Origin of the sequence: Actinoplanes sp. NPDC020271 (genome assembly GCF_044388125.1) — a bacterium.
Taxonomy (GTDB): Bacteria; Actinomycetota; Actinomycetes; order Mycobacteriales; family Micromonosporaceae; genus Actinoplanes.
Window position 1 is genome coordinate 1 of record NZ_JBIRWQ010000002.1, and the last position, 53,362, is coordinate 53,362.

Annotated in this window: 47 protein-coding genes; 27 read left to right on the forward strand and 20 right to left on the reverse strand. The window is 71.5% G+C overall.

What is annotated here, in order from left to right:
* Positions 1-195: 195 nt before the first annotated feature.
* The 3 genes from ACH442_RS03795 to dhaM all read right to left on the reverse strand — a co-directional run bounded on the left by ACH442_RS03795 (position 196) and on the right by dhaM (position 2,554).
* Positions 196-1,581: a DUF4041 domain-containing protein gene (locus ACH442_RS03795; RefSeq protein WP_396121038.1), complete on the reverse strand. Its 1,386-nt coding sequence runs from the start codon at positions 1,579-1,581 to the stop codon at positions 196-198.
* Positions 1,582-1,929: 348 nt separating this feature from the next.
* Positions 1,930-2,190: an HPr family phosphocarrier protein gene (locus ACH442_RS03800; RefSeq protein WP_396121039.1), complete on the reverse strand. Its 261-nt coding sequence runs from the start codon at positions 2,188-2,190 to the stop codon at positions 1,930-1,932.
* A complete protein-coding gene (gene dhaM, locus ACH442_RS03805) occupies positions 2,174-2,554 on the reverse strand; it encodes a dihydroxyacetone kinase phosphoryl donor subunit DhaM (RefSeq protein ID WP_396121040.1) in 381 nt (126 codons plus the stop codon). The genes ACH442_RS03800 and dhaM overlap by 17 nt, the downstream gene beginning before the upstream one ends.
* 67 nt (positions 2,555-2,621) lie before the next feature.
* On the opposite strand from dhaM, the gene dhaK reads away from it, so the two are divergent.
* The 5 genes from dhaK to ACH442_RS03830 are packed head-to-tail and all read left to right on the forward strand — an operon-like array spanning position 2,622 to position 7,824.
* Positions 2,622-3,614: a dihydroxyacetone kinase subunit DhaK gene (gene dhaK / locus ACH442_RS03810; protein ID WP_396121041.1), complete on the forward strand. Its 993-nt coding sequence runs from the start codon at positions 2,622-2,624 to the stop codon at positions 3,612-3,614.
* A gap of 2 nt (positions 3,615-3,616) precedes the next feature.
* A complete protein-coding gene (gene dhaL / locus ACH442_RS03815; RefSeq protein ID WP_396121042.1) occupies positions 3,617-4,237 on the forward strand; it encodes a dihydroxyacetone kinase subunit DhaL in 621 nt (206 codons plus the stop codon).
* Positions 4,238-4,296: 59 nt separating this feature from the next.
* Positions 4,297-5,865 (forward strand): methyl-accepting chemotaxis protein, encoded by a 1,569-nt coding sequence (locus ACH442_RS03820; RefSeq protein WP_396121043.1) that lies wholly within the window; start codon positions 4,297-4,299, stop codon positions 5,863-5,865.
* A gap of 23 nt (positions 5,866-5,888) precedes the next feature.
* Positions 5,889-6,551: an acetoacetate decarboxylase family protein gene (locus ACH442_RS03825; protein WP_396121044.1), complete on the forward strand. Its 663-nt coding sequence runs from the start codon at positions 5,889-5,891 to the stop codon at positions 6,549-6,551.
* A gap of 22 nt (positions 6,552-6,573) precedes the next feature.
* Positions 6,574-7,824, forward strand: a complete 1,251-nt coding sequence (locus ACH442_RS03830) for a YibE/F family protein (RefSeq protein WP_396121045.1) — start codon at positions 6,574-6,576, stop codon at positions 7,822-7,824.
* Positions 7,825-7,994: 170 nt separating this feature from the next.
* On the opposite strand, the gene ACH442_RS03835 is transcribed toward ACH442_RS03830, so the two are convergent.
* Complete coding sequence (locus ACH442_RS03835) at positions 7,995-8,636, reverse strand: DUF4360 domain-containing protein (RefSeq protein ID WP_396121046.1); 642 nt, start codon at positions 8,634-8,636, stop codon at positions 7,995-7,997.
* A gap of 361 nt (positions 8,637-8,997) precedes the next feature.
* On the opposite strand from ACH442_RS03835, the gene ACH442_RS03840 reads away from it, so the two are divergent.
* Positions 8,998-9,201: a hypothetical protein gene (locus ACH442_RS03840; RefSeq protein ID WP_396121047.1), complete on the forward strand. Its 204-nt coding sequence runs from the start codon at positions 8,998-9,000 to the stop codon at positions 9,199-9,201.
* A 9-nt stretch (positions 9,202-9,210) separates the two neighbouring features.
* Here ACH442_RS03840 and ACH442_RS03845 read toward each other — a convergent pair whose 3' ends face one another.
* Positions 9,211-11,406, reverse strand: coding sequence for an ATP-dependent RecD-like DNA helicase (locus ACH442_RS03845; RefSeq protein WP_396121048.1), 2,196 nt, complete (start codon positions 11,404-11,406; stop codon positions 9,211-9,213).
* Between the two features lie 50 nt (positions 11,407-11,456).
* Here ACH442_RS03845 and ACH442_RS03850 point away from each other — a divergent pair, with 50 nt between their 5' ends.
* The 3 genes from ACH442_RS03850 to ACH442_RS03860 all read left to right on the forward strand — a co-directional run bounded on the left by ACH442_RS03850 (position 11,457) and on the right by ACH442_RS03860 (position 13,574).
* Positions 11,457-12,431, forward strand: coding sequence for an acetylxylan esterase (locus ACH442_RS03850; protein WP_396121049.1), 975 nt, complete (start codon positions 11,457-11,459; stop codon positions 12,429-12,431).
* A 59-nt stretch (positions 12,432-12,490) separates the two neighbouring features.
* Positions 12,491-12,757, forward strand: a complete 267-nt coding sequence (locus ACH442_RS03855; RefSeq protein WP_396121050.1) for a PadR family transcriptional regulator — start codon at positions 12,491-12,493, stop codon at positions 12,755-12,757.
* A 166-nt stretch (positions 12,758-12,923) separates the two neighbouring features.
* Positions 12,924-13,574, forward strand: a complete 651-nt coding sequence (locus tag ACH442_RS03860; protein ID WP_396121051.1) for a hypothetical protein — start codon at positions 12,924-12,926, stop codon at positions 13,572-13,574.
* A gap of 181 nt (positions 13,575-13,755) precedes the next feature.
* Here the strand turns inward: ACH442_RS03860 and ACH442_RS03865 are convergent, their stop codons facing one another.
* From ACH442_RS03865 to ACH442_RS03875, 3 genes are all read right to left on the reverse strand, one after another.
* On the reverse strand, positions 13,756-14,148 hold the full coding sequence (locus ACH442_RS03865) for a nuclear transport factor 2 family protein (protein WP_396121052.1): 393 nt from the start codon (positions 14,146-14,148) through the stop codon (positions 13,756-13,758).
* Between the two features lie 65 nt (positions 14,149-14,213).
* A complete protein-coding gene (locus ACH442_RS03870; protein WP_396121053.1) occupies positions 14,214-14,486 on the reverse strand; it encodes a YggT family protein in 273 nt (90 codons plus the stop codon).
* A 539-nt stretch (positions 14,487-15,025) separates the two neighbouring features.
* On the reverse strand, positions 15,026-15,850 hold the full coding sequence (locus tag ACH442_RS03875; RefSeq protein ID WP_396121054.1) for an aldo/keto reductase: 825 nt from the start codon (positions 15,848-15,850) through the stop codon (positions 15,026-15,028).
* A gap of 830 nt (positions 15,851-16,680) precedes the next feature.
* On the opposite strand from ACH442_RS03875, the gene ACH442_RS03880 reads away from it, so the two are divergent.
* Positions 16,681-17,658 carry a DUF2804 domain-containing protein gene (locus ACH442_RS03880; protein WP_396121055.1) on the forward strand — a complete coding sequence of 326 codons (978 nt, stop codon included), beginning with the start codon at positions 16,681-16,683 and terminating at the stop codon, positions 17,656-17,658.
* Here ACH442_RS03880 and ACH442_RS03885 read toward each other — a convergent pair.
* Positions 17,621-18,247: an RraA family protein gene (locus ACH442_RS03885; protein ID WP_396121056.1), complete on the reverse strand. Its 627-nt coding sequence runs from the start codon at positions 18,245-18,247 to the stop codon at positions 17,621-17,623. The genes ACH442_RS03880 and ACH442_RS03885 overlap by 38 nt on opposite strands.
* A gap of 11 nt (positions 18,248-18,258) precedes the next feature.
* A complete protein-coding gene (locus ACH442_RS03890; protein ID WP_396121057.1) occupies positions 18,259-18,849 on the reverse strand; it encodes an HAD family hydrolase in 591 nt (196 codons plus the stop codon).
* Positions 18,850-18,894: 45 nt separating this feature from the next.
* Here ACH442_RS03890 and ACH442_RS03895 point away from each other — a divergent pair, with 45 nt between their 5' ends.
* Complete coding sequence (locus tag ACH442_RS03895; RefSeq protein WP_396121058.1) at positions 18,895-19,338, forward strand: hypothetical protein; 444 nt, start codon at positions 18,895-18,897, stop codon at positions 19,336-19,338.
* Between the two features lies 1 nt (position 19,339).
* Positions 19,340-19,978, forward strand: coding sequence for a maleylpyruvate isomerase N-terminal domain-containing protein (locus ACH442_RS03900; protein WP_396121059.1), 639 nt, complete (start codon positions 19,340-19,342; stop codon positions 19,976-19,978).
* Positions 19,979-20,047: 69 nt separating this feature from the next.
* Here ACH442_RS03900 and ACH442_RS03905 read toward each other — a convergent pair whose 3' ends face one another.
* Positions 20,048-23,404, reverse strand: a complete 3,357-nt coding sequence (locus tag ACH442_RS03905; RefSeq protein WP_396121060.1) for a bifunctional proline dehydrogenase/L-glutamate gamma-semialdehyde dehydrogenase — start codon at positions 23,402-23,404, stop codon at positions 20,048-20,050.
* Positions 23,405-23,507: 103 nt separating this feature from the next.
* Between ACH442_RS03905 and ACH442_RS03910 the strand changes: the two genes are divergently transcribed.
* Positions 23,508-24,395 carry a LysR family transcriptional regulator gene (locus tag ACH442_RS03910; protein ID WP_396121061.1) on the forward strand — a complete coding sequence of 296 codons (888 nt, stop codon included), beginning with the start codon at positions 23,508-23,510 and terminating at the stop codon, positions 24,393-24,395.
* On the opposite strand, the gene ACH442_RS03915 is transcribed toward ACH442_RS03910, so the two are convergent.
* The gene (locus tag ACH442_RS03915) at positions 24,396-25,835 is read right to left on the reverse strand and encodes an alpha/beta hydrolase family protein (RefSeq protein WP_396121062.1); all 1,440 of its coding nucleotides are present in this window, start codon (positions 25,833-25,835) and stop codon (positions 24,396-24,398) included.
* A 117-nt stretch (positions 25,836-25,952) separates the two neighbouring features.
* Positions 25,953-27,800, reverse strand: a complete 1,848-nt coding sequence (locus ACH442_RS03920; protein ID WP_396121063.1) for a phosphatase PAP2 family protein — start codon at positions 27,798-27,800, stop codon at positions 25,953-25,955.
* Between the two features lie 156 nt (positions 27,801-27,956).
* Between ACH442_RS03920 and ACH442_RS03925 the strand changes: the two genes are divergently transcribed.
* The 3 genes from ACH442_RS03925 to ACH442_RS03935 all read left to right on the forward strand — a co-directional run bounded on the left by ACH442_RS03925 (position 27,957) and on the right by ACH442_RS03935 (position 31,405).
* On the forward strand, positions 27,957-29,237 hold the full coding sequence (locus ACH442_RS03925) for a jacalin-like lectin (RefSeq protein ID WP_396121064.1): 1,281 nt from the start codon (positions 27,957-27,959) through the stop codon (positions 29,235-29,237).
* Positions 29,238-29,307: 70 nt separating this feature from the next.
* Complete coding sequence (locus ACH442_RS03930; protein WP_396121065.1) at positions 29,308-30,225, forward strand: PrsW family intramembrane metalloprotease; 918 nt, start codon at positions 29,308-29,310, stop codon at positions 30,223-30,225.
* Positions 30,226-30,334: 109 nt separating this feature from the next.
* A complete protein-coding gene (locus tag ACH442_RS03935; protein ID WP_396121066.1) occupies positions 30,335-31,405 on the forward strand; it encodes a putative PEP-binding protein in 1,071 nt (356 codons plus the stop codon).
* A gap of 69 nt (positions 31,406-31,474) precedes the next feature.
* On the opposite strand, the gene ACH442_RS03940 is transcribed toward ACH442_RS03935, so the two are convergent.
* Positions 31,475-32,179: a GAF and ANTAR domain-containing protein gene (locus ACH442_RS03940; protein ID WP_396121067.1), complete on the reverse strand. Its 705-nt coding sequence runs from the start codon at positions 32,177-32,179 to the stop codon at positions 31,475-31,477.
* Between the two features lie 97 nt (positions 32,180-32,276).
* Between ACH442_RS03940 and ACH442_RS03945 the strand changes: the two genes are divergently transcribed.
* Together ACH442_RS03945 and ACH442_RS03950 are read left to right on the forward strand one after the other, a co-directional pair.
* Positions 32,277-32,771 carry an STAS domain-containing protein gene (locus tag ACH442_RS03945; protein WP_396121068.1) on the forward strand — a complete coding sequence of 165 codons (495 nt, stop codon included), beginning with the start codon at positions 32,277-32,279 and terminating at the stop codon, positions 32,769-32,771.
* Positions 32,772-32,776: 5 nt separating this feature from the next.
* Positions 32,777-33,481 (forward strand): GAF and ANTAR domain-containing protein, encoded by a 705-nt coding sequence (locus ACH442_RS03950; protein WP_396121069.1) that lies wholly within the window; start codon positions 32,777-32,779, stop codon positions 33,479-33,481.
* On the opposite strand, the gene ACH442_RS03955 is transcribed toward ACH442_RS03950, so the two are convergent.
* Positions 33,478-33,870 (reverse strand): hypothetical protein, encoded by a 393-nt coding sequence (locus tag ACH442_RS03955; RefSeq protein WP_396121070.1) that lies wholly within the window; start codon positions 33,868-33,870, stop codon positions 33,478-33,480. The two genes, ACH442_RS03950 and ACH442_RS03955, sit on opposite strands and share 4 nt — an antisense overlap.
* 5 nt (positions 33,871-33,875) lie before the next feature.
* Here ACH442_RS03955 and ACH442_RS03960 point away from each other — a divergent pair, with 5 nt between their 5' ends.
* From ACH442_RS03960 to ACH442_RS03980, 5 genes are all read left to right on the forward strand, one after another.
* Positions 33,876-34,706 (forward strand): dienelactone hydrolase family protein, encoded by an 831-nt coding sequence (locus tag ACH442_RS03960; RefSeq protein WP_396121071.1) that lies wholly within the window; start codon positions 33,876-33,878, stop codon positions 34,704-34,706.
* 6 nt (positions 34,707-34,712) lie between these two features.
* Positions 34,713-35,357 carry a phosphoribosyltransferase gene (locus tag ACH442_RS03965; RefSeq protein ID WP_396121072.1) on the forward strand — a complete coding sequence of 215 codons (645 nt, stop codon included), beginning with the start codon at positions 34,713-34,715 and terminating at the stop codon, positions 35,355-35,357.
* Positions 35,358-35,425: 68 nt separating this feature from the next.
* Complete coding sequence (locus ACH442_RS03970) at positions 35,426-36,148, forward strand: ABC transporter ATP-binding protein (protein ID WP_396121073.1); 723 nt, start codon at positions 35,426-35,428, stop codon at positions 36,146-36,148.
* 85 nt (positions 36,149-36,233) lie between these two features.
* Complete coding sequence (locus ACH442_RS03975) at positions 36,234-36,962, forward strand: ABC transporter permease (RefSeq protein WP_396121074.1); 729 nt, start codon at positions 36,234-36,236, stop codon at positions 36,960-36,962.
* 85 nt (positions 36,963-37,047) lie between these two features.
* Positions 37,048-37,656, forward strand: a complete 609-nt coding sequence (locus tag ACH442_RS03980; protein WP_396121075.1) for a TetR family transcriptional regulator — start codon at positions 37,048-37,050, stop codon at positions 37,654-37,656.
* 11 nt (positions 37,657-37,667) lie between these two features.
* On the opposite strand, the gene ACH442_RS03985 is transcribed toward ACH442_RS03980, so the two are convergent.
* Positions 37,668-38,846: a methyl-accepting chemotaxis protein gene (locus ACH442_RS03985; RefSeq protein WP_396121076.1), complete on the reverse strand. Its 1,179-nt coding sequence runs from the start codon at positions 38,844-38,846 to the stop codon at positions 37,668-37,670.
* A 448-nt stretch (positions 38,847-39,294) separates the two neighbouring features.
* Here ACH442_RS03985 and ACH442_RS03990 point away from each other — a divergent pair, with 448 nt between their 5' ends.
* A complete protein-coding gene (locus ACH442_RS03990) occupies positions 39,295-39,507 on the forward strand; it encodes a hypothetical protein (RefSeq protein ID WP_396121077.1) in 213 nt (70 codons plus the stop codon).
* On the opposite strand, the gene ACH442_RS03995 is transcribed toward ACH442_RS03990, so the two are convergent.
* The 4 genes from ACH442_RS03995 to ACH442_RS04010 all read right to left on the reverse strand — a co-directional run bounded on the left by ACH442_RS03995 (position 39,491) and on the right by ACH442_RS04010 (position 43,885).
* Positions 39,491-41,584 (reverse strand): ATP-binding protein, encoded by a 2,094-nt coding sequence (locus tag ACH442_RS03995; RefSeq protein ID WP_396121078.1) that lies wholly within the window; start codon positions 41,582-41,584, stop codon positions 39,491-39,493. The genes ACH442_RS03990 and ACH442_RS03995 overlap by 17 nt on opposite strands.
* A gap of 80 nt (positions 41,585-41,664) precedes the next feature.
* Positions 41,665-42,165 carry a molybdenum cofactor biosysynthesis protein gene (locus ACH442_RS04000; RefSeq protein ID WP_396121079.1) on the reverse strand — a complete coding sequence of 167 codons (501 nt, stop codon included), beginning with the start codon at positions 42,163-42,165 and terminating at the stop codon, positions 41,665-41,667.
* A gap of 265 nt (positions 42,166-42,430) precedes the next feature.
* Complete coding sequence (locus tag ACH442_RS04005; protein WP_396121080.1) at positions 42,431-43,255, reverse strand: NADPH-dependent F420 reductase; 825 nt, start codon at positions 43,253-43,255, stop codon at positions 42,431-42,433.
* Positions 43,256-43,276: 21 nt separating this feature from the next.
* Positions 43,277-43,885 carry a TetR/AcrR family transcriptional regulator gene (locus tag ACH442_RS04010; RefSeq protein WP_396121081.1) on the reverse strand — a complete coding sequence of 203 codons (609 nt, stop codon included), beginning with the start codon at positions 43,883-43,885 and terminating at the stop codon, positions 43,277-43,279.
* Positions 43,886-43,985: 100 nt separating this feature from the next.
* On the opposite strand from ACH442_RS04010, the gene ACH442_RS04015 reads away from it, so the two are divergent.
* The 3 genes from ACH442_RS04015 to ACH442_RS04025 form a co-directional block, all read left to right on the forward strand.
* Positions 43,986-44,987 carry an NADP-dependent oxidoreductase gene (locus ACH442_RS04015; protein WP_396121082.1) on the forward strand — a complete coding sequence of 334 codons (1,002 nt, stop codon included), beginning with the start codon at positions 43,986-43,988 and terminating at the stop codon, positions 44,985-44,987.
* Between the two features lie 148 nt (positions 44,988-45,135).
* Positions 45,136-47,310, forward strand: coding sequence for a hypothetical protein (locus tag ACH442_RS04020; protein ID WP_396121083.1), 2,175 nt, complete (start codon positions 45,136-45,138; stop codon positions 47,308-47,310).
* A gap of 311 nt (positions 47,311-47,621) precedes the next feature.
* On the forward strand, positions 47,622-53,362 hold a 5,741-nt coding region (locus ACH442_RS04025), incomplete at its 3' end, for a DUF4011 domain-containing protein (RefSeq protein ID WP_396121084.1).

Here is a 53,362-nt window from a genome sequence, read left to right on the forward strand (position 1 = left end):
CAATCTCGCCCGCCGGCTGACGGACGAAAACACCCCAACCTGGCGAGACCCTCAAATCGCATAACACCACAAAATACGTTAATCAGACGTCCTCTTAGGGAAGCGGCTCACGAGAAGCCTTGGGCCCGCCTGGGAAGCGATTGGTCCGAGGGGCCAGGTGGCCCTCGGATCATCTTCGACCAGGGGACTCAGGGTTCATGCGGCGACCGGTGCGTGTGCAGACCGCTTTGCCTGCGTCAATGACTGCCGGTATTCCAGGGCTTCCGGAACTTCCTCGTACTGCAGCAGGTTCCCGGTCAGTTCCGCGAGCAGTTGCTTGGCCTCCGCCGGAGTCGCGTAGAAGAATTCCCGGCGCTGGTTGATGAGATTGACCCGTTTGTCGGCCAGGCGGGAATGCATCTGGGCCTCGATACCTACGGCGTCATCGGAGAAGAACAGTGCGTGGACGTCAAAGTTGAACGGAACCGAAGCGTCGCTCAGCTCCTTGACCCGGTCCATCGGATCAAGTCGGCGTGTCAGACCCACCTTGATCATTGACTCGCCGAACGCGCCGATGTTCGAGATGACGTAGACGTAGCCGGCCCGGATGTTCGCCGCCCGATAGTCGACGTCGTTGAGCGCCGCATCGATCGCGGCCAGGCGTTCCTGCAATTGGCCAGCGCCTTCGGCGTCCCCTTTGGCCTGGAGAGCGGCCAAGGCGTTCTGGTAGTGACTACGTTCTTTGTCGAGACGGGCTCGTTCTCGTTCGATCTCCTGCTGGACCTTCCGCTCCTCGCGCAGGCGGGCTTTCTCCTCCCGTTCGCGCTCCTTCTCCTCCGCAACCTTCTGCACGTAGTCGGCGGTGAGAGCCAATTCCTGAACACGCAGCCGGTGATATGCATCGGTTATGCGGATGTCCATCGTCTTGCCGAGCCGGGCGATCGTCGTCGCTACCTTGCCGAGACGGTCAATCGCGGCGTCCAGCTTGTAGGGCTTCAATCCGCGGACCAGGTTGTCGGCTTCGGCGTTGTATGCCCTCAGCATCAGCTTCGAGTAGTCACGGAGCATCGTGCGGCCTTGCGCCTCTGATCCGTTGACGGTCCAGCCCCGAGCGGCCTGCACCGCGCCGCCGTCGACCTTGACCATTTGCTTGATCTGAGCCTGCATCTCAGCCAGCGCCGCCTGGTAGGCGACCGCGTCCGAAAGGGGATGCTGGTACTGGTAGATGCCGGCCTCCTGAAGCAGGGCCGTCTCCTCCGTGACAACGATCTTCTGCCGAGTCTGCGCCAGCGCGGCCTCGGCCGCCGACTCTTGGCGTGTCAGGTCGGCCAGGCGAATTTGCGCCTGGGCCAGGTGGTCGGCAGTCTCCCGCCGAACCCGCTCGCGGTATTGCTCAAGTTCCAGCGCCGAGGACAAACCGAGCCGCTGTACGTCGGCCCGCAGCGTATTCACTTCGGCGGTCAGGCGTTCGACTTCGCCGGCCAGCTCCCGTGCCTTCCCTCGCGCGCCGAAAAAACCGATCTCCGCACCACCTCCGGTAAGCGGAACAGCAGATGGGGCGGACTGCGGGGAAGCGAGCGCAGCACTCGGCGGGATGACCACGGGTGGAGGGTTCGTGGGCGGGGCAGGCTGTACCGGTGTCGCGGGCGCCGGGGTGTCGTCCACCCAGAATTGCCAACCGTGTGGAGCCGGTCCCCATGACGGGTCCGGTTGCCAGCCTTCTGGAGGCGTCCAGCCTGCAGGCGGCTTAGGCCAGTTCGGCGGAGGTCGGAAAATGAAGCCCACGATTCTTCTTTCGTTGGATCAACCGATACTCCGACGCTATCCGTCTCGAGGGAGAGGGCTGTTCACCTGTTCAGGTGGACCGGGCGCCCAGAGATCTGATCCGTGTTCGGCCTCCGATCTCGACGTTCACGACTGTCGGATCTCGTTGCCCGGGCGACGCGGGAGTCAGGTGGCGGTGCGCAGGGTTTCGGCGACGGCTTCGGCGGCGGCGGGAGCGTCCTCACCGGACGCCCGCACGGTCACCGTCGCACCCGCCGCGGCACCCAGCGACATCAGCTTCAGTGCGCTACGAGCCGACGCGGCGCGCTCCCCGTGCCGTACCTCGACGGTTGCCTGGAAGCGGGCCGCGGCCCGCACCACTTCCCCCGCCGGCCGGGCGTGCAACGCCGCCGGAAGCACCACGCTGACCTCAGAACTTGGGGACATCGCGCGCCTCCCCGGCCGCCGCCACGACATCGTCGAGTCCGGCCCCGGTCGAGGCGGTGACCGCGGCCGCGACCGCCCCTTCCACGAACGGCGCGTCGACCAGCACCGGCCCGGGCGCATCGTCGAGGACGGCGCGCGCGGTCAGCACCGCGCTGCCCAGGTCGGCCAGGACGACGACGCCCGCGCCGTTGTCGGCGGAGGCGAGCGCGGCCGAGATCCGGTCGTAGCTGGTGCCCAGTCCACCGTCGTCGGTGCCGCCCGCGGCGACGATCGGCACGGCCGGCGCGACCTGGCTCACCAGGTCGCGCAGGCCTGACGCCAACTGCTCGGAGTGCGAAACCAGCACGATTCCCACGAGCCCCATGGATCTCGACTCTAGACCGCGCGAGGATGCAGTGGGTGATGGCGAGAACTGCGGAGAGGAACCGGCCGTGAAGAAGTTCATCAACGATCCTGCCGACGTGGTGGCCCAGTCCCTGCGGGGGCTCGCCGCCGCCCATCCGGAGCTGCGGGTGGAGGTCGACGAGCAGTACATCGTCCGGGCCGACGCGCCCCGGCCGGGCAAGGTGGGCCTGGTCTCCGGGGGCGGGTCGGGGCACGAGCCGCTGCACGGCGGGTTCGTCGGGCCGGGCATGCTCGACGCGGCCTGCCCGGGCGAGGTCTTCACCTCACCGGTGCCGGATCAGATCCTGGCCGCGACGAAAGCCGTCGACTCCGGCGCCGGGGTGGTGCACATCGTCAAGAACTACACCGGTGACGTGATGAATTTTCAGCTCGCCGCCGAGCTCGCCGACGACGAGGGGATCAGCGTCGAGTCGGTGCTGGTCGACGACGACGTGGCGGTGGAGGACTCGACGTGGACGGCCGGCCGCCGGGGGACCGGGGCGACACTGCTCGTCGAGAAGATCACGGGGGCGCGCGCCGAGGAGGGCGGCAAGCTCGGCGAGATCGCCGCTCTGGGGCGCGAGGTCAACGCAGCCTCCGGCTCCTTCGCGTACGCGTTGACGGCCGGTACGACTCCGGCCGCCGGCCGCCCCGGGTTCGACCTGCCGGCGGACGAGATCGAGGCCGGTGTCGGCATTCACGGCGAGCCGGGCCGTCGCCGGGAGAAGCTGCGTCCCGCGAAGGAGCTCGTGGCGTCGGCGCTGGACGCGATCCTGACCGCGAAGTCGTTCTCCGGCCCGGTGATCGTCCTGGTCAACGGCCTGGGTGGGACACCGCTGATCGAGCTGTACCTGATCTACGGCGAGGTCGCCGCCTACCTGGGGGAGCGTGGCGTGCGGATCGCCCGGCAGCTCGTCGGCAACTACGTGACCAGTCTGGACATGGCCGGCATGTCGGTGACGCTGTGCCAGGCGACCGACGAGATGATCCGCCTGTGGGACGCGCCGGTGCGTACCCCCGGCCTGCGGTGGGGTGCCTGAGCATGGATGCCACGCTCGCCCGCAAGTGGATGGAGGCGGCCGCAGCGGCGATCGCGGCCGGTGCCGACCGGCTCACCCGGCTCGATTCCGCGATCGGCGACGGCGATCACGGGGCGAACCTGAACCGTGGGTTCACCGCCGTGGTCGCCACGCTGGAGAAGGCGCCACCCGAGTCGGTGTCCGAGGTGCTGGTCAAGGCCGGCACCACGTTGATCTCCCGGGTGGGCGGGGCGTCCGGCCCGCTCTACGGCAGTGCGCTGCGCGCGGCCGGCAAGGCGCTGCCGGCGACCTCCGAGGTGCAGCCGCCGGACCTGGCGGTCGCGTTGCGGGCGGGGCTGGAGGCGGTCCGCAAGCTCGGTGGTGCCGCTCCGGGAGACAAGACCCTCGTCGACGCGTACGCCCCGGCTCTGGACGCCTTCGAGGAAGCGGTCGCCGGGGGAGCCGATCTGTCCGGGGCGGCGGGGGCGGCGGCCCGCGCGGCCCGGGTCGGGGCGGAGGCGACCGTGCCTCTGCAGGCTCGAAAAGGCCGCGCCTCCTACCTGGGGGAACGTAGCATCGGTCATCAGGACCCGGGGGCCGTCTCCACGAGTCTGATCTTCGAAGCGCTCGCGGAGGTTGCTTAACCGGCAGCGAACCGTGCCGATTCAGCGGGTGTCAGACACTGTTGAGGAGAGGTACGGCCATGGGCTTGAGTGGAGCGTTCGACAACCGTTCCCTGCGGACGAAGATCGGCGCGGCGGCCCTGACCGCGACGATCGGTGGCGTGATCGTCGGTGGCATGGCCATCTACCGGGTGCACGACCTCAACGAGAAGGCGGCGGCCGCCCAGCACCGGTCGCTGGCGATCGGCTCGTCGGTCACCGACTTCAGCCAGAACATCGAGGCGTTCGCCGGCAACGCGTCGGCGGTCAAGCTCTACCCGGCGATCGCCAAGCAGATCACCGAGGGGATGAACGCCAACAAGCAGGCGGTCGACGACGCGCTGAGCGCCCTGGGCCAGACGCTGCCGGGGGATGCCACGGTCACCAAGGCGCAGGCCGACTGGACGGCGTATCTCGCGTTCATGGCCAAGGATCTGAGCAAGGCCACGCAGGCCGAGTTGAACCAGGCACTCCTCGACTACAACTCGCTGCACGGCGCGCTCGGTGACGACGCGAACGCCCTGCAGGCCCGGGCCGCGTCGCTGGCCGAGGCGCAGATCTCCGACGCCAGTGCGGCGGCCACCCGGGCGACCTGGCTGATCAGCCTGGTCCTCGCCGCGGGTGTCCTGCTCAGCCTGCTGATCGGGTTCCGGGTGGCCGGCAATGTGCGCCGCTCCGTCCGGGGTGTCTCGAAGCTGGCCGAGGGGCTGGCCGAGGGCGACCTGACCCGGACGTCCGGGGTCACCAGCCAGGACGAGGTCGGCCAGATGGCCGCCGCCCTGGACAAGGGCATCGCCCGGCTCCGCGAGGACGTCGTGCAGCTGGCCGGCAGCGCGTCCACGCTGCAGCACGCGGCCGGTGAGCTCTCCTCGGTCTCCACCGCCGTCGACGCCGCCGCGAACGAGGCGTCGATGCAGGCCGGAACGGTTTCCGCGGCCGCCGACACCGTCTCCAACAACCTGCAGTTCGTCTCGGCCGGTGCGCAGGAGATGGGTTCGGCGATCCGCGACATCAGCGTCTCCACGTCCGAGGCGACCCAGGTGGTGGTGCAGGCGGTGCAGGCCGCGGCGGCCACCAACCAGATCGTCGCCCGGCTCGGCGAGTCGTCGGCGGAGATCGCCACCGTGGTCAAGGTGATCACCAGCATCGCCGAGCAGACCAACCTGCTTGCCCTGAACGCCACGATCGAGGCGGCCCGCGCCGGTGAGCTCGGCAAGGGCTTCGCGGTGGTGGCCGGCGAGGTCAAGGACCTGGCCCAGGAGACCGCGAAGGCGACCGAGGACATCTCCCGCCGGGTACAGTCGATCCAGGCCGACACCAGCGGCGCGGTCAGCGCGATCGAGGAGATCAGCGAGATCATCGAGCGGATCAACGGCCTGCAGCTGACGATCGCCTCGGCGGTCGAGGAGCAGACCGCGACCACCCAGGAGATGAACCGGACGCTGACCGAGGCGGCCGGCGGCGCCGGGAACATCGCGGCGACCATCACCGGGGTCTCCGAGGCCACCCAGCGGACCACCGGCGCGGTCGGCAACACCCGGCGCGCGGCCGAGGAGGTCAACGAGACCTCCGCCCAGCTCCAGAGCGTGGTGTCCCGCTTCCGTTACTGACGCATCGATGCCAGTCTTAGGGCATGTACCCGCCCGAACCCTGGCACCTGCGCGGACAGATGTACCTGTCGGTCTTCCTCGTCCCGATGCGCGCCGTCCCGCCGCTGCCCGAGGTCCTGGGCGCGGCGGTGCGGCCGTTGTCGTTCGGCGGCCGGGCCGCGATCGGCGCGGCCTGGGTCGACTACCAGCCCGGGGGCGTCCTGCACTACCGGGAACTGCTCAGTGCGGTGCTGACCCACGAGCACGGCCGGCCGCGGGTCAGCATCACCGACATCTGGGTGGACAGCGTCGCTTCCCGGGAGGGTGGCCGCCGGCTCTGGGGCATCCCGAAGGAGCTGGCCGGGTTCACCCTCGACGCCGACGAGGATCTGGTCGACGCGACCGCCGCGACACCTGAGGGTGCCCCGATCGCCTCGGCGCTGGTCCGGCTCAAACGCCGGGTTCCGGGCCGCTTCCCGCTGGGATTCACGGTGGCGCAGGCCCTCGACGGAAAGGTCAAGCGGACCCCGGTCAGGGGCAGGAGCAATGTGCGTACGGCGTCGGCGGCCTGGCGCCCCGACCCGGAGGGCGCCCTGGGTCACCTGGCCGGTCGCCGTCCCGTGCTGACCCTGGCGATCACCGACTTCTGGCTGGTCTTCGGCCGTACCGCCGAGGACCGCGCCGCCGCCCGCACCCGTCACCCGTAGCCGCGCCGGTTAGGGTTCGGCAATGCCCGAACCGCACAGCCACAGCCACGCGCACGGCACCGACCTGCTCCCGAAGGCCCGCCGCCTCACGCTGATGCTGCTGATCCCGGCGGTGCTGCTGACCGCGCTCGGCATGCTGCTGCTGTGGCCCCGCGACACCCTGCGGGCGGATGCCTCCGCGGACGGGCCGGCGCAGGCCAAGGGCGTGGTCCAGTCGCTCACCCACAGCGAGTGCGCGCCCGTCCCGGCCGGTGAGGAGCAACCCACCGGCTGCGGCACGGCCACGGTGAAGCTGGAGTCCGGCGAGGTGGTGACGACCGAACTGCCGTACGGCCCGGGCGCCCCGGAGATCGAGAACGGTGACCGGGTCGTGCTGATGGGCCTGGAGAACCAGGAGGGCGGGCTCAGCTGGTCTATCTCCGACCATCAGCGCTCGCGGGAACTGTGGCTGCTCGGCGTCGCGTTCGCGCTGGCCGTGGTCGCGTTCGGCCGGTGGCGGGGGGTGACCGCCCTGGCCGGGCTCGCGGTCACGTTCGGCGTGCTGCTGCTCTTCATCGTGCCGGCGATCCTCGACGGCCGGTCACCGACCCTCGTCGCGGTGGTCGGCTCGGCCGCGATCATGCTGACCGTGCTCTACCTGACGCACGGCCTGACCATCACCACCACGATCGCGGTGGCCGGGACCCTGGCCAGTCTGGTCATCACGACCGTCCTGGCCGAGATCAGCGTCGCCGCGGTGCACCTGACCGGTGTCGCCGACGACACCTCGAACTTCCTGTCGATCAGCCAGGGCGAGGTCAACATGCAGGGCCTGCTGCTGGCCAGCATCGTGATCGGCTCGCTCGGCGTGCTCGACGACGTCACGGTGACCCAGTCGGCGACCGTCACCGAGCTGGCGATCGCCAATCCGGCGTACGGGTTCCGCCCTCTGTACGGCGCCGCGACGCGCATCGGCCGGGCGCACATCGCCTCCGTCATCAACACGATCGTGCTCGCCTACGCGGGGGCGTCGCTGCCGCTGATGCTGCTCTTCGCGACCGGTGGCACCCCGGTGGGGGAGTTGCTCACCGGCCCGCTGATCGCGCAGGAGCTGGTCCGCAGCGCCGTCGGCACGATCGGCCTGATCACCGCGGTGCCGATCACCACCGCGCTGGCCGCGTTCTTCGCCCACCGCTCCCTGCAGGCCCCCGCCACGCCGGCGCCACCCGCCGAGGAGACGACCGGCCGCCACCGCCCACCCGCCGAGAGCCCCTGGGCCGCCTTCGACAAGTAGCGCTCCCCCCGGTGCGGCACGCATTGCGCCCGCCGACGCCGGGAGGCCCGGAAAACGACTGGCGAAGCGTGGTCGTTTCCGGGCCTCCCGGCGTCGGCCGCCAAGGGCGCAATGCCCGCGAGCCGGAGGCGACGCCGGTCAGCACGGTCCGCGGGCCGGAGGCGACGCCGTCAGCAGTGCCGCCAGGCGACGTGGTAGACGGTGTTGATCGCGGCGTCGGTGGAGTCCATCGAGATGAAGCTGGTGTCCTTGCGGGAGTCCGAGGTGCCCCGGTTCACCCGCAGGTCGGTGTTGATGTTGAGGTACCGGCGCTCACCGCACGGCAGGTAGCTCAGCGACGCGATCCCGACCTCGTCCCGGCGCTGCCAGTCGTCGCTGAACGGCCCGGTGAAATTGTGCTCGAAGCGCGTGTTCGTGGCGTGCCCCTGGAAATAGTAGTTCGCCGATTCCGTGGCCCGTGCGCCGCGCGCCAGGCTCGCATATCCGCGGTAATCCGCGCTGGCGATCGCGAACGTGAAACCGGTCGGCACTTTCACGTCCAGGGCCAGTTGGCAATTCTTCCGGAAATCGAGCGGCGAGGCGTCCGGGCCGACCTGGGCCAGGTAGTCCGAGTAGGTGATGGTGAACGCCGTGTTGTCCGGCGAGACCGCGATCCGCGTGGTCTTGTCCGGGCAGCCCGAGCCGTTCGCGTTCACCACGCCGATCGTCATCCGCTGGTCCGGGACGTCCACCGGCCGGGCCTGAGCCGGGGTCGGAGCGGCGACGGCGACGGCGGCGAGCGCGGCGGCGCCGGCGGTCAGAATGCGGAACATGTGAGAAACCCCCGTTGGTTCTCGATGTGGAACTGGGATGGGGAAAGACTATTTCGCGATCCCGTGGCTTCCATTGTTTTCCGGGTCGGCGTGTTTACCGATTTCGGATGTCCGAGTGTCGGATAAATGCTGTCTGTTCGGCCCGTAACCTCGGCGTTCCGTCACGCGTTCGCCGTTTCACTGCTATTCGGCCCCGGCCCGGCAGCCTGCCGCGGCTTGCCGTCGAGGAGATCCGGATCGGCGCCGGGTCCGCGTCCGGCCGGCGTGCGGCCTGGCCGTCGGTCAGCGCGGTCGTGAACCTCCTGCATCTCGACGAGTTCTTCGCGGCCGGCGTGCGGCCTGGCCGTCGGTCAGCGCGGTCGTGAACCTCCTGCACCCCGACGAGTTCTTCGCGGCCGGCACCCTGATCCGGGAGGCGCCGAAGGGCAGGATCTCCGGCTTCAGCGCCGCCGAGCTGGAACGCCGGCTGCACGGTCTGTGCGTGGCCGGCACCGCTCTGGCCGCGACCGCGGTTCCGGAGCCCGAGGCGAGCGCCGGGACGATCACCGAGCCGGCGGTCGGCTGAGGCGTTCGGTCAGCCGAGGCGTTCGGTCAGGGCGGTGTGCCGCCGACCGGCGCTGACCGTGCGGACCGCCGCGGCGAGTGCCCGGCGGGAGCCGACCAGCACGACGAGCTTCTTGGCGCGGGTGATCGCGGTGTAGAGCAGATTGCGCTGCAGCATCATCCATGCGCTGGTGGTGAGCGGGATGACGACCGCCGGGTACTCCGAGCCCTGCGACCGGTGGATGGTGATCGCGTACGCGTGCGCCAGCTCGTCCAGCTCGTCGAAGTCGTACTCGATCAGTTCGTCCTCGTCCGTCCGTACCGTCAAGTTCTGTTCTTCGGGGTTGAGCGCGGTGACGACGCCGACCGTTCCGTTGAAGACGCCCGCCGCACCCTTGTCGTAGTTGTTGCGGACCTGGGTGACCTTGTCGCCGACCCGGAACACCCGCCCACCGGCCCGGCGTTCCGGCAGCCCCTCGCGGGCCGGGGTGAGTTCCTGCTGCAGCAGCGTGTTGAGCGCGCCGGCGCCGGCCGGGCCGCGGTGCATCGGGGTGAGGATCTGCACGTCGCGGCGCGGGTCGAGGCCGAACTTGCGGGCGATCCGGGTGCACGCGACGTCGACGGTGAGCCCGGCGGTCGCCTCGGTGTCGTCGCACGGGAACAGGAAGAAGTCCTTCATGCCGTCGAGCAGCGGCGGGCGGCCCTGGTTGACCCGGTGCGCGTTGGTGACGACGCCGCTCTCCGCGGCCTGCCGGAAGATCTGGGTGAGCCGGACCCGCGGGATCACGTCGGCGGCGAGCAGGTCGCGCAGCACCTCGCCGGCGCCGACCGACGGCAGCTGGTCGACGTCGCCGACCAGGAGCAGGTGCGCGCCCGGCGGGATCGCCTTGACCAGCTTGTTCGCCAGGATCAGGTCGAGCATGGACGACTCGTCGACGACCAACAGGTCCGCGTCCAGAGGGTTGTCCCGGTCGTAGCTGGCGTCGCCGCCGGGCTGGAGCTTGAGCAGGCGGTGGACCGTGGCGGCGGGGTGGCCGGTCAGCTCGGCGAGGCGTTTCGCGGCCCGGCCGGTCGGCGCGACCAGCTGGATCTTGGCTTTCTTGGCGGCGGCGAGTTCCACGATCGAGCGGACGGTGAAGCTCTTGCCGCAGCCGGGGCCGCCGGTGAGGACCGCGACCTTCTCCGTCAGGGCCAGTTTGACCGCGGCCTCCTGCTCGGGGGCGAGGGTGGAGCCGGTGCGCTGGTGCAGCCAGCCGAGCGCTTTCGACCAGTCCACGTCGTGGAAGTGCGGCATCCGGTCCGACTTGTCGCGCAACAGACTGACAAGCGTGTTGGCGAGCGACATCTCGGCACGGTGGAACGGCACGAGGTAGACGTTGTCCCCTTCGCGGACGACGCCCTCTTCCTCGACGAGTTCGGCCAGACAGGCCGGGACGAGCCCGGCCGGCACGTCGAGGATCTTGGCGGCGTCCTCGGTCAACTCGTCCACGGGCAGGAAGCAGTGACCGTTGTCGGTCGCCTGCGACAGCGTGTACTGCAGGCCGGCCTTCACCCGCTCGGGGCTGTCGTGCGGGATCCCGACCGCCTGCGCGATCGTGTCGGCGGTCTTGAACCCGATGCCCCACACGTCCGACGCCAGCTTGTACGGGCTGTTCTTCACCACCGAGATGGACGCGTCACCGTACTTCTTGTAGATCCGCACCGCGATCGACGTGGAGACGCCGACCCCCTGCAGGAACAGCATCACCTCCTTGATCGCCTTCTGCTCGGCCCACGCCGCGGTGATCTTCGCGGTGCGTTTCGGGCCGAGGCCGGTGACCTCGATCAACCGGCCCGGCGACTCCTCGATGATCTCCAGCGTCTCCAGGCCGAAGTGGTCCACGATCCGCTCGGCGAAGACCGGGCCGATGCCCTTGACAAGCCCCGACCCCAGGTAGCGGCGGATGCCCTGCACGGTCGCGGGCAACACCGTGGTGTACGAGACCACCTCGAACTGCTTCCCGTACTGCGGGTGCGAGGTCCACCAGCCCGACATCCGCAGACTCTCGCCGGGCTGCGCGCCGAGCAGCGCGCCGACCACGGTGAGCAGATCGGTGCTGCTCTTGTACGCGACCCGGGCAACGGTGTAGCCGGTCTCCTCGTTCTGATAGGTCAGCCGTTCCAGCACCGCTTCCAGGACGTGCGGCGCCGGGCGGGAGGTCTGTGGCGCGGCGGGCATGGCGACCATCGTCCACGCCGTGGTGGATTCCGCAAACTTTCCCCCTTAGCGTGTCGGTCATGGCGCATTTTGATCTCCCACTGGCGGACCTGCGGACGTACCGTTCGAGCACCCCCGAGCCGGACGGTCTCGGCGACTTCTGGACCCGCACGCTCGCCGAGGCGCGCGCCGCCGCCAAGCCCGCCGACCTGGTCGAGACCGGGACCCCGTTACGCGGCGTCACCACCTACGACGTGACCTTCACAGGCTTCGCCGGCCAGCCGGTCAAGGCGTGGCTCAACGTCCCGGCCGGCGCTTCCGGTCCGCTTCCGATCGCGGTGGAGTTCATCGGGTACGGCGGTGGCCGCGGCCTGCCGGTCGACTGGCTGCTCTGGAGCGCCGCCGGCTACGCGCACCTGGTGATGGACACCCGCGGCCAGGGCGGCGGCTGGCGCGGCGGCGACACGCCCGACCAGGACACCGCCGGGGCCGGCCCGTCCACCCCGGGACAGATGACCCGCGGAGTGCGGTCCCCGGAGACGCACTACTACCGGCGGCTGTTCACCGACGCCGCGCGGGCCGTCGAAACCGCCGCCGAACTGCCCGGCGTCGACGCGTCCCGGCTGGTCACCACCGGCAAGAGCCAGGGCGGGGCACTGTCGATCGCGGCCGCCGGCCTGGTCCCCGACCGGGTTGCCGCCGTGGTCGCGGGCGTCCCGTTCCTCTGCGACATCCGCCGTGCGGTCACCGTCTCGGACAGCTTCCCGTTCCAGGAGATCGTCCAGTTCCTGCGGGCCAACCCGTCCCGGGCCGAGCAGACGTTCGCGACGCTGGACCACTTCGACGTGGTCCACCTGGCCCGCCGCATCACCGCCCCGGCCCTGTTCTCCACCGCGCTGATGGACACGGTCTGCCCGCCGTCGGGCGTGTTCGCCGCGTACAACGAGGTGACCACGAGCAAGGAGATCGAGGTCTACGAGTGGGACGGGCACGACGGCGGTCGCTCCTACTTCGACGTCCGGGCCCTGGAGTTCGCCGCCGCCCGGCTGCGCTGACATCGACGTACGGGAAACCGGTTTTGACCCTCGGTGTGAAGGGTGCCTACCGTGGGCGCATGGTGGAGCCGGTGCGGGCGACGCCCGCGGTGAGCCGGGTGCTGGCCGTGTTCCTGGAGGACCCGGCCGCCGACCGGTACGGGCTGGACCTCATGCGCGTCAGCGGGTATCCGAGCGGCACCCTCTACCCGATCCTGGCGCGCCTCGAACGGGCCGGGTGGATCGAGGCGCGCTGGGAGCGCCTCGACCCGGCGGTGGCCGGGCGGCCCGCCCGCAAGTACTACCGGCTGACCCCGGACGGAGCGGAAGCGGCCCGCCGGGGGTAGGCGCGGCGTCGAGGCCCGGCCGCAGCCGGACCTCGGCCTCCGGCGAGTGCTGACCGATGCACAGTTCCTCGTCGGTTGCGCTCCGGTTCGGGCCGGCCGATTCCTCAAGCGGACCCCTCCGGGACCGACGGACTCTTCGCGAAATGTCGTACCGGAGGGAACCCCCATGCAGCCGACCCCCCGTCGTGCCCTGCGGCTCACCGCCGTCCTCGCCTCGGCGTGCGCGCTCACCGGATGTGCCGCGTTCGCGTCGACGACCGCGACGGTGCCGCCCACGTCGGCCGCCACACCCGGTCCGGTCAGCACGTTCGTCCGGACCGCGCCGCCGGCCAACAGCATCGCGCCCGGACTGGCGAACACCGGCAGCACGCTGCCCACGGTCGTCGCCTCACTGATCAAGTACGGACAGTGGCTGATCGCGAACCCGGACCCGGACAAAGTCGGCAACGTCGCGGCGCCCGGCTGCGCGGCCAGCAACGACCTGATCCGGCAGACGACGTCCCTGGTCGACCAGGGCGCCTACGTCACCACTGTCACCCCGACCGTGACCGCCGTGCAGTGGCCGTCACCGGTGCCGTCGGTCAGCTCGGCGCCGCTCGGCGACGAGGCGGTGGTGACCATCCGGGCGAGCCGGCCGGCCGAGGCGCTGACCATGCGGACCGAGGGCAAGGAGACGCAGGTGCTGTCGTATCTGCCGGCGCTGAACGCGACGACCGTGCGGATCTCGCTGTTCCGGGGGACGGACAAGAAGTGGCGGTTCTGCGAGGTGACCACGCCGACGGACCCGGCGGCGGACTCGGTCACCGCGCTGCTCTGACCCCGGACCCAGCCCGCCCGACCCGGCCTCAGCCGGGACTCGAGCCGGCGTCGCCCCGGCTTCAGCCCGGCCCGGACCCGGTCTCAGCCCGGCGTGGCTTCAAGTCGGCTGGGCTTCGGGCCGGCTGGGCTTACGGGCCGGCTGGGCTTCGGGCCGGCTGGGCTTACGGGTCGGCTGGACTTCAATGCTGGTTCAGACTGGCCGGGCTGAAATAGTCGCGGAGGCTTGCGATCCGGCCCTCGTGCAGGCGGAAGATCTGCACGAGAGCGATCGGCGACCCGTCGACCACCGCGTCCATCTCCGCGATGAACACGTCCGGGTCGGCGGTCTCGTGCAGCACACAACCGCTGCGCCGCGGATCGACCTCACCCGGCTCACCCTGCTGGAACGCCCCGATGCCGGCCCGGATCGCCGCCCGCCCGGCCAGCCGCCTCGGCAGCGGCCCGCCCTCGGGGAGCAGCGGCGCCTCGTAGACCCCGTCCTCGGTGAACAACTCGGCGAAGGCATCCGGATCCCGGCTGATCGCCCCGGCATGGAGATAGCGCCCATAGATGTCGGTGTGCGAATCCGTCACCTCGTCCACTCTATGCACGAAAGGGCCGCGCACCCAGAGGTGCGCGGCCCTTTGCCGGCAGTCGGTCAGATGAACGAGCGGAGGATGACCACCGCGAAGAAGACCAGCATGAACGACAGGTCGATCGACATGCCGCCCGCGCGCAGCGGCGGAACCAGCCGCCGGACCGGCGCCAGGATCGGCTCGGTCACCGCGAACACGCCCCCGGACACCCGCGAACGGACCGACCCGGGCATCGCCGGGCCGGCCAGCACCACACTCCAGTCCAGCACCGCCCGGGCGATCAGCAGGAACTGCACGATCAGCAGGGCCAGGTCGACGATTCCGAGAAGACCCATCACTTACCTCCAGGTGTGCCGGGGGATGCGTACCTACTGTGACGCGCCACCTTGTGAGGTTGCTGAGGGCCGTCTGTGAGCTGACGGGGTCCTCCGCGGCCGGGGCGTCACGGCGGTCGCCCCCTGATCGGCGGCGTCCCGTCCGTCCCTCGAAGATGTGGCCCGACACACCTGCGCCGCGAGCTGCGATCCGTGCCCGAGCAACCTGCGCGACCCACCCTGTTGGTCCTCACCGTGGTTGTTCGGGTCTGATGACCACGGTGAGAACCAGTCGGGACCCGGCCGCGACCCTGCCCCGGCGCCGGGTCGCGAACCGTCATCGCCGGCGTGCACGAAGATCGGTGAACTGCCACCGCGGACCGGCCAGACCGCCGCACCGGGCTGCGAGAAGCGGCCCGCGCGGCGGTCAGTTGAAGAAGCGGCGGTCAGTTGAAGAAGCGGCGGTCAGTTGAAGAAGCGGCGGTCAGTCGAAGAAGCGGCGGTCAGTCGAAGAAGCAGCGGTCAGTCGAAGAAGCAGCGGTCAGTCGAAGAAGCGGCGGTCAGTTGAAGAAGTCGGGGTGCGGGCCGGTGCGCCCGTCACTCTCCAGCGCGTCGATCGCCGCCAGCTGCTCCGCCGACAGCTCGAAGTCGAACAGCGCCAGGTTCTCCCGGATCCGGGACGGCGTGACCGACTTCGGGATGATCACCCGGCCCTGCTGGACGTGCCACCGGAGCACGACCTGCGCGGGGGTCCGCCCGACGGCGTCGGCAATCCGGGTGACGGCCGGGTTGTCGAGGACGCCGGCCTGGGCGAGCGGGCTCCACGCCTCGGTGACCACGCCCAGCTCCCGGTCGGCGTCCTGGGCGTCGCGCTGCTGCAGGGCCGGGTGAACTTCGATCTGGTTGACCGCGGGGATCACCCCGCCCAGTTCGGCGACGGCGCGCAGGTGGTGCGGCAGGAAGTTGGAGACGCCGATCGCGCGGACCCGCCCCTCCTCGTGGATCTTCTGCAGGGCACGCCAGGTGTCCAGGTACTTCTCGTGCTTCGGGGTCGGCCAGTGGATCAGGTAGAGGTCGAGCTGGTCGAGGCCGAGCCGGCCGAGGCTGGCGTCGAAGGCGCGCAGCGTGCTGTCGTACCCCTGGTCGCTGTTCCACAGCTTGGTCGTGATGAACAGTTCGTCGCGGGCGATCCCGGAGGCCTTCAGCGCGGCGCCGACGCCGGACTCGTTGCCGTAGGCGGCGGCCGTGTCGATGCTGCGGTAGCCGGCCTCCAGCGCGTGTGTCACCGCCTGCGCGGTCTCGGCCTCCGGGATCTGGAACACGCCGTAGCCGACCTGCGGCATGGCGATCCCGTTGTTCAGCTCGATCGTGGGTATTGCGGGCATGGGTCCCCCTGTGGTCGGCGTTTGCTCCAGCCTTTACCCGCCGGCGTCACTTCGCCAACCAAGGTCGATCTTGATTACGCGTTGATCGATCGAGGTGGTGGCCGGGCCGCGGCCTCGACCGTGGTGGTGGGCGGCAGGGCGGCGCGGGGCGGGCGTCCGGCCGGGCGGGGCAGGCGCGGCGCCGGGTGGCTGCCGCCGCTTGCGGCTTCGTGATCGACTTCGCTGGTACGTCGTATGCCCGGTCCCGCCGGCGGGCCGGAACGCGGGGCGGCAGAGGGCTCCGGCGCGACGGCGTCGACGGGGGTTTCCCGGGCGCGGGCCGGAGGCGGAACGTCGCGGGGCGGGGCGGTTGACGCCGGCGCCGAGCGCGGTACGGGAAGCGTTCTGCGGCCCGAGGGGCGGGCTCGATCGGTGCGGTTTCTCGGGCCGGGCTGGGGGTTCCGGCGTGTGCGGGGCAATCTTGTCGAGGTCTCTGGGTGGGCCACCGTCATGGTGACACCTCCGCTGCGCTCCGGCGCCACCATGATTTCACGACTGAACTCGATGGTTCGCGCGCAAGCTCGCTCACGGCATCACCCGCTCGGCTGGGGTCGGTGGGCTTGTCTCGTCGGGTGGGCGGGGCTGCGCAGCCGGGTGTGACTCCGTGCCGCGGGCTCCGCTCTCGGCTCCTCTCATGGCGCTCATTATTGATGAGTGTGCATGGATGGCAAGCTTTCTGGACGGATGGTAACGAGCCCGAAACCACCTTCTCAGCGCCGTCGGCCGGTTCCGCTGTATATCTGACTATCCCTGATCGACTTGTCCTCCTGACCCGGCGGTAACCTGCGCCGGTGACGCACGAGATCCAGATCACCGAGCCGGTCGACCTGTGCCTGCCCGACGGCCGGCTCAACCCGGCTGCCGTCGGCTGGAGTCGCAAGCCGCTGCACCGTGCCAACCTGCGCGGATGGGGTCGCAACAAGCGCTGGGAGTACTGGGGCGTCGTCACCCCCGCGCACATCGTCGGCGTCGTCGCGTCCAGCCTGGACTACGCCGGCGTGCACGGCCTCTACCTGCTGGACCGGGTCAGTGGGCGGGAGATCGTCGTCGATGCGACAGTCCCGCTGGCGCGCGGCGCGACCTTCCCGGACCGCAGCGGATCGGGTCGCGTGACGGCCTCCGGCGGCGGCCTCGACATCGAGATCCAACAGCAATACGACGGTACGACCGTGAAGGCGCGCAGCCGTGACGTCACACTCGACCTGACGATGCCGGTCGTCGAGGGCCGTGACTCGCTCGGTGTCGTGGTCGCGTGGGGGCGGACCCGCTTCCAGTACACGGTGAAGGACGTCGGCCGCCCCGTCCACGGCACGATCACGGCGGGCGGGGTCGAGCACGTGGTGCCGGCCGGGTCGTACGCGACGCTCGACCACGGGCGCGGCCGGTGGCCGTACTCGGTGACCTGGAACTGGGCCGCCGGCGCCGGTGAGGGACGAGCGATCCAGCTCGGCGGCAAATGGACCGACGGCACCGGCACCACGGAGAACGCGGTCTTCGAGGACGGCCGGCTCCACAAGATCGGCGCCGACCTGCGCTGGGAGTACGACCGCACCGACTGGCTCAAGCCGTGGCGCATCACCGGCCCGGGCGTGGACGTGACGTTCGAGCCGTTCCACGAGCGGGTCGCGAGGACGAACCTCGGTATCCTGGCGGGGGAGACACACCAGTGCTTCGGGCGTTTCTCCGGCTGGGCCCGCGGCGCCGACGGTCAGAAGATCGACCTGGAGGGCCTCACCGGCTGGGCGGAGGAGGCCAGGAACCGCTGGTGAGCGCCGCCTCGATGCGAGCCCGGTGCGCGGCCTCCCAGTCGTCGAGCGACTCCGCCTGCTCCTTGGCCAGCTTCACCGTCGCGGCGGCCAGCACCTCGTCGTGGCGGCCGGCCGGGACCACGACCACGCCCTCCTCGTCAGCGACGACCACGTCCCCGGCGACGACCGTGACCCCACCGCAGCGGACCGGCTCGCCGTGCGAACCGACCTTGCTCTTCGTCCCCGGGATCGGGATGACGCCCCGCGCGAAGACCGGGAAGCCCCGCTCCCGCACCTCGCCCAGATCCCGGATCAGCCCGTCCAGCACGAACGCGGCCACCCCACGCCGGTGCGCGACCGCGCACACGTTCCCGCCGGCGAGCGCATAGTCCAGGTCACCGGACTCGACGACGATCACCGACCCGGGCTCGGCCCGATAGATCGCGGCGTGCAGCATCAGGTTGTCACCCGGCTCGCAGCGGACCGTGAACGCCGGCCCGGCCACCCGCGGCACCGGCCCCCAGAGCGGCCGGATCCCGATGTCCATCACCTGATCGCGGCCCAGGACGTCGGCCAGCGTGGTCGGGGAAACCTCCCGGAAGGCGCTCATGGCCGCCGATCTTATCGGTCCCAGGGCGGGGGCACCCGCACGCAGGCCATCCCGGCCGCCTCGGCGGCCTGCACCCCGAGCTCGGTGTCCTCGAAGACCAGGCACTTCGCCGGGTCGGCACCGAGCAGCCGGGCGGCCTTCACGTAGCCCTCCGGGTCGGGCTTCGGGCGCGCGTAGTCCTCCGCGCAGACCAGCACCGGGAAACGGTCGAGAAGGCCGAGCGCGGTCAGCGACGCGGTCACCGAATCGCGCGTGCTGCCCGAGACGACCGCGAACGGCACCCGCCCGTACGCCTCGAGGATGTGTTCCAGCACGCCGGGGACCGCCTGCACGGTGGCGAGCCCGGACTGGAAGCGCGTCTCCCGGTGCTCGTTCACGGCGTCGACCGGCATGGCCAGCCCGTTCCGCTCGTTCAGGTCGACGATGATGTCCGCCGCCGGGCGGCCGCCCCACGCGTAGAACAGATCCTCCGGGAATTCGCACTCCCACCCGGCCAGCGCATCCTGCCAGGCCCGGTAGTGCACCGGCATGGAGTCGGTGATGGTGCCGTCGCAGTCGAAGAGATAGGCCTGGAAGTCGCCCGGGGGAAGCGGTAGAAGCACGCCCGAACGTTACCCGGCACGCCCCTGACCCGGGACAATGCTGTTATGCAGATCGCTTCGGAGACCGGCGGCTGGCTGTCGATGCGGCCCCTGCGCTACGAGTTCGAGGACGAGCCGGACGGCCCGCTCGACGACTGGCTGGTGGTGTCGGTCGCGGTGTCCGACCACCAGGGGCACACCTGGCAGGCCGAAACCCCGTGCCTGACCGTGGCCGAGGCGATCACGCTCGCCGACTGGCTCGGGCGCCGGGACGTCGCCGCCGAGCTGGAGTTCATCGAGCCGAACGTGGCGTTCCGCCAGCTGCCCGGGCATCTGCTGGAGGTGGCGTTCTCCCACGAGACGTTGCCGCCGTGGCTGACCGGGACCGGCCCCGGCCGCGTCCACAAGATCCGCCTCGAGGTCACCCCGGACATGCTGACCCGCGCCGCCGCCGACTGGACGGCCGAGATCGCGGCCTTCCCACCACGGGCGGATCTGGCAGATTGGTGAGATGGATTTCCGTCGCACCTACCGGTCCGCCGCGATCGCGTACGCCGGGCTCGTCGCCGCCGTCCCGTCCGAGCGCCTGGACGACCCCGGCCTCGGCGAATGGACCCTGCGGGAACTGCTCGGCCACACGGTCAGCTCGGCCCTGCGTCAGGTGCCGGTCGTGCTCGCCACCCGGGCACCGGTCATCGAGGTCGCGACACCCGAAGGCTATTTCGCGTACGCCCGGTCAGCGCCCCCGGACCTGGTCGCCGCCGCGCACACCGCCTCGACCGAGGACGCCCGCGCCGCCGCCGACCAGCTCGGCGACAAGCCGGCCGACGAGGTCAGCACCCTGATCGGCCGCGCCACCGAAGCGTTGTCCCAGGTCAACGACGACGACGTGATCACCAGCGCGGCCGGGGGCATGCGCGTCCGCGACTGGATCCCGACCCGCACGTTCGAACTGGTCGTCCACGGCCTCGATGCGGCCACGGCCATCGGCGTCGACTACGACCTGCCGGTGGAGACCCTCGCCGAGTCCCTCACCCTGGCCTCCCGCACCGCCCTGGGCGTCGGCGCCGGCGTCCCGTTGCTGATGGCCCTCACCGGCCGCACCCCCCTGCCACCCCACTTCTCGATCCTCACCCCCGCCCCCCACTGATTCCCCCGGCCACCCACCGGCCCTGCCCCGCCGCCGGTCCCTCACTCACCCCGTGAGCGGCGATCGTGTCTACAGAACCTCGGCCGCCATCGGGAGCGGGTTCCCGAAGCGATGCGCCGTGATGCTGACCGCCTGTTCCCGCAGGAACGGCAGCAGTTCCACCTTCCCGGCCTCGACCACCGGCCCGGCCCAGATCGCCAGGTCGGGCCGCCCACCGGTGGCCGCGGCCAGTTCTGCCGCCGAGCCGCCGATCAGACGTACCCGGTTCACCCCGGTGAGGCCGGCCGCGAACTCGGCGTCGGATTCGACGACCGCCTCCGGGTACAGGCCGTCGGGCAGGGCGTCGGCCGTCGACACCCGCAGCGGGGCACCGGCGAGCAGGCCGGCCGCGAGGACCCGGACGAGGCCGGCGAGCGGCGCACCCGCGGACAGCCGGACGGTCACCGGGGTGGGCAGGTAACGCAGGACGTTGCGTTCGACGCCGAGCGCGGAGACGTCCTCGGCGCGGCCGAACCCGGCGGCCCACGCGGCGGCGTCACTGCCGGCGGCGCGTGTGACCGATTCCGACCACTCCGGGGTCAGGTGGGGGGCGGCGGTCGCGAGCAATGACCGTACGCGCGAATCGGTGATTTCCTCGTGGGCGGCCGCCGCAGCCGGCGCCCAACCGCTCAGCCCGACCAGGTAGTTCGGGCCGCCGGCCTTGGTGCCGGCGCCGACGGCGGAGCGCTTCCAGCCGCCGAACGGCTGGCGGCGGACGATCGCGCCGGTGATGCCCCGGTTGACGTAGAGGTTGCCGGCCTGGACCCGGTCGAGCCAGGTGCGCACCTCGCCGGCGTCGAGCGAGTGCAGACCCGAGGTGAGTCCGAAGTCGACGTCGTTGACCAGGTCGATCGCGTCGTCGAGGGTGTCCGCGGTCATGATCCCGAGGATCGGGCCGAAGTACTCGGTCTTGTGGTACGCCGAGCCGCGCCGGACGCCGTCACGGATGCCGGGGCGCCACAGCTGACCGTTCTCGTCCAGTTTCTCGGGCCGCAGCAGCCAGCGTTCGCCGGCGCCGAGCGTGGTCAGGCCCTCGAGGAGCTTGCCGGTGGCCGGCTCGACGAGCGGGCCGACCTGGGTGCGCGGCTCGGTCGGGAGGCCGACCTCCAGCGACGACACCGCGTCCAGCAGCTGTGTCCGGAAACGTTCGGACCGTGCGACCGAGCCGACGAGCACGACCAGGGACGCGGCCGAGCACTTCTGGCCGGCGTGCCCGAAGGCGGAGGAGACCACGTCCTTGACGGCGAGGTCGAGGTCGGCGCTCGGGGTCACGATGATGGCGTTCTTGCCGCTGGTCTCGGCGAGCAGCGGAAGGTCCGGGCGGAACGAGCGGAACAGTTCGGCGGTCTCGTAGGCGCCGGTGAGGATCACCCGGTCGACCAGCGGGTGCGCGATCAGCTGCCGTCCGAGGGTGCCCTCGTCGACCTGGAGCAACGTGACCAGGTTCGGGTCGGCGCCGGCCGCGGCGACAGCGTCGCGGACGATGCCGGCGAGCACGGTTCCGCAGCGTTCGGCCGGGGCGGCCGGCTTGATCACGACGGCGGAGCCGGCGGCGAGGGCGGCCAGCATGGAGCCGGCCGGGATCGCGACCGGGAAGTTCCACGGCGGCGTGACCAGGGTGAGCCGGGCCGGAACGGGCGTGGCGCCGTCCATCGCCTCGAAGGAGGCCGACAGTTCGGCGTAGTAGTGGGCGAAGTCGATCGCCTCGGAGACCTCGGGGTCGGCCTGGTCGACCGTCTTGCCGGCCTCGGCCGCCATCACTTCGAGGAGGATGTCGCGGTTCTCCTCCAGGGCCTCGCCGACCTTGTGCAGGACGGTGCGGCGGTCGGCGCCGCCCCAGTTCGCGGCGGCGGCCTTGCCCAGCGTCTCGTCGAGCTGCTTCTCATCCGTTATGCGCGGAAGATCGAGTCCGAGCTGCGACGTCGTCACTCGGCCCAGGATCGCGCGGGCCCAGGTGCGGTTCTCGGCGACGGCCGGGTCGGTGTCGGGCGTATTTGCAAAATATCCGTTTTCCGACTTCTTTGTCGCGGCAAAACGGTCAACCACTCTGTGCGGCCGGGGAACGTCGTCGTCCAGGTCGCGCAGAGAAGCGAGGAACCGCTCCTTCTCCCGCTCGAACAACTGGCTGTTCTGATGCAGCTCGAACACCGCCGACATGAAGTTGTCCGAGCTCGCGCCCTCTTCCAGGCGCCGGATCAGGTAAGCGATGGCCACGTCGAACTGTTCGGGCCGCACCACCGGCGTGTAGAGCAGCAGGCCCCCGACCTCACGACGGACCGCCTCGGCCTGCCCCTCGGCCATGCCCAGCAGCATCTCGAACTCGATGCCGTCGCGCACCCCGCGCTGCCCGGCGAGGGTCCACGCGTAGGCGACGTCGAACAGGTTGTGCCCGGCCACGCCGAGCCGCACGTTGCGGATCCGGTCCGGGTGCAGCGCGTAGTTCAGCACCCGCTTGTAGTTGGTGTCGGTCGCCTGCTTGCTGTCGCAGGTCGCGACCGGCCAGCCGTGCAGCGCCGACTCGACCCGCTCCATCGGCAGGTTCGCGCCTTTGACCAGGCGCACCTTGATCCCGGCGCCACCGCGCTCGCGCCGCGCCGCGGACCAGGACTGCAGCCGCATCATCGCGCTCAGCGCGTCCGGCAGGTAGGCCTGCAGCACGATGCCGGCCTCCAGGCCGAGCAGGTCGGGCCGGTCCAGCAGCCGGGTGAAGACCGCGATGGTGAGGTCGAGATCCTTGTACTCCTCCATGTCGAGGTTCACGAACTTGCCGGTCCTCGCGGCCAGCTGGAAGAGGGGGAGCAGCTTCTCGGTGATGTCGTCGACGGCCTCGTCGAACGCCCACGGGTTGTGCGGCGCGACGGTCGACGACACCTTGATCGACACGTAGTCGACGTCGGCGCGGGCCAGCAGCCGCTCGGTGTCGCCGAGCCGCCGGGACGCCTCGCCGCGACCGAGGACGGCTTCGCCGAGGAGGTTGACGTTCAGGCGTACGCCACGCTTCTTGATTTTGCGAATGGCGCGACCGAGACGGGCGTCGGTCGCGTCGACGATCAGGTGACCCACCATGTGCCGCAGCGCGCGCCGGGCGACCGGGACGACCACACCGGGCATGATCGGGGCGAGCGCGCCGCCGACCTTGACCGCGGCCTTGAGGTGCCGGGGCAGGAAGCTCGGCACATCGCCGGCCAGCGCGTTCAGGGCACGGGCGCTGACCTTGCGGTCCTCGGGGCGGACCACGCCGTCGACGAAACCGACCGCGAACGCCAGCCCCTTCGGGTCGCGCAGCAGGCCGGCCAGCTGGGCGGCGGAACCGCCGACCGGGACCGTCGACGCCTCGCTCAGCCAGCGACGCACGAGAGCGATCGTCTCGTCGGCGATCTCAGACATCGGGATGCTCCTTCCGTTATGAGCGCCAGTCTGCGACCGGTTGTCGGGTAAGGAAAAGCGATGCTTTGTGACCGGTAATCTTCAGTTCGGCTAACGTATGCGGATGTTGGAGATCCGCCGTCTGATCCTGCTCCGGGAACTCGCCGTCCGGGGCACACTCGCCGCGGTCGCCGAGGCCCTCAACTTCACCCCGTCCGCGGTCAGCCAGCAGCTCAGCCAGCTGGAACGCGAGACCGGCACGGTCCTGCTGCGCAAAGCCGGCCGGCGGGTCCAGCTCACCCCGCAGGCCGAGGTGCTGGTCGCCTCGGTCGACGAGGTCCTCGACACGCTCGAGCGAGCCGAGACGCGCCTGAAAGCGGCCGCGACCCGGGTCAGCGGGACCGTCCGGCTCGCCGTCTTCCAATCCGCGGCGCTCGCTTTCATGCCGGCCGCTCTGCGCCTCACGGCCGCTCGATTTCCCGACGTACGCGTGGAAATGGTCCAGCGGGAGCCGGAGGAGGCCCTGCGGGAGACGTGGGCGCGGGACTTCGACATGGTTATCGCAGAGCAGTACCCGGCCCACGCCGCGCCACACCACCCGGGCCTGGATCGGCGTGACCTGACGACGGACGCGATCCGGCTGGCCCTGCCGGCCGAGCCGGAGTCCCTGCACCCGGTCGACTCGCTCGACTCGGCCCGCCACATGCCCTGGGTGATGGAACCGCGCGGCGCCGCCTCCCGCCACTTCGCCGAGCAGTTGTGCCGCCGCGCCGGGTTCGAGCCGGACGTCCGTTACGAGACGGCCGACCTGCAGGCGCACATCCGCCTGGTCGAGACGGGCAACGCGGTCGCCCTGATCCCGGACCTGGTGTGGGCCGGCCGTTCCACGTCCTGCCGCCTGCTGGACCTGGAGGAAGCCCCACGGCGCACGATCTTCACCGCCCAGCGCCTCGCCGGCGAGGCATCCCCGGCCGCCCGTGCCCTGCGCGAGATCCTCGCGGAGGTCGTCTGACTACATGCGGGGCGGAGCCGGGGGTGCCGTCGTCTTCGCGGGGCAGGGGGAGGCGACGTAGCCGGGGTGGGCGCCGTCGGTGAACCGGCACCCGAACGACTCGTCCGCCACTGCCCGGCTGTTCAGGATCGCGTCCCCGGCCGGGCGACGGCCGGTGCGGACCCAGGCGGTCAGGTCGTCGAACGCGGTGACCAGCTCGGACTGGGTGAAGTCGCAGTGCCCGACGCCGCGGATGGCGCGGGACACGAACAGGTTCGCGCGGCCGTTGCGCAGGGCGCGGCGGGCGTACTCCTGTTCCATCGAGAACGGGACGAACAGGTCTCCGACGTCGTGCAGGGACAGCACCGGGATCCTCGGGGTGCCGTTGACGCGCGGGATGCCGGCCAGGCCGGGGTCGGCGGTCGCGGTGTGCTGCACCCGCAGCACCTCGGCGTTGAGCTTGAGCTCGGCGAAGGTCGGCAGCGGGCTGTCGGCGAGCCGGTAGTACGTGTACTGGTTGTCGGTCACGTTGCCGGACGCGATCCCGCCGGTGCCGCCGCTCAGCCCGGGATAGAGGCCGAACAGGAACGGCAGGTCGTTGAGGGGCGCGAGGGACGGCGCCGCGTTCCAGTAGGCGAACGCCGAGTCGAACCCGGGCCGTTCCCCGCCGCTGCGCCGCTCGACCGCGTTCGACCAGTTCTTCCCGGCCCGGGTGAGGACCGGCAGGGTGCCCGCCTTGACGCCGAGCGCGGCGGTGATCCGGCCGGCCTGCTCGCGCCACTGCGCCTGGTAGTCGGCGCCGGGTGCGAGCGGGAAGTCGATCCGCTCGTCGGTGAGGGCGGCGGCGGTCACGTTCGCGTCGAGGAAGTAGTCGTAGAGCTCGGTGTCGCCGAGGACCCCGCAGTACGGCATGGCCGCGTCGAACGCCCGCGGGAACCGTTCGATCGCCACGGCGGTGACCTGCCCGCCCATCGACGCGCCGGTCATGATGACCGACCGGGCCGGGCGACCGGTCACCTGCCGGAAGATGTCGATCAGCGCGTGCGAGTCGCGCACGCCCTGCCCGACGTCGTAGCCGTTGGTCGCGTAGCTGGAGGCGGCCCACGCGTACCCGGTCTCGAGGTAGTGCGCGCGCAGCGCCGGGTTGTCGACGTAGACGACGTTGCCGGTGCCCCGGTAGCCGTGCGCGTAGACGACCAGTTTGCCGTTCCACTGCTGCGGCACCTCGAACCGGAAGGCGGCGCCGTCCCGGATCCCGGTCCAGATGTGTGCGCCGGTCAGCGGGGTGAACGCGGCGCCGGAGACGTCACAGGCCGGGTCGAGGACCAGGTAGCCGGGGTGCGTCGTGCTGGGCGCGGGCGCGGCGCAGGCGACCGGGGCCGCGGAGGCCGGCGCGCTCAGCATGGTGACCAGCGCGAGTGCTGCGGCGAACACGGCGAGGCACTTCCGGCGCATGGTCATGTGTTACCTCCCGGACACATGAAATGGCCGGGCATCGACGTTTGTCAAGGAGAACTCAACTTTATGGACAGCGCCGGGGCCCGATCACCGGCCCCGGCGTCCACGATCACAAGCCGATCAGACGGTACGGAGGCGAATCGTCACCGTGTCCCCGGAGGTCACCAGGTCCGCCCGGTAGCCCGGGGTCCCCACGACCACCCCGGCGAACTTTCCGCGCAGGCGACGGGCCTCGAGCACGGTGATCCGCTCGTCGCAGTGGCCCCTGCGGGCCGCGTCCACCGTGATCGCCAGCGTCACGTTCGCACCCAGGGTGGCCTCGTCCTCGACGGTCAGGGCGGTCTTGCCCTTCGGGTCGACGGTCACGGCCAGCGTGCCCGCGCTCTGGCGGAAGTCGCCACGGATCCTCACGCCGTCGACGGCCAGGCGCAGCGTCCCGCCGGTCACCGTCACGTCGCCGTGCCCGAGCGCCGCCGCCGACTCCGCGACCAGGGTGCCCTGCGCGACCCTGGTGCCGCCGCGGTAGTCGTTGTCACCGGACAGGGTCAGCGTGCCCGAGCCGAGCTTGACCAGGCCGCCACGGCCACCGATGTCGTTGCGCCACGCGTCGGCGGCGTGGAACCCGCCCTGCGCGGCGTCGAACGTGACGGCGACGGTCTCGTCGAACGCGCCGTAGCCGTCGGCGGCCGCGAACAGGTTGAGCCGGCCCCACTGCTCGGGACCGTCCAGGATCGGGTGGCCCGAGGTCAGCCCGGTGGTACGCAGCACCTCACGGCGCTGCGCGGCGTCCAGGTACGGCAGGCGGGTCTCCAGCAGCACCTCGGCCCCGACCGGCACCGTCACCGGGACGCGCTTGCCGTGCGCCGGGAGGCCGTAGGTGTGCTTGTGCCGGACGATCGCGGCGTTGACCTTGCGGTCGGCGGGATTGTGGGCGTACGCGAAAAGGTCCTTGGTCCCGATCTTGTCCTGGAAGTAGGCGAGCGCCTGGGCCCGGGCGCCGGCCTTGACCGCCGCGTTCGCCGGGTCACGCAGGATCGCCGCGGCGAGCGCGGTCGCCAGGATCCGGCCGCCGATCACGTCGGCGGGGGAGTGCATGCCGGCCACGATCCGGGTGTGGGCCAGGTCGTAGGCGGTGGTGATCATCTCCTGGAAGCGCTCCGGGACCGCGTAGGCGTAGGCGAGCGAGGCCAGGAACAGCGCGTTCGTGTGCCCGCTGACGTAACCGGCGTCGTCGGTGGCGCTGGTGCCACGCTGACGCAGCAGCGCCGGGGCGACCACCACGCCGGAGTCGTAGACCGGGAAGCCGAACTCGTCGACCGTGCCGGTGTCGACGACCCTGCTGTTCCCGGTGAGGCGCCACGGGCGGGGGTACTGGAACGCGTACTTCGCCGGGTTGCCCGACGAGTAGTTGCCGCGCAGCGTGTTGACCAGCGTGGCGACCTTGCCCAGCGCGGAGGTGGTGGAGCCGGCGCCGGTGGCCGCGCCGGCGGGCGAACCGGCCGGGACGGAGTCGCTGATCGTGGTCGCCGGGGTCGTCGCCGGCGCCGAGGTGATCGCGGTGACGGCGAGCGCGCCCGTCCGGTAGAGGTCGGCGAGCGGGCCCAGCCCGGCGATCACCGAGTAGCTCTGGTGCTGGCGGTCGACGATGAACGCCTTGGCCGCCTCGGCGTCGGTGCGGTGGGTGGTGACCTCGACCACGTACGTGATGTTGGCGCGCAGGAATGCCTGGTCGAGGACGGTGCCGGTGTTCCAGGCGGTGCCGGTGGCCCAGACCTTCTGGAAGCCGGAGAGGACGCGGACCGCGGCGTTGGTCTCCGGGGTCAGGTTCGCGATGACGTTCGTCTGATACGCGTCGACGAAGTCGGGGGTCGCGCGCGTGGCGGCCAGTGCAGGCACCGCCCGGAACTGGGTGGCGACGAGACCGGCGGCGGACGCCTTCAGAACCGTCCGGCGGGAGATCGGGGACATGGGGACTCCGCGATGCAGTCGGGGCAAGATCGCGGATCAGCCTTCGTGCGGCTTTCCAACTTCTCGTCAACACCCGCGGATGTGAGCGTGAACATTATGCTACTTACCAGTAGCCAAGGTTCCGTTCCGACCGTTCACCGGCCTAGCGTCCCGATCGTGCGCATCCCCTTCGCGATCGCGGCCCTGGCCGCCACGCTGATCGCCGTCCCCGCGTCCCCCGCCACGGCCGCCGTCGCCACCGGCGGAACCCTGAAGGTTCTTTCCTACAACATTGCCGGACTCCCCGACATCCTGTCCAGTGCCGACACCGACCGGGCCACCTCCACCACCGCGATCGGGCAGCGGATCAGCGGATACGACCTGATCCAGGTGCAGGAGGACTTCAATTACCACGCCTACCTCTACGCGGCCGACGACCACGCCTACCGCACCCCGACCAGCGGGGGCGCCGGCATCGGCTCCGGACTCAACACCCTTTCCGCGTACGCCTACGACACCGACGACTTCGAGCGCGTGCGCTGGAACTCGTGCCAGGTGGACTCCGGCGACTGCCTGACCCCCAAGGGCTTCACGTTCATGCGGGTCCGGCTGGCCGAGGGTGTCTACGTCGACTACTACAACCTGCACACCAACGCCGGCACGAACGCCGGTGACCTGGCGTCCCGGGCCGACAACCTGAACCAGCTGACCACGTTCATCGGCAGCCACTCGAACGGCAACGCGGTGGTCGTCATGGGCGACACCAACACCCGGTACACCCGCAGCGGCGACACGATCGCCGACTTCGTCGCGGCCAACGGGCTCACCGACGCGTGGGTCCAGCTCGAACGCGGTGGCGTGCCGCCGGCGAAGGGCAGCGACCCGTTGCTCTGCTCCGACGACACGTGCGAGGTCGTCGACAAGGTGCTCTACCGCAGCAGCCGGTTCGTCACGCTGAACGCCACGTCGTACCACAACGAGCACGCGTCGTTCCTGAACAGCGACGGGCTGATGCTCAGCGACCACGACCCGGTCAGCGCCGGGCTCACCTGGACGGCCAACCCGGCGTACCGGTTCAGTGAGCAGTTCGGCGGCCCGCACGGCGACTACTACAACGACATCGACACGGTCACCACGCCGACTTCGTTCAGCCTGCGCGCCGGCACCCGGGTGGACCGGGTCGGCACGCACGGCGGCACCGGAGGCACGCTCAAGACGCTGACGCTGGGCGGCGGCGAGTACGTGATCAGCGCCTATCTGTGCCAGGGGAGCTACAACTCGCACACCCGGATCTTCTACGCCAAGTTCACCACCAATCTCGGCAACACCCTGGCCGGAGGCACCACCACCTCGGACTGTGTGACCCGGACCGCCCCGGCCGGCTGGCAGATCGCCGGCTTCCACGGGCGCGCGGGAGACGCAGTGGACAAGCTCGGGTTCCTTTACACCGAGCGCTGACCGTCACAGTGTGGACGGGGCCGGGAAAGGGGTACCCCGGTGCCGTCCACATCGGCGCGGGAGGCGCGACATGCACGAGGCAGCAGCGACATCCACATCCCGGAGGCGCACCTGGCTACGGGTCTTCCTCACCGGGCTCCTCCTCTGGATCCTGACCGTGGTGGTCACCCTCTTCACCGGGAACCCCAACCTGATCCCGACCCTCGTGCTGCTCGGCAGCTTCCTGGTCCCGGTCACGTTCGTGCTCTGGGCGTTCGGCCGCCGGCACACCGGTGAGGTGACCGCGGAACTGCTGTTCGGCACGTTCGTCACCGGCGGCATCCTGGGGGTGCTCGCCGCGTCGCTGCTCGAGACGTACCTCCTGCACCCGTCGCCCGGCTTCTTCCTCGGGGTCGGCCTCATCGAGGAAGCCGCGAAACTGTCCGCGCTCGCGTTCCTGACCCGCAGACTCAGCCACAAGTACGCCGTGGACGGCCTCGTGCTGGGCGCGTCCGTCGGCTTCGGCTTCGCCGCCTTCGAATCCGCCGGGTACGCGTTCACCGCGCTCTTCACCGAACACGGCCTCTCGCTGATGCAACTGGTCCAGACCGAACTCCTGCGCGGCCTGCTCGCCCCGCTCGGCCACGGCCTGTGGACGGCCATCCTCGGCGGAGTGCTCTTCTCCGCCAGCGGACGCAAGCACTTCGCGCTGACCAGGCGGCTGCTCTTCTCGTACCTCGGGGTCGCCGTCCTCCACGCCCTCTGGGACAGCATGCACAGCATCGCGCTGCTGCTCACGCTCGTCCTGACCGGTACGCCCTACCAGTACTCCCTCCTGGAGAGGGGCTACCAGCCGACGCCGACCGCCGACCAGACGCACCTGTTCACCGTCCTCTCCTGGGGCGGCCTGATCGTGATCTCGCTGATCGCGCTCCTCTGGCTGCGCTCGGTCGCCCGCCACGCCGACCGCGAGCAGCGCCCACTCTGGCGGATTCCCCTCGCCCACTGACCCCCGTCGTTCACCGGCCGGACGGGCCAACTTCTCGGGCCGGCGTCCGGGGGGCTGCGCCGACGGCGCAGCCGGGTTACTGTCCGTGTCGGACTTGCGAGGTGGGCGCATGAGTGACCAGACCGAGAAAGACCAAGCGGGCATCGCGTACGGCTTCGGCCGGCACCGTGGGCTCCTCGTCGACCGCAACGGCATCGAGGAGATCGTCTACGGCCGTGTCCTGCTCTACCTGGAGAAACCCGACACTGACCTGATCCGCGGGCTGGCCCCGCGCCTGTCCGGGGTGATCGTCGAGGAACCGGTCACCCCCTACGCGCCCGAGGCGCGGGCGCTCTGGTCGCTCCCGGTGCCGGTGCTCACCGGCGTCCGCGTCGACGACAGCTGGCTCGGCCACGAAGTGATCGTCGACTTCGACGCGGCGACCACCGCCCCACCACCGCCGGCCGCCACCGAAGTGCGGCTGCACGCCGAGGTCTCCACGCTCGCCGAAGCGCACGAAGCCGGGCACCTCGCCGACGGCTGGTCCCCGCTGCGCGCCGAGGACCTGCGCGCCCTGCCCGCCGCGGAACGCGCCGACCTGTGGAACTTCCTCGCCGAATCCGGCCGGCCGCTCCCGGCCGTCCGCTACTTCGACGAACCGGCCGGCGGCCCGCCCGCCGCCTCCTTCGGCCGGCGCGGCGTCCGCGTCCTGCTCCCGGACGCGATCGACCATTTCCGTACCCTCGTGGCCGAGGCCCCCGGCGACGACCCGCTCGTCGTCCTGCCGATGGTCTCGGTGCGCGCCGAGATCGCCGCCTTCGCCGCCGCCACCGGTGCCCGGTGGCGCCTGGGCCTGGACATCGCCACCCCGGCCGCCGCCCTCGGCATCGCCGACCTGGTCGACGACTGCCACCTGCTGCACGTCAGCACCGGCGACCTGGCCCAGCACATCCTGGTGTGGGACCGCACCGTCCGCAACGACCTGCTCCTGCCGCCGGACCGGCTGCCGCACGTCGTCACCCAGCTCGTCGAATGGTCGGCGTCCGTCGCCGCCGCCCGCTCGATCCCGTGCCGGGTCGCCGTCGACCTGCGCCCCAGCGCCCAGCTCCACGAGCAGCTGGTCGCCGCCGGTGTCCGCGAGATCTCCTGCCCCGCTCCGCTGATCCGTCACTGGCGCCACCTCCTCGACCGCGCCCAGTGATCGAACCGGCGGGCGGGAACGGGCGGCTGACGACGTACGCGCGAAGGGTTTGCCCGAAGCCGCCGCCGGTCAGCCTCGCTGAGCCCGGTCGACCAGCTCGGCGGCAACGTCGCGCAATTTGCGGTTCGACTCCTGGGACGCGCGGGACAGGATCGTGAACGCCTCGTCCGCCGAGCAGTGCCGCTGCCCCATGATGATTCCCTTGGCCTGCTCGATCACGGCCCGGCTCTCCATCGCCGTCTGCATGTGCCCGGCGAGGGTGACGGTGGTGTCGTAGAGGTGCGCGTTGGCGAGGGCGACCGCGGCGTAGCCGGCGAACGTCTCGGTGAGCCGCACCGCGTCGTCGTCGAAGTTGTTGATCGAGGTGGCGTAGACGTTGAGGGCGCCGGCGACGTGTTCGCGGATGGGCAGGCCGACGCTGAGGGTGCTGCCGACGCCGACCGATCCGGCGACGGCCTCCCAGCCGGGCCAGCGGCGTTCCGCGCTGACGTCGTCGACCATCAGGGTGCTGCCCTGGCGGCAGGCGTCCAGGCAGGGCCCGGAGCTACGTTCGTACTGCCATTTGTCGATGTGGTCGGCGGCGGTGCCGGTGCTGGCGACGGTGTGCGGGCCACGGTCGCGGATGAGGGTGACGGAGACTTCGTAGGCACCGGGGACGGTTCGTTTGGCGAGGCCGGCGACGGTGGCGAGGACACCTTCCAGGTCGGTTTCCCCGAGATTGATCCGGCCCAGCTCACGGAAGGCGGCGGTGGGATCCATCGGTTCGGGTGTCATACGGCCTGCATACCCCGGAATCGGCCGGGCAACGCGCAGGGTGACGGCGGGTCGAGCCATGCGCCCGGATCTCGCTTGCCGACGGTTGAGGATTGCTGTGCCTGCCGACCCGCCGCTGACCGTCTACTTCCGGCAGCTCACGCCCGAGTCCGCGATCGTCGGCGTGTGCGGCGAGGTGGCTGCCGACACGACGAGTGTGCTGGCCACCGCGCTGGAGCATGCGATTCTGGCGTACCCGCGGGTCACCTGCGATCTGAGCGGGGTGACGTTCTTCGGTGCGGCCGGGGCGAACGCGACCACGCTCACCCGGGCGCGGGGCCGGGCGCGGGGCCACCGGCTGGAGCTCGCCGGGGTGCGCGGCACCGCCCGGGACGTTCTGCTGATCGTCGGTCTGGGCCCCATGCTGCGAATCTCCGGCTTACTCCGGGTATCATCGACGTCCTGCGGCCGATGTCGGAATGACAGCGGCCTGCCAGCGTCAAGCAGCGGCGCGGGTCCGAGAGCCGTCCGGCGGTTCTCCGGGCAGCACCACCGGCTAACCACGCGCGAGTCGCCTGCGGCGGCCCGCGCACCGCTGCGGGGAATCTACTGACGTTGATGGCGCACGACCCAGCCGACTCTGCCGCCGCGTTCGCGGAGCTCGGCCGCATCAAGCTCGGCGAGACCGATCTCAACGGCGTCCTGGACCGGGTCGCCGACCTGGCGCAGCGGACCCTTCCGGGTGCCGCACAGGTCTCCATCACCCTGATCCGGGACGGTGCTGCCCACACCCCGGCGCACACCGGCGAGATGGCGTTGCGGCTCGACGCATGGCAGTACGAACAGGATCACGGCCCGTCCCTGGAGGCCGCCGCGCAGAAGACCACGGTCTATGTCGCGGATGCCGCCGGCGACGACCGCTGGGGCGACTGGCCGACCCGGGCCGCGATGTGCGGGGCGGGCAGCATGCTGTCGGTGGGACTGCCGATCGTGGAGAACGTGAGCGGGGCGCTCAACATCTACTCCAAGTCGGCGCGCGCGTTCGACGAGGAGGCGATCGCGATGGCGCAGACGTTCGTGCGGTACGCCGCGGTCGCGCTCGCCAACGCCCACCTCTACGACACGACGGCCGCGCTGGCCGGTCACATGCAGGCGGCGATGGAGAGCCGTGCGGTGATCGAGCAGGCCAAGGGCATCATCATGGGCGAGCGCCGGTGCACCGCGGACGAGGCGTTCGCGATCCTGACGAAGGTCTCGCAGGACACCAACCGCAAACTGCGAGACGTCGCCGCCACCCTGGTCGAGCGCACCCAGCGGGGTTAGGCCGTCACGTCGAGGCGGTTCCCGTCGCCGCGCTGGGACAGGTAGCGCAGGGCCGGTTCGAGGTAGCCGGCCACCGGGTTGCGTCCCGGCGCGGCCTGCTCCCAGCGCCGGGAGAGATCTTTGAGGTACGCCGGCGTCACCTCCTGCCCGGGTGCGAGCCGCCCGGCGGTCCGGTCGGCCGCGATCGCCGCCGCGAGTGAGTTGATCCATCCCGCGTTCGGCTGTCCCTCGCCGATCTGCTGACCGGTGGCCTGGTAGATCAGTTCGCGGTCCCGCTGGGAGAGCGAGGCGGCGTCGTCCCGGGCATGCTGGTGACGCTCGCGTGCGGACGGCCGGGCCGGTGTCACCGAGTACGCCTGCTGGGCGCGATTCAACCGGGAAACGGACATCGGGCGTGAACCTCCTGGAACTCGTCCTACTCCCGATCGGCTACCGGTGGAAGCAACTGAGGGCCGGTGCGAGCCCGCGTACCGTGGACTGCGTCTCCCCGGACTGCACGCCCCCACCTGGCCGGCAGAAAGGGATGCACGTGACCACCTGGACCACAACGGAACGCATCGAACGGGGCGAGACGCGCCTGGCGGGCGACCTCACTCTCACCGGGCACGCCACCGGCGTGGTCCTGTTCGCGCACGGCAGCGGAAGTTCCCGTCACAGCCCGCGCAACCAGGCCGTGGCCCGGGAACTGAACCGGCGCGGGTTCGCCACGATGCTGGCCGACCTGCTCGCGCCGGGCGAGGACGACCGCGAGCACCGGTTCGACGTCGGGCTGCTCGCCGACCGGCTCGTCGGGGTCGTCGACTGGTTGCGCGCCCATCCGGCGACGACGGGACTGCCGCTCGGGTTGTTCGGCGCGAGCACGGGCGGTGCGGCGGCTCTCGTGGCGGCGGTGGCCCGGCCCGATGGCGTACGGACGGTGGTGTCCCGCGGCGGCCGCCCCGACCTCGCCGGTCCGGCCCTGATCGACGTGCGCGTCCCCACCCTGCTGATCGTCGGGGAACGCGACGACGCGGTGCTCGCATTGAACGAGGAGGCCCGTAACACCATGCGGGTCCACGCCGAGCTGCGGATCATCCCGGACGCCACGCACCTGTTCGAGGAACCGGGCGCCCTGGAAACGGTGGCCGAGCAGGCGGGGGAGTGGTTCCAGGCGTTCCTGACGCCGGTCCCGTTCAAGCGGCACCCGGCCCTGGATCACCTGGCCACCGCCCGCCTCTGGGGGTGAAACAGGGTGATCTTCCGCGATCGGACGGAGGCGGGGCATCTTCTGGCCGACCGGCTTGCCGAGGCCGCCCAGGACAGTGACCTGGTCCTGGCCCTGCCCCGGGGTGGTCTGCCGGTCGCCGAGCCGATCGCCGTCCGGCTCGGCGCGACCTTGGACATCGTGGTCGCCCGGAAACTGGGAGCGCCCGGGCATCCCGAGTTCGGCGTCGGCGCGATCGCGGAGGACGGTCCGCCCGTCTACGACCGGGACAACCTGAGACATGCGGGCGTCACCGAGGAGAGCATGGCGGCGACCCTCGCGGCCGAGCGCGAGGAACTGGGCCGCCGGGTCCGCCGCTATCGGGGCGACCGCCCCACCCCACCGGTCACCGGCCGGGCCGTCGTCCTCGTCGACGACGGCCTGGCCACCGGGGTGACCGCGCACGCCGCCCTGCGCTGGATCCACGGGCGGAACCCGGCGCGGGTGCTGCTGGCCGTCCCGGTCGGCGCGCCGCAGGCTCGTGACCTGCTCGCGCGGGAGGCCGACGGCGTGATCTGCCTGAGCGCGCCTCCGGACTTCCGGGCGGTGGGCCGCTGGTACGAGAACTTCGAGCAGCTCACCGACGAGGACGTGGACGCCGTACTGCGCCGATTTCATCATGCGTTGAAATAGGCTCTCGACCGCGCTCCGGAATTCATCTAGCGTTGAGTTCAACACTTGATGAGTTCCGGGGAGGAATCATGGACACCGCGATCGAGGTCACCGGCCTCGTCGTCCGGCGCGGGAAGCAAGCCGTGCTCGACGGCTTCACCTGCGCCGTCCCGCGCGGCCACGTCACCGGGCTGCTCGGCCCGAGCGGCAGCGGCAAGACCACCCTCATGCGCACCGTCGTCGGCGTGCAGGTCGTCGCGGCCGGCACGGTCACCGTGCTCGGCCGCCCGGCCGGCTCACCGGCGCTGCGCAGCAAGATCGGATACCTGACCCAGGCGCCCAGCATCTACGCCGACCTGACCGTCCGGGAGAACGCGCGCTACTTCGCCTCCCTCTACCGCCTCGGCAAGGGCGCCGCCGACGAGGCGATCGAAACCGTCGGCCTCACCCGCGCGGCCGGCCAGCTCGTCACGAACCTCTCCGGCGGGCAGCGCAGCCGCGCGTCGCTGGCCTGCGCGATCGTCAGCCGGCCGGAGATCCTCGTGCTCGACGAGCCGACCGTCGGGCAGGATCCGCTGCTGCGCGACGAGCTGTGGGCGCACTTCCGGCGGATGGCCGCGGACGGCGCGACCGTGCTGGTGTCCAGCCACGTCATGGACGAGGCGAACCGCTGCGACCGGCTGCTGCTGATCCGGGAGGGCGTGCTGATCGCCGACGACACCCCGGCCGCGGTCAAGAAGTCCGCCGGCTCGGACGACCTCGACCAGGCGTTCCTCAATCTGATCCGCGCCAACGAGAAGGTAGTGGCATGACCGCCGGCACCGAGCGGCACCTCGCCGCGCTCACCAGCGACCTCGCAGGCGAGGGCCGGAAGAGCATGCCGAAGGAGGGCACAGAATGATCCTGTTGAGCACGATCAAGCGGATCCTCACTCAACTGCGCCATGACCCGCGGACCATCGCACTGATCGTGGTGGTGCCGACGCTCCTGATCGCGCTGATCTATTTCATGTACGACGGTCAGCCCCGCGTCTTCGACCGGGTCGCCCTGACCATGCTCGGCATCTTCCCGTTCATCGTGATGTTCCTGATCACCTCGATCGCCATGCTGCGGGAACGCACCACCGGCACCCTCGAGCGCCTGTTCACGACGCCGGTCGGCAAGCTCGACCTCCTTTTCGGATACGGGCTGGCGTTCGGCGCCGCGGCGGCCGTGCAGGCGGCGGTCGCGGCCGGTTTCGCCTACTGGGCCCTCGACATGCACGCCGCCGGGGGTCTCGGCCTGGTCGTGCTGATCGCGGTCGCCAACGCCGTGCTCGGGGTCGCGCTCGGGCTGCTGTGCAGCGCGTTCGCGCGTACCGAGTTCCAGGCCGTGCAGTTCATGCCGCTCGTCGTCGCACCGCAGTTGCTGCTCTGCGGGCTCTTCGTGCCGCGCGACCGCATGGTCGGCTGGCTGCAAGGGATCAGCGACGTGCTGCCGATGTCCTACTCGGTGCAGGCGCTCACCGAGGTCGGCGCGCATCCCGACCCGACCGGCACGATGTGGCGTGACCTGGGCATCGTCCTCGGCGCGATCATCATCGCGCTCGCGGTGGGTGCCGCGACACTCCGCCGTCGCACGCGATGACGATTTTTTCGTACGGCCGATAGCGTTCCCTGCGTGACGTGTCGCCCGGGGCGGGCCACGTCCGTACGCGGAAAGGGGTTTGTGCATGGCACGACGGACCGGCAGGCGACCCGGCAACCCGGAGACCCGGGAAGCGATCCTCGCCGCCGCGCGTGAGGCGTTCGCCGACAAGGGTTACGACGGCGCCTCGATCCGTGCCATCGCCACCGGCGCCGGGGTCGACCCGGCGCTGGTGCACCACTATTTCGGCACCAAGGACAAGCTGTTCCTGGCCGCGATGCAGGCCCCGATGGACCCGGCCGAGATCATCGACGCGCTCGTCGAGGGCGACCGGGACGATGTGGGCACCCGGTTCGTCCGGCTGTTCCTGCGCATCTGGGACGGGCCGGGCGGCGCGGCCGGGGTGGCGCTGCTGCGCTCGGCGGTCGGCACGGAGTGGACGGCCCGGCTGTTCCGGGAGTTCGTGGTCACCCAGATCCTGCGGCGGGCGGTGCCGAAACTCGGCCTCGACGACGACGAGCAGGGCCCGCTGCGGGTCACGCTCGCGGCCAGTCACATGGTCGGCGTCGCCCTGGCGCGGTACGTGATCAAGGTCGAACCGCTGGCGTCGGTGCCCGCCGAGGTGATCGTCGCGGCGGTCGGCCCGTCGGTGCAGCGCTACCTCACCGGTGACCTGGACCCACCGGCGGCGTAGCTCCGGCCGGCTCACTCACCGGGGGCCGAGCCGAGCCGGGTCAGGTAGGTGTCGATCTGGTTCCGGGTGACCGTCGGCAAGTCCTGGAACTGCAGCCCCAGCTCGATGAGACCGTCCCGCGCGGTCCGGCGCATCACCTTCGCGTCCGCGGTCCCGCCCAGCCCGTCGAACATGAACTCGGTCCGGATCAGATCACCGATCGCGACCGGCACCGCGGCCGGGATCGTGCAGCCCATGCCGTCCGAGCTCAGGTCCACGATCTGCGCGGTGATCGGCTGGGGACGGCCCGGTACCCGCACCGTCACCGTGCCGTCGAGGGCCAGCCGGTCGCTGCGGCGGCGCTCCAGCCGTTCGGCCACGTCGGACAGGTCGCCGATCTGGACCATCGTCGCGTCCACACTGCGGTGCAGTTGCTGCACGATGTCGTGCTGCCGGTCCGCGATCCCCCCGAGCTGGCGCATCGCGTCCTCGATGTCCCCGACGTCGTGGATGATCGCGTCGAGCGTCTGCCCCATCTGCACCACGTCCGACTCCAGCGCCGCGATCGTGCTGGTGATCTGCTCGGTCGAGTCCGCGGTGGTGTCGGCCAGGCCCTTCACCTCGTCGGCGACCACCGCGAAGCCGCTCCCGGCCTCGCCGGCCCGGACCGCCTCGATCGTCGCGTTCAGCGCCAGCAGCCGGGTCTGCGACGCGATCCCGGAGATCACGCTGGCGATCCCGGCGACCTGATGCAGGCTGGTGTTCAGCGCGGTGGCCGCCTCACCGGCCATGTGCGCCCGTTCGACCAGCGCTTCGGCCGCGTGATTGGTGACGGTGACCCGCTCGTGGGTCGCCGCCGCTGCCTCCCGGGCCGCGCCGACGTGGACCACGACGTCCTCCAGCTTGCCGCCGATCACCGCGGCGGTGCTGTCGATCGCCTCCTTGGCCCGGCGCCGCAACGTCTGCTGCTGCTGTTTCTGCTGGAGGGCGGTCGCCTGCACCTGGGCGTCGCGATCGGACTGGAGGCGGTCCAGCTCGGCGTCCCGCTCCCGCAGCGCCTCGCTCAACTCGGCGATGACACGCCGCGCCTCGGCCAGGCTTCCGGGCTCGCCGTCCGCGGAACCCGGCCCGTGCCTGCGCCGGCGGAAGGCCGCGAACCCGGCGCCGACCAGGGCCAGGACACCGACCAGGGCGAACCACACGGAGATCACATCGCGAAGGTCAGCGCTGCGAGGGGCGCACCTGACTCATGGCCCCTCCCCGCAGTCTCGATATCACCAGATGAGCCGACATTACTCGACAAACCATTCCCGCGTACGGCCTTCTCCCCGCCCTGTGTTCGCCCGCGCAGCGCCGCAGGGTGGGCGGCCACACTCGCCGTGCCCTGTGCCCTGTGCCCTGTGCCCTGTGCCCTGTGCCCTGTGCCCTCGTGCCTCGTGCCCTCGTGCCTCGTGCCCTCGTGCCTCGTGCCTCGTGCCTCGTGCCCGACCCGGGACTGCCTCGCGGACCCGGCCCGGCGCCACGGCGTCCCTCCGGGTCGAGCCGGCGCGGCGTCGGCCGGGGGTTGCGGGACCGGAGCGGAAACTTGTGTGGCGAAGTCCTCAGCTTGGCGATCGACGGCCGATGGTCGGGGCCCTCACGAAGATCAAGGAGACGAGAATGAGCATCAGCATCGGCACGTCGACCCCGTCCTCGGCCTGGGAGACGCACGCCGCCTGGCTGCGCCTGCGCGGCGACTGCCGGCAGCTCTTCGACCACGTCCTGGAAGGCGCGGACCACCGGGCTCTGGAAGGCGACAAGGCCGCCGTCCTGGAGAGCCGCGACGCGATCGCCCGGATGGCTCAGAGCAGTGGCGTCAACATCCTGGTGTGAGGCCCGGTCGGACCGGAGCGAGCCGCGGATGATCCGCCGTCGCGGCCGGCAGCGTGAACGTGAAGCACGACCCGCCGCCCGGGTCGTCGGCCGCCGAGATGTCCCCGCCGTGACGTTCCACGATGCGTTTGCAGATGGCCAGCCCCAGGCCGGTCCCCAGGTAGGCGCTCCCGCTGTGCGCCCGGTGGAAGTTCCCGAAGATCGCGTCGTGCTGCCCCTCCGGGATGCCGATGCCGTTGTCGACGATGCGCACCGTGACCATCCCGCCGGACGTGTCCGCGCTGATGGCCAGCCGCGGCACCACCCCCGGCGCCGTGTACTTGATCGCGTTCCCGACAAGATTGTCGACCAGTTGCCGGACCAGCACCGGGTCGGCCTGCACCGGCGGCAGCGCGCCGATCGTGAACCCCGGCTCGGGTTTGCCGGCCGCGACCGCCGCCTCCGCCCGGGCCTGCGCGATGTCCGCGACCACCTCGGCCAGGTCGACCGGTGACGGCGCGACCGTCGCCTCCCGCGCCGTCGTGTACGCGAGCAGCCCGTCGATCAGCCCGCGCATCCGGGCCGAGGCCCTGGTCAGCCGGGCCAGGTCGGCGTGCGCCTGATCCAGGTTCGGATGCTCCGGTACGCCGTCCAGCGCGTCGAGCGCCGCAGCCGTCCACCCTTCGACGCTGGCGAGCGGGTTGAGCAGGTCGTGCGCGACCACCCCGGCGAAGTTGGTCAGCTCGTCGCGGTGCCGGCGTTCCGCGGTCACGTCGTGGAACAGCACCACGGCGCTGTACGTGCCGTCCGGGTGCGGCAGGGGGGTGGCGGTCACCCGGACCACCCGGCCGTCGGGCATCCCGGGGTGGCGGACCAGCATGTCGACGCCGCGGACCTCCTGGCCGGCGAGCGCCCGCAGGTAGGCCAGCTCGTCGTCGGCGTGCCGGGTCCCGTCCGCGCGGTAGAGGCCGTACCACTCGGATCCGGCGAGCATGTCGTCCGGGCTGCGCCGGCCGCCGAGCAGGTCGGTCACCGCCGGGTTCCGCATCGTGACCCGCCCGTCGGCGCCGATCACCGCCAGCCCGTCGGCCATCGAGTCGATCACCGCGGTGAGCAGGTTCTTCTGCGTGTCCAGCTCGGTCTTCTCCTCGGCCAGTGCGGTCAGCAGCGTGGTCCGCTCGTCGCGGCCGAGCGCCAGGGACAGCCCGACCAGTGCGACCAGGATGCCGAAGAGCTGCACGATCACAGCCCGCTGGCCGACGTCGGCCACCTGCGCGAACGGGCCCCGCCCCCGCAGCGTGCACTGCAGCGCGATCGTGCCGACCACGACGTCGTGCAGCAGGATCCACGGGGTGCGCAGCCGCGTGCCGGCCAGGACCGTCAGCCCCAGCAGCGCGAACGAGAGCGGGAGGCCGTGCTCGTAGGCGAATGCGCCGATGTGCCCGGTGATGCTCAACGCGAAGATCCCGGCGATCTCGGCGAGGCGCCACGGCGAGGGCCGCTCCGGCGGTGGCCGCTCCGGCGGTGGCCGGTCCCGGCGGCGGCTCAGCCAGGCGCCGAGGTGGATCCCGGCCGCCCCGATGATCAGGATGCTGGCGATGTGCCGGGCCAGCGACATCACCGAGAGCGCCACCGGCAGCGAACCGGTGACCAGGCCCCGTCCGAGCAGGCCGGCCAGGTTGGTCCCGACGCAGGTGAGCACGGTGACGGCGAGCAGGGCCCACAGGTCCCGCGGGGAGCGCAGCGGATCCCGGCCGCCGGCGCCCCACAGGTTCGGTCGCCATCGGCGCAGCGCCCACCGGAAGATCCACACCTGGATCAGGCCGACGAACGCGGCGACGACGCTCACCTCACCCGGGGTGCCGGTCCGCCAGTTCCCGACACCCAGAATGACCGCGAGCAGGACGGTGTCGAGCCACCTCGTCGGCGCGTCGCGGTGCGCGCAGAACCAGACGACCGCGACGCCGGCCGCGGGCCAGATCAGGCTGACGCCGTCCGCGACCATCGCGGTGCACCGCCCGGCGTAGACGGCCGCGGCGTACAGGAGGGCGAACATCAGGGTCCGGGCCAGCGAGACCCGGTAGCCAGTCGTCGTCACCGCGACCTCCCGCCTGACGTCCGACTTACCCTTATCGGCCAGGCTCCGCCCGCGCTGAGCGCTGAGCATTGAAGAGCCGATTACGGCACGCCCACAGCCGTCCCGATCGAGGCGCTGACCGGCCCCGTCCGCAGGACGCCGTCGTCCAGCGGGACACACCGGACCCCGCCCCGGCCGCGCAGCGCCTTGAACGCCCCCGGCCCCACGGTCACGTCCATCCAGGCGCACGGATTCGCCCGCCGCCGGATGGCCAGCCGCACCGGCCCGTCCCCGGAGTCCAGGGTTAGCGTCTCCCCGACCAGGTCGTCGACCGTCCGCCCGTCGATCAGCAGCCCCGCGACCAGAATGTTCCGCCGCACCTGGGCCAGCCCCGCCCCGCCCGGAAGGGACTCCCGCGCGATCACCGTCACGGAGGCGTCCCGATGAGCCGGATGGTTGAAGTACCGATCCCCCACGATCCCCGAGCCGGCCCTGAACCGGACCTCCCGCACCAACTCGCCGTCCGGCGCCGTCCGCGGCCCGTCACTCGGCCGCCCCTCGAACCGATGCACCGCCGAAGCCAGCAGTTCCACGATCTCCACCCCGAAACCCTAGAACCACCTCACCCGCCGCCGGCGCCCGCCCGCAGCGTCCGTCGTGCCCGCGCGCCGGCGGTTCGGCTCGCCGAGGACGGGTGACTTCACGACAGATCTGTTGCCCTGACCGTGCCCCCTCATGGAGGCCGCCCTTGCGGTCTGAGCGTTCAGGGGCGCCCCGCGCCCCTGCTCGGACCGGAAGGGTCCCCGCGGGAGCGGCGGCGAAGGACCACGGCGGACGGAGGACCGGAAGATCTTGAAGTTGATCTTCTCAGTAGATGGTGGCGAGCGCCTCGGCCAGCACGTCCTTGGCGTCCTGCACGTCGACCTCGAGCTGCTGCAGCGGGCCGCCGGGCTCGGTCAGGCGCGCGGCCTCGGGACCGCCGGCGAAGAACGGCGCGAAGCCGAGCTCCTGGATGATGCGGCAGGCGGCCTCGCGGGCGTCGCGCTGGTCGGTGCAGAACCACTCGGCCAGCAGCGGGTCGTGGCCGCGGCGGCGGTCGAGGACGTCGGTGGTGATGGTGTTGAAGGCCTTCACCCAGTGGGCCTCGGGAGCCCAGTCGATCAGCTGCTCGAAGCCGCTCCGGCTGGAGACGGCCGGGTCGGGGCTGGTCCCGGGGGCGGCCGGGACGCGGACGAAGGACGGCACGTCCAGTGCGGACGGAAAGCCCGGCGCGAACGATCCGATCCCGGCGCTGAGCCCGCCCGGGCCGGGGCCGCTCGGACCGGGGCCGCTGGGACCGGGGCCGCCGGTGCCCGGGCCGCTGAGGGCCAGGCCACCGGGGCCGGGAGCGCCCGGCGTGGTGCCGTCCCGGGCCGGATTGGTGGCGTCGATGACGACCTTGCCGGCCATCGCGTCGTGCGCCAGGTCGATCGCCTCGCGGGCGGATTCCCAGTTCGGCGCGAAGAACAGCACCTCGCCGAAGGCCGCCGCCTCCGGGACGGCCAGCGCGCGGATGTGGCCGTCGCCGTGCTCGACCAGATCGGTCAGCCGATCCGGGTGCCGGGAGGTGACCGCGACCTCGTGTCCGCTCTCGGCACACCACGTCGCGAGAGTGCCGCCGAGCTGCCCTGCCCCAATGACACCGATACGCATGACCTCAGGGTGCCTGGCCGATCACCCGGCCGGGTGGGAACCGGGGAAATCGCCGTAGAGCATCCGCAACTCGACCGTGACCAGGTCGTCGACCAGGCCCGAGGGGTCGTCGGTGGCGGCGAACGCGGCGGTGCGCAGGTCGTCGATCAGCGCCGCGAGCACGCGCGGCGCGGGACCGCCGGGGGCGAGACCGGCCGCGCGGTCGCGGGTGATGCGGGCGGCGAGACGGTCGACGTGCGCCTCGCGCAGGGCGGCTCGCCACCGGGCGATCGGCGGGCAGCCGGGCGCCGCGGCGAGCGCCCCGGACAGGAGCCGGCCCTGCTCACGCCAGAGGAGGGCGAGGGCGGCGAGGGACTGACGCAGCGCCGGCACGTCCGGCCCGGTGCCGTCCAGCCAGGCCTCGGAGTCGCGGCCGAGCTCGCCGGAGAGCCCGTGCAGCAGCGCGACGACGACCGCGAGCTTGGAGTCGAAGTAGAAGTAGAAGCTGCTCCGGGAGATCTGGGCGCCGGCGGCCAGCTCGTCGATGGTGATCTCGGCGAGCGGCTTGCTGCCCAGCAGCGTGCGGGCGGTGTCGAGGATCGCCCGTTCGCGCCGGTCGCCCTTGCTCGGACCGCGTCGCCTCTGGCTCATGACCTGCACGGTAACGCGATCAGGACCGTATAGTCGACGCGGTGTCGAGTTTTTCGACATACTGTCGAGTAGCTGTTCCCATCGTGTCAGGAGCGTTGCCATGCAGGAGATCCGTCTCGCCAGCCGGCCGAAGGGCTGGCCGACCGCCGACAACTTCGAGCTGGTCGAGCTGCCCACGCCCGAGCCGGCGGAGGGGCAGGTGCTGGTGCGCAACCAGTTCATGTCGGTCGATCCTTACATGCGCGGGCGGATGAACGACACCGAGTCGTACGTCGCCCCGTTCGCGGTCGGCAAGGCACTCGACGGCGCGGCGATCGGCGAGGTCGTCGCGTCCAAGGCCTCCGGCGTGCCGGTCGGCGCGACCGTGCTGCACGGGCTCGGCTGGCGCGACCACTCGGTGCTCGACGCCAAGCACGCCCGCGTCGTCGACCCGGCCGCCGCGCCCACCCCGTCGGCGTACCTGGGGCTGCTCGGCATGACCGGCCTCACCGCGTACGTGGGGCTGCTCGACATCGCCCAGTTCCGCGAGGGTGACGTGGTGTTCGTCTCCGGGGCGGCCGGTGCCGTGGGCAGCGTCGCCGGGCAGATCGCCAAGCTGCGCGGGGCCAAGCGCGTGATCGGGAGCGCCGGTTCGGCCGAGAAGGTCCGGCACCTGGTCGACGATCTGGGCTTCGACGCGGCATTCAACTACAAGGATTCCCCCGTACGGGACCAGCTGCGCGCGGCGGCGCCGGACGGCATCGACGTCTACTTCGACAACGTCGGCGGCGATCACCTGGAAGCGGCGATCAAGTCGCTGCGCAAGTACGGCCGGGTCGCGATGTGCGGGGCGATCTCGCAGTACAACGAGACGTCCGCGCCCGCCGCGCCGCGTAACCTGGCGCTGGCCATCGGCAAGGAGCTGAACCTGCGCGGCTTCATCGTCAGCAACCACAACGACCGGATGCCCGACTTCGTCGCCGAGGTCGGCGGGTGGCTGCGCGAGGGGCGGATCTCCGCCGCGGAGACGGTCGTCGAGGGGCTCGCCAATGCGCCGGAGGCCTTCCTCGGGCTGATGCGCGGGGAGAACACCGGCAAGATGGTGATCAAGCTCGGGGAATAGGAGTCCGTCGGGCAAAAGCCCCGGAACGTTGCCGGGGCTTTTCCTGAACGCTGCTTAGTGTTGATCTTCCGGATACGGACCGTCCGGCCACCGGTACTCATCCGTACGGACGACGTGACTGACGGAAAGCAGACACTAACGTTCCCGTGTGGCAAATCGGTTCCAACTTTGGGGACAAGCGGGCTGGGCAAGCGCCGAAGTCGTCGGCGAGACGCACTACGCCAAGGCGATACGTGCGCTGTTCGGGAACGACTTCAACCCACAGGGAACCGACATAACCGTCCCGGTCCAGCTGATACCCGACCGCAGCAACCGCCACGACCGTAACGCCGTCGGGGTCTGGGCCGACAACGCGCTGCTCGGCCACCTGCCGCGACCCGAAGCCGCCCGTTACGTCGGGGTTCTCACCGCGCTCACCAAGCGGAACCTGATCCCCGAGGTCAACGCGCAGATCCACGGCCGGGAATGGGGAGAGTACGACGGGCGGCCGCCGGCCTTCGTCGGCACGATCCGCCTCGACCTGGCCGAGCCGCACATGCTGGTGCCGGCCAACGAACCGCCCCGGCACGAGCACCGGCTGCTGCCGACCGGCTCGGCGTTGCAGGTCACCGGGCAGGAGAAGCACCTCGACGCGCTCGCGCCGTTCCAGCGGCCGGAGGGCGAGTGCTGGGCGTACGTGACGCTCCACGAGATGGCCGACCATCTCGTCGAGGTCCGGCTCGGTGACGCCCGGGTCGGTGACCTGAGCCCGAAGATGAGCTTCGAGCTCACGCCCGTCCTGCGGTACCAGGCGGAGCGCGGCCTCGTCGTCGCCGCCCGTGCGGTCGTCAAGAGCAATGCCAACAAGACCGAAGTTCTGCTGTACGTCATCCGCGTGCAGGACCTGCCGGAGAGCTGGACCGGCTCGGCCGCCCGCAGCGCCGCCACCGGGCGGGTCGCGCCCGTGTCCCCGCCGCCGGCGACCACCCCGATCGTGCCGGCCGCGACCGGCCCCGACCTGCCGGCCGCCGGCACGTCCGCCGTCCCGAGCTGGATGGCCGGCAGCGACGCGGTGCCGAGCTGGGCCGCCACGCCCAGCGACGCCCAGCCCACCTGGATGGACCGCAGCGAACTGGTCCCGACGTGGGTCCAGTCGAGCGGTCCGGTCCCGGGCTGGGCGGCTTCGGTCAGCGGCCCGGTCCCGACGATCGCCGGGCGTCCGCAGCCCGACGACCTCACCGGCCCGGTTCGCGGCTCATCCGCCGGTGGAGCGCCCGGCTCGGCCTCCGGCGGGGCTCCCGGCACTCTCTCCGGCGCGGCTTCCGGGTCGGGGTCACCGGCCGCCTCGTCGTCCGGTCCGGCTTCCGGCTCGTCGTCCGGTCCGGTTCCCGGGTCGCCGGCCGGGGCCTTCCCGACCAGCGGGGTTCCGGTCCCCGGTGTTCCGGCGCACTCGATCCCGGGTGTGCCGACGGCCCCGCTCCCGGGCAGCGTCAGCGGTGTTCCGACCAGCCCCGCCCCGACCGCGGGCTCGGCGCCGCCCGGCCTGTTCGGCAGCCCGGTCTTCGACAACTCGCCGGCTTCGGGTGGCTCGTTCAACGGCGGTTCGTTCGACGGGTCGGATTCGTCGACGGGGTCGTTCCCCGCCGGTTCGTTCGACGGTCCCGGCTCGTCGTCCGGTTCGTTCGACGGTCCCGGTTCGTCGACCGGTTCGTTCGGCGGCGCCGGTTCGTCGACCGGTTCGTTCGGGGTCGCGGGCTCCTCGGCGGTCCCGTTCGACTCGGCCGGCTCGTCGCACTCGTCCGGTGCCACCGGCTCCCCGGTGACCTCGTTCGACGGCGCGGGCTCGGCGTCCGGCTCGTTCAGCAGTGTCAACTCGTCCGATGGGTTCGGCAGCGTGGGTTCCGCCGGCGGCTTCGGCGGCGTGGGTTCCGCCGGCAGGTTCGACGGCGCGGGTTCCGCAGGCGGCTTCGACGGCACCGGTTCGCCGTCGCGGTCGTTCGGTGGCGACAGCTCTGCGACCGGGACGCTCGGCAGCACCGGTTCGCCCGTCGGCCTGTTCGGCGGTGCCGGGGAGATCGCCGAGACCACGGTCATCCCGGCCCTCTCCGCCGTGGTGCTGAACAAGCACGCGTCCACCGTCACCGGCTCCGCCCCGGTCTCACCGGCCCCGGAGCCGAACCGCCACCCGGCGATCCCCCCGGCCCCGACCGGCATCAAGTTCGTCGTCCCGCCGGGCTGGCCGACCCCGCCGGACGGCTGGTACCCCCCGGAGGGCTGGCACCCGGACGCCGCCTGGCCCCTCGCCCCGGCCGGCTGGCAGTGGTGGGTCCCGACCTGGGACTGAGCTCGTCCTGTCGTGAACGGCCGCCCTCTCACGGGCGGCCGTTCCGCTTCACGGGCCTGCGCCGTCCACGCCCCGGGCGACGCTGGCTCGGCCCTCCGCCGCCGGGCCTCTTCCGCCCGCCCCGGGCCGCCGGGCGAACCTCCGGTGACACCTCTGGGGCTGTTGGTGCTGGTGGGATCCCCAACTGGCCCGATCCGTGCGGAACGTCGGATTAACCCGAAAAAACGCCACCATGCGGCCCGTCGCCTTGCTGGAATGGGAAAATGCGGTGGGATCAATCGGACGGGTTGACCGGGCGGCCTGATGCCCGTGTGCGGGCAACGCTGGAAGAGTGGCGGGACGGGCTGCTCGACCTCACAGGCGCCAATCCGCTGATCGACGTGCGGACCACGGCGCCCGGGGTGGTCGAGATCGTCAGCCCGTCGCCGCGCAGCGTCGTCGAGGCGCTCCAGCAGGGCCGGGAGTGCGGCTTCCTGGGCATCGAGGAGCAGGCGGAAGGCCCCCGGCCGCGCGCCTCCCACGTGTTCCAGACCGCGATGCCCGACGCCGAGATGGATGCCACGCTGCGGGCGTTGCGCCGGACCGCGCGCCGTGACCTGCTCGAACAGGGCGTCGCCACGCTGTACCTGGGCGTCGGCACGGTCCGCTGGACGGACAGCGGGAACGAGCACGTCAGCCCGATCCTGCTGATCCCGGTCGACCTGGTCACCCCGGACCCGCAGGACTACCCGCGGCTGCGCGCCCGCGCCGAGGACCCGATCGTCAACCCGGCCCTGGACATCTGCCTGCGCCGGCACAACATCGAGCTGCCTGCCGTGGACAGCCTGGCCGCGCTGGACGTCACCGTCTTCTGGGCCCGCCTGGACGCCGCACTCGGTGACCACCCGGACTGGCACTCCGACGAGGCGGTGATGCTCACCCGTTTCGCCGTGCACCGCGAGGTGATGTACACCGACCTGCTCGACCACGAGCGGCGGATCCTCGCCCACCCGGTGGTCCGCGCGCTGGCCACCGAGCCGGAGGCACAGTCGGACGCGTTCCGGTTCGAGGTGATCGCCGGCCGCCGGATCGACGAGGTGGCCGGCCCGGACGACGTCCCGCTGGTGCTGGACGCCGACGCCGCCCAGCGTGCCTGCATCACCGCGGCCCTGCACGGGCGCAGCTTCGTGATGCGCGGCGCGCCCGGCACCGGCAAGTCGCAGACCATCGCGAACATGATCGGCGTCCTTCTGCACGCCGGCCGCCGGGTGCTGCTGGTGGCCGAGAAGGCCGCCGCCCTGGACACCGTCCTGAACCGGCTGGAACCCACCGGACTGCACGATTACCTGCTGCAACTGCACAGTGGGCGGACCGGCCGGGACCAGGTCGCGGCCGCCCTGGCCGCCGCGCTCGACTTCATCCCGCTGCCGCCGCCGGACCTCTCCACCGACGAGCGGGAGTCGCTGCGCGAACACCGGCAGCGGCTCAACGCGTACGCCGAGGCGATGAACGAGGTCCGTGAACCGCTCGGCCACCGCCTGCACGACGTGCTGGGCATGTGCGCGCAGATGACCGACGTGGCGCAGGCGCCGGCCCCGGCCGAACTGCCGATCCCGCTGACCACGCAGTCGTTGCAGCGGGTCCGGGACGCCGCCGAGCGTCTGGGCCGGTCGTGGCGCCCGGCCCGGGAGGGCGACGACTTCCTGTGGCGCGACGTGATCGACCGCAACCGCCTCGACGCCCGGCTGCACCAGGCGCAGTCCGCCCTGGACCACCTGATCGAGGCGATCGAACGGGACCCGCTGGCCGAGGCGTTCCTGATCGGCTCGATCGGCGAGGCGATCACGCTGACCACGCTGGTCGGGCACGGCGCCCGGCGTCCGCCCGAGGCCGCCGACGAGTGGCTCACGATGCCCAGCCTGGAGCCGGTGGCCCGGGCCGCCGAGGGTCTGCTGCGCCACCTGAAGACGCTGCACCAGGCCGAGGACGCGGTCCGTGCGAAGGCCGGGGTGACCTGGAGCGCCCTGCCCTCCCCGAGCAAACTGCCGCTCATCCCGAGCCTGGCCCACCTGAAGCCGCCCGCGGTCGAGCTGTTGCCGCTGACCGCCGCGCAGGCCCGGGGCCTGGCCCGGCGATTCGCCGACGAGGCCGACCGGCTGGAGCAGCACCAGCACAGCCTGGACCGGGTCACCGCCCGGCTCGGCCTGCCCAACGTCGTGGCGTTCACCGACCTGCCCCGGCTGGCGGCCATCGTCGACCTGCTGTCGCGCCCGGACAAGCCGGAGCCGGCCTGGTTCGACACCATGGGCACGCATGCCGCGCGCGCCGCGATGCGCAACCTGCGCCGGGTCGTCAGCGTGGTGAAGGCCACCGAGGCCCGGGCCCGTGAACACTTCAGCGAGAACGCGCTGGCCGAGCCGGTGGACGAACTGGCCCAGCGGTTCGCCAGCCAGTACAAGGGGATCGGCAAGCTGCGGGCACCCTACCGCCGGGACAAGAAGGCAGCCGCGGAGATCGCCCGGCCGGGCGTGAAGAGCTCCCAGGCGGTCGCCAACCTGAGCGCGGCGGCGGCCTGGAAACGTGCCCTGGAGGAGTTGGACGACGCCGAGCGCGAGTACGCCGGCATCCTCGGCCGGCACTGGCAGCGGCTCGACACCGACTTCGACGGGATCGAGCGGGCGCTGAACACCGTTGAGGAGACCCTGAGGATCACCCCGCCGGAGGCACTGCCCACGCTGATCGAGCGGATCTGCGCGCCGACCCCGAACAGCGCGATCATCCGGATCGTGGGGGAGGCCGGCCGCGAGTTCGAGCGCTGGACGGCCGCGCTGCGCCCGTCGCCGGAACCCGCGCCCCGGCCGGCTCTCGCCGACGGGCCGATCCACGACGCGGTCACCTGGCTGCGCTCGCACGTCGAACCGTTCACCGCCGTCGCCGAGCTGGTGCAGGCCTACAGCGTGGCCGCCGCGCGGGACTTCACCCTGGCCGAGGCGGCCGCGGTCGGTCTGCTGCGGGAGAGTGCCTCGGAGGCCGCCGCGGCACTGACCTCCAACGCCAAGGATTACGCCAAGGTCCTGGGCGACGCCTACCGCGGCACCCAGACCGACGTGGAGGCGCTGGCCGCCGCCATGGCCTGGACCTCCGAGGCCCGCCGCATCCGCAACGGGGCGGACATCGCCTTCACCGCCGAGCAGGCCGAGATCCTGGGCCGCACCCGGCCCAGCGACACCCTGCCGGCCCGGGTCGCCGAGTGGCAGTCCGCCCGGGACTGGATCCTGCGGGCCTTCGCACCCAGCCGGCACCCCGCGCTCAGCGCTGCCCTGGACGAGCGGGAGACCGCCCGTGAGCTGCTCCGCGAGCTGCTCGACGACAACCGGGGCCAGCAGGAGTGGTTCGATCACCAGGCCGCCCGCACGGTGCTGGCCGAGCACGGCCTCGACCCCGTGGTCGACTTCTGCGCCCGCGAGGACCTGCCGGTCGAGCAAATCCTGCCGGTGCTCGGCCGGGCGCTCTTCCAGTCGTGGGCCGACGCGATCATCCGGGAGGACGACCGGCTCGCCCCGCTCGACGCCGCTTCCCGGGACCGCCTGGTCGCCGAGTTCCGCCTGTGGGACGCAGGTCTGCAGCGCGCCGCCGCGGCCGAGGTGATGAACGCGGTCGACGCGCTCCAGCCGGCCGAGGCCGCCGCGGGAGAGGCCGCCCTGCTCCGTGCGACCGCCGCGGCCCAGGGCCGCCGCCTGCCGGTCCGCGAGCTCTTCACCCGCACCGCCCATGCGGCGATGGCGGTCAAGCCGTGCCTGGTGATGTCCCCGGCCGACGTGAGCCGGCTGCTCCCCGAGGACCTGCACTTCGACGTGGTGATCATCGACGAGGCCTCGCGGGTGCCGGTGCCGGACGCGATCACCTGCGCCTACCGCGGCAACGCCCTGGTGATCTGCGGCGACGACCGTCAGCTGCCCGCCGTCCCGATCCCCGGCGGCGATCGATCGTCGATCCTCGACCTGGCCCTGAGCTGCGGCGCGTTCCGGGTCCTGGACCTGGCCACGCATTACCGCAGCCGGGACGAGTCGCTGATCGCCTTCGCCAACCACGCCTTCTACCAGGGGCGGCTCACCACGTTCCCGGCCGTGGCGGCGCCCGGCCCGGACGGAGGCGTGCAGCTCTACTCGGCCGGCGGCGAGATGACGATGGCCGGCATGGTCGCCACCCGCGTCGCCCACCACCTGGTCACCCGGCCGGAGCTCAGCCTCGGCGTGGTGGTCTGCACGGCGGCGGACGCCGACGACGTCGAGGCGGCGGTCGCCGACATGGTCGTCCCGCTGGAGGACGACCGCCTGCGCGGCTTCTTCATCAAGAACCTCGACGCGGTCCAGGGCGACGAACGCGACGTGGTGATCTTCGCGATCGGCAACGATCTGGGCCGGTTGGAGGGCCGTGACGGCTGGCGCCGGCTCAACGTGGCGACCACCCGCGCCCGCCGCCGCCTCGAAGTGATCTCCGCGGTCCGCGCCCGGGATCTGTCGGAGACCGACGAGAGCCTGCGTCACCTGGCACGCTTCCTCGATTACGCCGCCCACGGGATCCCTGCCCTCGGGCTGGAGGAGCCGGAGCACGCCGAGTCCCAGACCCCGTTCGAGGACTCGGTCCGCGACGTCATCCACGGCTGGGGTTACCGGGTGCAGAGCCGGGTCGGTGCCGGTGCCTTCCGGATCGACCTCGCCGTCCGCCGGTCGGCCCGCCGCAACGCCCCGTTCGTGCTCGGCATCGAGTGCGACGGCACCTCCTACGACTCGGCGCCGACCGCCCGTGACCGGGACCGGATCCGGGAGCAGGTACTCGACGCGCTCGGCTGGAAGCTGCACCGCGTCTGGGGCACCGCCTGGTACCTGGAACGGGAGCGCGAGGAGACCCGCCTGCGGGCCGCGATCGAGGCCGCGTTCGCGAACCTGCCCGAGGAGGAGACGCCCGAGCTCGCGGTCGCGCCGGCACCCCCGAGCAGCATCGAGCACCCGATCGGGGACGCCGCGGAGGGCTATGCCGCGGGCCATCGCGAGACGGTCGCGGAGACCACGGTCAAGACCCCTTCCCCGTACGACGTCGGCACCGCCGAAGCCGAGCAGGTCGAACGGGAGCCCCTCTCGGCGGACGAACTCGCGGCCGCGGTCGCGAACGGCCCTGTCCCGGCGTTCAGCACCGCGCCACCCGCATCCGGTGCTTTCGCCGGCGCGGCGTCCGCTCCCGAGGCATTCGCCGGGGCAGCCGGAGCGTCGTTCGAGACGGCCTCCGCCCCCGCCGGCGAACCGCCGCGGACTTTCGCGGATCCGGACGTCGTCGAGCGCGAGCACCTGGTCGCCTGGACGGACGCCGACGACATCGGACTGGCCGAGGTGGAGGCCGCCGCCGAGGCCGACCTCGCCGCCGCCCACGAGACCGATCTTCTCAGCCACGCGGTTGTGACCGATTCTGATCACGAGGAACTCTTCGCCGGGATCGTCGACGAGGAGATGACCGGGCAGACGGAACCGGCGGGGGAGCACACCGCCCTGGCCGGGATCGCCGCCCAGTTCGCCTTCGCCCAGGCGGGCGCCGAGGAACTCGCCGCCGCCGAGGCATATCTGGGCGCGAACCTCGAGACCGCGATGACCGCTGCCGTGGCCGGCCAGGCCCATGCGGAGTCGACGACCTGGCCCGCCACCGACGACCACCCGACCCGCGCTGAATGGCCTTTCGCCAGCCGCGCCGAGGTCGCCGAACGCGTCGAGTGGCCCACCGCAACCCGCGACGAGACCGGCGAGTGGGACGAGGAGGAAGACCTCACCGACTGGTCCGCCACCGCACCGCAGAAGTCGGTCGCCACCGTTCAATGGCCCACTGCCGCCCGCACCGAGCCGGTCGAACCGCCGGCCACCACGGGCCCCGGCGAGCGGCAGGTCTCCGCGGTGAAGTGGCCCTCGGTCGGCCGCACCGACCAGTCGGAACTCGCCAAGCGCCTGGTCACCCCGAACGAACGACAGACCGGCAAGCCCACCGAACGCCACGCCGCCTCGATCGAATGGCCCACCGCGAGCCGTGA

What these genes read in the sequence shown, in the direction of transcription:
- ACH442_RS03800 (WP_396121039.1), bottom strand. Translation starts at nt 2,190, where the DNA reads ATGTCCCCAAGTTCTGAGGTCAGCGTGGTGCTTCCGGCGGCGTTGCAC.
- dhaM (WP_396121040.1), bottom strand. Translation starts at nt 2,554, where the DNA reads ATGGGGCTCGTGGGAATCGTGCTGGTTTCGCACTCCGAGCAGTTGGCG.
- dhaL (WP_396121042.1), top strand. Translation starts at nt 3,617, where the DNA reads ATGGATGCCACGCTCGCCCGCAAGTGGATGGAGGCGGCCGCAGCGGCG.
- ACH442_RS03820 (WP_396121043.1), top strand. Translation starts at nt 4,297, where the DNA reads ATGGGCTTGAGTGGAGCGTTCGACAACCGTTCCCTGCGGACGAAGATC.
- ACH442_RS03825 (WP_396121044.1), top strand. Translation starts at nt 5,889, where the DNA reads ATGTACCCGCCCGAACCCTGGCACCTGCGCGGACAGATGTACCTGTCG.
- ACH442_RS03830 (WP_396121045.1), top strand. Translation starts at nt 6,574, where the DNA reads ATGCCCGAACCGCACAGCCACAGCCACGCGCACGGCACCGACCTGCTC.
- ACH442_RS03835 (WP_396121046.1), bottom strand. Translation starts at nt 8,636, where the DNA reads ATGTTCCGCATTCTGACCGCCGGCGCCGCCGCGCTCGCCGCCGTCGCC.
- ACH442_RS03845 (WP_396121048.1), bottom strand. Translation starts at nt 11,406, where the DNA reads ATGGTCGCCATGCCCGCCGCGCCACAGACCTCCCGCCCGGCGCCGCAC.
- ACH442_RS03850 (WP_396121049.1), top strand. Translation starts at nt 11,457, where the DNA reads ATGGCGCATTTTGATCTCCCACTGGCGGACCTGCGGACGTACCGTTCG.
- ACH442_RS03855 (WP_396121050.1), top strand. Translation starts at nt 12,491, where the DNA reads ATGGTGGAGCCGGTGCGGGCGACGCCCGCGGTGAGCCGGGTGCTGGCC.
- ACH442_RS03860 (WP_396121051.1), top strand. Translation starts at nt 12,924, where the DNA reads ATGCAGCCGACCCCCCGTCGTGCCCTGCGGCTCACCGCCGTCCTCGCC.
- ACH442_RS03870 (WP_396121053.1), bottom strand. Translation starts at nt 14,486, where the DNA reads ATGGGTCTTCTCGGAATCGTCGACCTGGCCCTGCTGATCGTGCAGTTC.
- ACH442_RS03875 (WP_396121054.1), bottom strand. Translation starts at nt 15,850, where the DNA reads ATGCCCGCAATACCCACGATCGAGCTGAACAACGGGATCGCCATGCCG.
- ACH442_RS03885 (WP_396121056.1), bottom strand. Translation starts at nt 18,247, where the DNA reads ATGAGCGCCTTCCGGGAGGTTTCCCCGACCACGCTGGCCGACGTCCTG.
- ACH442_RS03895 (WP_396121058.1), top strand. Translation starts at nt 18,895, where the DNA reads ATGCAGATCGCTTCGGAGACCGGCGGCTGGCTGTCGATGCGGCCCCTG.
- ACH442_RS03900 (WP_396121059.1), top strand. Translation starts at nt 19,340, where the DNA reads ATGGATTTCCGTCGCACCTACCGGTCCGCCGCGATCGCGTACGCCGGG.
- ACH442_RS03905 (WP_396121060.1), bottom strand. Translation starts at nt 23,404, where the DNA reads ATGTCTGAGATCGCCGACGAGACGATCGCTCTCGTGCGTCGCTGGCTG.
- ACH442_RS03910 (WP_396121061.1), top strand. Translation starts at nt 23,508, where the DNA reads ATGTTGGAGATCCGCCGTCTGATCCTGCTCCGGGAACTCGCCGTCCGG.
- ACH442_RS03915 (WP_396121062.1), bottom strand. Translation starts at nt 25,835, where the DNA reads ATGACCATGCGCCGGAAGTGCCTCGCCGTGTTCGCCGCAGCACTCGCG.
- ACH442_RS03920 (WP_396121063.1), bottom strand. Translation starts at nt 27,800, where the DNA reads ATGTCCCCGATCTCCCGCCGGACGGTTCTGAAGGCGTCCGCCGCCGGT.
- ACH442_RS03930 (WP_396121065.1), top strand. Translation starts at nt 29,308, where the DNA reads ATGCACGAGGCAGCAGCGACATCCACATCCCGGAGGCGCACCTGGCTA.
- ACH442_RS03935 (WP_396121066.1), top strand. Translation starts at nt 30,335, where the DNA reads ATGAGTGACCAGACCGAGAAAGACCAAGCGGGCATCGCGTACGGCTTC.
- ACH442_RS03940 (WP_396121067.1), bottom strand. Translation starts at nt 32,179, where the DNA reads ATGACACCCGAACCGATGGATCCCACCGCCGCCTTCCGTGAGCTGGGC.
- ACH442_RS03950 (WP_396121069.1), top strand. Translation starts at nt 32,777, where the DNA reads ATGGCGCACGACCCAGCCGACTCTGCCGCCGCGTTCGCGGAGCTCGGC.
- ACH442_RS03955 (WP_396121070.1), bottom strand. Translation starts at nt 33,870, where the DNA reads ATGTCCGTTTCCCGGTTGAATCGCGCCCAGCAGGCGTACTCGGTGACA.
- ACH442_RS03970 (WP_396121073.1), top strand. Translation starts at nt 35,426, where the DNA reads ATGGACACCGCGATCGAGGTCACCGGCCTCGTCGTCCGGCGCGGGAAG.
- ACH442_RS03975 (WP_396121074.1), top strand. Translation starts at nt 36,234, where the DNA reads ATGATCCTGTTGAGCACGATCAAGCGGATCCTCACTCAACTGCGCCAT.
- ACH442_RS03980 (WP_396121075.1), top strand. Translation starts at nt 37,048, where the DNA reads ATGGCACGACGGACCGGCAGGCGACCCGGCAACCCGGAGACCCGGGAA.
- ACH442_RS03990 (WP_396121077.1), top strand. Translation starts at nt 39,295, where the DNA reads ATGAGCATCAGCATCGGCACGTCGACCCCGTCCTCGGCCTGGGAGACG.
- ACH442_RS04005 (WP_396121080.1), bottom strand. Translation starts at nt 43,255, where the DNA reads ATGCGTATCGGTGTCATTGGGGCAGGGCAGCTCGGCGGCACTCTCGCG.
- ACH442_RS04010 (WP_396121081.1), bottom strand. Translation starts at nt 43,885, where the DNA reads ATGAGCCAGAGGCGACGCGGTCCGAGCAAGGGCGACCGGCGCGAACGG.
- ACH442_RS04015 (WP_396121082.1), top strand. Translation starts at nt 43,986, where the DNA reads ATGCAGGAGATCCGTCTCGCCAGCCGGCCGAAGGGCTGGCCGACCGCC.